General features: G+C 69.1%; 54 protein-coding genes and 1 pseudogene (2 of these 55 running past the window's edge). 31 read left to right on the forward strand and 24 right to left on the reverse strand.

The features are described 5' to 3' along the window. From AB0M45_RS16270 to AB0M45_RS16280, 3 genes are all read right to left on the reverse strand, one after another. Positions 1-358: the beginning of an aldo/keto reductase gene (locus AB0M45_RS16270; RefSeq protein WP_364328825.1), read on the reverse strand. The gene continues 626 nt to the left of window position 1, outside the view; the window shows 358 of its 984 coding nt (coding positions 1-358); the start codon lies at positions 356-358; its stop codon lies off the left edge, out of view. Positions 359-523: 165 nt separating this feature from the next. Continuing rightward, the gene (locus AB0M45_RS16275) at positions 524-1,087 is read right to left on the reverse strand and encodes a DUF6036 family nucleotidyltransferase (protein WP_364328828.1); all 564 of its coding nucleotides are present in this window, start codon (positions 1,085-1,087) and stop codon (positions 524-526) included. Further along, positions 1,087-1,605, reverse strand: a complete 519-nt coding sequence (locus AB0M45_RS16280; RefSeq protein WP_364328831.1) for a helix-turn-helix domain-containing protein — start codon at positions 1,603-1,605, stop codon at positions 1,087-1,089. The genes AB0M45_RS16275 and AB0M45_RS16280 overlap by 1 nt, the downstream gene beginning before the upstream one ends. A 487-nt stretch (positions 1,606-2,092) precedes the next feature. Here AB0M45_RS16280 and AB0M45_RS16285 point away from each other — a divergent pair, with 487 nt between their 5' ends. Continuing rightward, the gene (locus tag AB0M45_RS16285; protein WP_364328834.1) at positions 2,093-2,371 is read left to right on the forward strand and encodes a hypothetical protein; all 279 of its coding nucleotides are present in this window, start codon (positions 2,093-2,095) and stop codon (positions 2,369-2,371) included. Beyond that, complete coding sequence (locus AB0M45_RS16290) at positions 2,361-2,924, forward strand: phosphatase PAP2 family protein (RefSeq protein WP_364328837.1); 564 nt, start codon at positions 2,361-2,363, stop codon at positions 2,922-2,924. The genes AB0M45_RS16285 and AB0M45_RS16290 overlap by 11 nt, the downstream gene beginning before the upstream one ends. Before the next feature lie 424 nt (positions 2,925-3,348). On the opposite strand, the gene AB0M45_RS16295 is transcribed toward AB0M45_RS16290, so the two are convergent. From AB0M45_RS16295 to AB0M45_RS16310, 4 genes are read right to left on the reverse strand one after another with little or no spacing between them, the layout of a single operon-like run. Beyond that, entirely contained in the window at positions 3,349-4,506 is a 1,158-nt protein-coding gene (locus tag AB0M45_RS16295; RefSeq protein WP_364328840.1) for a VWA domain-containing protein, read from the reverse strand. 14 nt (positions 4,507-4,520) lie between these two features. Further along, positions 4,521-6,908: a DUF5682 family protein gene (locus AB0M45_RS16300; protein WP_364328843.1), complete on the reverse strand. Its 2,388-nt coding sequence runs from the start codon at positions 6,906-6,908 to the stop codon at positions 4,521-4,523. Beyond that, complete coding sequence (locus tag AB0M45_RS16305; protein ID WP_364328846.1) at positions 6,905-8,005, reverse strand: AAA family ATPase; 1,101 nt, start codon at positions 8,003-8,005, stop codon at positions 6,905-6,907. Before AB0M45_RS16305 ends, AB0M45_RS16300 begins: the two co-directional genes overlap by 4 nt. Continuing rightward, positions 8,002-10,881 (reverse strand): SWIM zinc finger family protein, encoded by a 2,880-nt coding sequence (locus AB0M45_RS16310; RefSeq protein WP_364328849.1) that lies wholly within the window; start codon positions 10,879-10,881, stop codon positions 8,002-8,004. Before AB0M45_RS16310 ends, AB0M45_RS16305 begins: the two co-directional genes overlap by 4 nt. Before the next feature lie 436 nt (positions 10,882-11,317). Here AB0M45_RS16310 and AB0M45_RS16315 point away from each other — a divergent pair, with 436 nt between their 5' ends. Together AB0M45_RS16315 and AB0M45_RS16320 are read left to right on the forward strand one after the other, a co-directional pair. Next, positions 11,318-13,762: an AAA family ATPase gene (locus AB0M45_RS16315; protein WP_364328852.1), complete on the forward strand. Its 2,445-nt coding sequence runs from the start codon at positions 11,318-11,320 to the stop codon at positions 13,760-13,762. Positions 13,763-13,922: 160 nt separating this feature from the next. After that, positions 13,923-14,288 (forward strand): hypothetical protein, encoded by a 366-nt coding sequence (locus AB0M45_RS16320; RefSeq protein ID WP_364328855.1) that lies wholly within the window; start codon positions 13,923-13,925, stop codon positions 14,286-14,288. A 147-nt stretch (positions 14,289-14,435) separates the two neighbouring features. On the opposite strand, the gene ctaD is transcribed toward AB0M45_RS16320, so the two are convergent. Next, positions 14,436-16,178 (reverse strand): cytochrome c oxidase subunit I, encoded by a 1,743-nt coding sequence (gene ctaD / locus AB0M45_RS16325; RefSeq protein ID WP_364328858.1) that lies wholly within the window; start codon positions 16,176-16,178, stop codon positions 14,436-14,438. A gap of 445 nt (positions 16,179-16,623) precedes the next feature. On the opposite strand from ctaD, the gene AB0M45_RS16330 reads away from it, so the two are divergent. Then, the gene (locus tag AB0M45_RS16330) at positions 16,624-17,013 is read left to right on the forward strand and encodes a YchJ family protein (protein WP_364328861.1); all 390 of its coding nucleotides are present in this window, start codon (positions 16,624-16,626) and stop codon (positions 17,011-17,013) included. A gap of 18 nt (positions 17,014-17,031) precedes the next feature. Continuing rightward, positions 17,032-17,307, forward strand: a complete 276-nt coding sequence (locus tag AB0M45_RS16335) for a SelT/SelW/SelH family protein (protein ID WP_364328864.1) — start codon at positions 17,032-17,034, stop codon at positions 17,305-17,307. Between the two features lie 308 nt (positions 17,308-17,615). On the opposite strand, the gene AB0M45_RS16340 is transcribed toward AB0M45_RS16335, so the two are convergent. Then, positions 17,616-17,843, reverse strand: coding sequence for a zinc ribbon domain-containing protein (locus tag AB0M45_RS16340; protein WP_364328867.1), 228 nt, complete (start codon positions 17,841-17,843; stop codon positions 17,616-17,618). Positions 17,844-17,942: 99 nt separating this feature from the next. On the opposite strand from AB0M45_RS16340, the gene AB0M45_RS16345 reads away from it, so the two are divergent. From AB0M45_RS16345 to AB0M45_RS16365, 5 genes are all read left to right on the forward strand, one after another. Further along, the gene (locus AB0M45_RS16345; RefSeq protein ID WP_364328871.1) at positions 17,943-18,218 is read left to right on the forward strand and encodes a hypothetical protein; all 276 of its coding nucleotides are present in this window, start codon (positions 17,943-17,945) and stop codon (positions 18,216-18,218) included. Positions 18,219-18,233: 15 nt separating this feature from the next. After that, positions 18,234-18,596 (forward strand): hypothetical protein, encoded by a 363-nt coding sequence (locus AB0M45_RS16350; RefSeq protein ID WP_364328874.1) that lies wholly within the window; start codon positions 18,234-18,236, stop codon positions 18,594-18,596. A 376-nt stretch (positions 18,597-18,972) separates the two neighbouring features. Beyond that, a complete protein-coding gene (locus tag AB0M45_RS16355; RefSeq protein WP_364328877.1) occupies positions 18,973-20,556 on the forward strand; it encodes a carboxylesterase/lipase family protein in 1,584 nt (527 codons plus the stop codon). Positions 20,557-20,684: 128 nt separating this feature from the next. Then, on the forward strand, positions 20,685-20,987 hold the full coding sequence (locus AB0M45_RS16360) for a transposase (protein WP_364328880.1): 303 nt from the start codon (positions 20,685-20,687) through the stop codon (positions 20,985-20,987). After that, on the forward strand, positions 20,984-21,307 hold the full coding sequence (locus AB0M45_RS16365) for a hypothetical protein (RefSeq protein WP_364328883.1): 324 nt from the start codon (positions 20,984-20,986) through the stop codon (positions 21,305-21,307). The genes AB0M45_RS16360 and AB0M45_RS16365 overlap by 4 nt, the downstream gene beginning before the upstream one ends. A 7-nt stretch (positions 21,308-21,314) precedes the next feature. Here the strand turns inward: AB0M45_RS16365 and AB0M45_RS16370 are convergent, their stop codons facing one another. The 3 genes from AB0M45_RS16370 to rfbD form a co-directional block, all read right to left on the reverse strand. After that, the gene (locus AB0M45_RS16370) at positions 21,315-22,394 is read right to left on the reverse strand and encodes an NDP-sugar synthase (protein WP_040781878.1); all 1,080 of its coding nucleotides are present in this window, start codon (positions 22,392-22,394) and stop codon (positions 21,315-21,317) included. A gap of 44 nt (positions 22,395-22,438) precedes the next feature. After that, positions 22,439-23,335, reverse strand: coding sequence for a glycosyltransferase family 2 protein (locus AB0M45_RS16375; protein WP_364328886.1), 897 nt, complete (start codon positions 23,333-23,335; stop codon positions 22,439-22,441). Between the two features lie 91 nt (positions 23,336-23,426). Beyond that, positions 23,427-24,296: a dTDP-4-dehydrorhamnose reductase gene (gene rfbD / locus AB0M45_RS16380; RefSeq protein WP_364328889.1), complete on the reverse strand. Its 870-nt coding sequence runs from the start codon at positions 24,294-24,296 to the stop codon at positions 23,427-23,429. Between the two features lie 243 nt (positions 24,297-24,539). Here rfbD and AB0M45_RS16385 point away from each other — a divergent pair, with 243 nt between their 5' ends. The 3 genes from AB0M45_RS16385 to AB0M45_RS16395 all read left to right on the forward strand — a co-directional run bounded on the left by AB0M45_RS16385 (position 24,540) and on the right by AB0M45_RS16395 (position 28,123). Further along, positions 24,540-25,964 (forward strand): LCP family protein, encoded by a 1,425-nt coding sequence (locus AB0M45_RS16385; RefSeq protein WP_364329030.1) that lies wholly within the window; start codon positions 24,540-24,542, stop codon positions 25,962-25,964. Positions 25,965-25,967: 3 nt separating this feature from the next. Further along, a complete protein-coding gene (locus tag AB0M45_RS16390) occupies positions 25,968-26,690 on the forward strand; it encodes a TIGR03089 family protein (RefSeq protein ID WP_364328892.1) in 723 nt (240 codons plus the stop codon). 125 nt (positions 26,691-26,815) lie between these two features. After that, positions 26,816-28,123, forward strand: coding sequence for a cytochrome P450 (locus AB0M45_RS16395; RefSeq protein WP_364328895.1), 1,308 nt, complete (start codon positions 26,816-26,818; stop codon positions 28,121-28,123). Here AB0M45_RS16395 and AB0M45_RS16400 read toward each other — a convergent pair whose 3' ends face one another. After that, positions 28,124-28,825 (reverse strand): response regulator, encoded by a 702-nt coding sequence (locus tag AB0M45_RS16400; RefSeq protein ID WP_364328898.1) that lies wholly within the window; start codon positions 28,823-28,825, stop codon positions 28,124-28,126. Beyond that, positions 28,822-30,336, reverse strand: coding sequence for a sensor histidine kinase (locus AB0M45_RS16405; RefSeq protein WP_364329033.1), 1,515 nt, complete (start codon positions 30,334-30,336; stop codon positions 28,822-28,824). The genes AB0M45_RS16400 and AB0M45_RS16405 overlap by 4 nt, the downstream gene beginning before the upstream one ends. Positions 30,337-30,521: 185 nt before the next feature. Between AB0M45_RS16405 and AB0M45_RS16410 the strand changes: the two genes are divergently transcribed. After that, entirely contained in the window at positions 30,522-31,886 is a 1,365-nt protein-coding gene (locus tag AB0M45_RS16410) for a cation:dicarboxylase symporter family transporter (protein ID WP_364328901.1), read from the forward strand. Positions 31,887-31,944: 58 nt separating this feature from the next. Here the strand turns inward: AB0M45_RS16410 and AB0M45_RS16415 are convergent, their stop codons facing one another. Further along, positions 31,945-32,160: a DUF4287 domain-containing protein gene (locus tag AB0M45_RS16415; RefSeq protein WP_364328904.1), complete on the reverse strand. Its 216-nt coding sequence runs from the start codon at positions 32,158-32,160 to the stop codon at positions 31,945-31,947. Positions 32,161-32,240: 80 nt separating this feature from the next. Here AB0M45_RS16415 and AB0M45_RS16420 point away from each other — a divergent pair, with 80 nt between their 5' ends. Continuing rightward, a complete protein-coding gene (locus AB0M45_RS16420) occupies positions 32,241-32,807 on the forward strand; it encodes a TetR-like C-terminal domain-containing protein (RefSeq protein ID WP_364328907.1) in 567 nt (188 codons plus the stop codon). 9 nt (positions 32,808-32,816) lie between these two features. Continuing rightward, positions 32,817-34,286, forward strand: a complete 1,470-nt coding sequence (locus AB0M45_RS16425) for an NAD(P)/FAD-dependent oxidoreductase (RefSeq protein ID WP_364328910.1) — start codon at positions 32,817-32,819, stop codon at positions 34,284-34,286. 198 nt (positions 34,287-34,484) lie between these two features. Here the strand turns inward: AB0M45_RS16425 and AB0M45_RS16430 are convergent, their stop codons facing one another. The 7 genes from AB0M45_RS16430 to AB0M45_RS16460 form a co-directional block, all read right to left on the reverse strand. Continuing rightward, positions 34,485-35,411, reverse strand: coding sequence for a cation diffusion facilitator family transporter (locus tag AB0M45_RS16430; protein WP_364328913.1), 927 nt, complete (start codon positions 35,409-35,411; stop codon positions 34,485-34,487). A 106-nt stretch (positions 35,412-35,517) separates the two neighbouring features. Next, on the reverse strand, positions 35,518-36,738 hold the full coding sequence (manA, locus tag AB0M45_RS16435) for a mannose-6-phosphate isomerase, class I (protein WP_364328916.1): 1,221 nt from the start codon (positions 36,736-36,738) through the stop codon (positions 35,518-35,520). Beyond that, positions 36,738-37,937 (reverse strand): tobH protein, encoded by a 1,200-nt coding sequence (locus AB0M45_RS16440; protein WP_364328918.1) that lies wholly within the window; start codon positions 37,935-37,937, stop codon positions 36,738-36,740. The genes manA and AB0M45_RS16440 overlap by 1 nt, the downstream gene beginning before the upstream one ends. Positions 37,938-38,055: 118 nt before the next feature. Beyond that, complete coding sequence (locus tag AB0M45_RS16445) at positions 38,056-39,432, reverse strand: phosphomannomutase/phosphoglucomutase (RefSeq protein WP_364328921.1); 1,377 nt, start codon at positions 39,430-39,432, stop codon at positions 38,056-38,058. A gap of 52 nt (positions 39,433-39,484) precedes the next feature. Next, entirely contained in the window at positions 39,485-39,874 is a 390-nt protein-coding gene (locus AB0M45_RS16450) for a DUF3499 domain-containing protein (RefSeq protein WP_195130603.1), read from the reverse strand. Positions 39,875-40,177: 303 nt separating this feature from the next. Beyond that, positions 40,178-40,657, reverse strand: coding sequence for a metallopeptidase family protein (locus AB0M45_RS16455; RefSeq protein ID WP_169333889.1), 480 nt, complete (start codon positions 40,655-40,657; stop codon positions 40,178-40,180). 125 nt (positions 40,658-40,782) lie between these two features. Then, a complete protein-coding gene (locus AB0M45_RS16460; protein WP_029901515.1) occupies positions 40,783-41,016 on the reverse strand; it encodes a WhiB family transcriptional regulator in 234 nt (77 codons plus the stop codon). A gap of 488 nt (positions 41,017-41,504) precedes the next feature. On the opposite strand from AB0M45_RS16460, the gene cofD reads away from it, so the two are divergent. The 13 genes and pseudogenes from cofD (at position 41,505) to lpqB (ending at position 55,598) form a co-directional block, all read left to right on the forward strand. Beyond that, positions 41,505-42,503: a 2-phospho-L-lactate transferase gene (cofD, locus tag AB0M45_RS16465; RefSeq protein WP_364328926.1), complete on the forward strand. Its 999-nt coding sequence runs from the start codon at positions 41,505-41,507 to the stop codon at positions 42,501-42,503. After that, positions 42,500-43,849, forward strand: coding sequence for a coenzyme F420-0:L-glutamate ligase (locus AB0M45_RS16470; RefSeq protein ID WP_364328929.1), 1,350 nt, complete (start codon positions 42,500-42,502; stop codon positions 43,847-43,849). The genes cofD and AB0M45_RS16470 overlap by 4 nt, the downstream gene beginning before the upstream one ends. 40 nt (positions 43,850-43,889) lie before the next feature. Further along, positions 43,890-44,408, forward strand: coding sequence for an NUDIX domain-containing protein (locus AB0M45_RS16475; RefSeq protein WP_364328932.1), 519 nt, complete (start codon positions 43,890-43,892; stop codon positions 44,406-44,408). A gap of 182 nt (positions 44,409-44,590) precedes the next feature. Beyond that, positions 44,591-45,844, forward strand: a complete 1,254-nt coding sequence (locus AB0M45_RS16480; protein ID WP_364328935.1) for an alkane 1-monooxygenase — start codon at positions 44,591-44,593, stop codon at positions 45,842-45,844. 76 nt (positions 45,845-45,920) lie between these two features. Further along, on the forward strand, positions 45,921-46,094 hold the full coding sequence (locus AB0M45_RS16485; RefSeq protein WP_040781852.1) for a rubredoxin: 174 nt from the start codon (positions 45,921-45,923) through the stop codon (positions 46,092-46,094). Then, a complete protein-coding gene (locus tag AB0M45_RS16490; RefSeq protein WP_195130597.1) occupies positions 46,091-46,273 on the forward strand; it encodes a rubredoxin in 183 nt (60 codons plus the stop codon). Before AB0M45_RS16485 ends, AB0M45_RS16490 begins: the two co-directional genes overlap by 4 nt. A 40-nt stretch (positions 46,274-46,313) precedes the next feature. Next, on the forward strand, positions 46,314-46,934 hold the full coding sequence (locus AB0M45_RS16495) for a TetR family transcriptional regulator (protein WP_364328940.1): 621 nt from the start codon (positions 46,314-46,316) through the stop codon (positions 46,932-46,934). Positions 46,935-47,137: 203 nt separating this feature from the next. Then, complete coding sequence (locus tag AB0M45_RS16500) at positions 47,138-48,274, forward strand: alkane 1-monooxygenase (protein ID WP_364328943.1); 1,137 nt, start codon at positions 47,138-47,140, stop codon at positions 48,272-48,274. Between the two features lie 150 nt (positions 48,275-48,424). Then, positions 48,425-49,909 carry an adenosylhomocysteinase gene (gene ahcY, locus AB0M45_RS16505; RefSeq protein ID WP_364328946.1) on the forward strand — a complete coding sequence of 495 codons (1,485 nt, stop codon included), beginning with the start codon at positions 48,425-48,427 and terminating at the stop codon, positions 49,907-49,909. A gap of 127 nt (positions 49,910-50,036) precedes the next feature. Beyond that, a complete protein-coding gene (locus tag AB0M45_RS16510) occupies positions 50,037-50,684 on the forward strand; it encodes a dTMP kinase (protein WP_364328949.1) in 648 nt (215 codons plus the stop codon). Between the two features lie 69 nt (positions 50,685-50,753). After that, the gene (mtrA, locus tag AB0M45_RS16515; RefSeq protein WP_174372059.1) at positions 50,754-51,440 is read left to right on the forward strand and encodes an MtrAB system response regulator MtrA; all 687 of its coding nucleotides are present in this window, start codon (positions 50,754-50,756) and stop codon (positions 51,438-51,440) included. Positions 51,441-51,560: 120 nt separating this feature from the next. Beyond that, positions 51,561-53,109, forward strand: a pseudogene (gene mtrB / locus AB0M45_RS16520) (MtrAB system histidine kinase MtrB); the annotation flags it as partial. Between the two features lie 665 nt (positions 53,110-53,774). After that, positions 53,775-55,598, forward strand: coding sequence for an MtrAB system accessory lipoprotein LpqB (gene lpqB / locus AB0M45_RS16525; protein WP_364328952.1), 1,824 nt, complete (start codon positions 53,775-53,777; stop codon positions 55,596-55,598). A gap of 201 nt (positions 55,599-55,799) precedes the next feature. Here lpqB and AB0M45_RS16530 read toward each other — a convergent pair whose 3' ends face one another. Together AB0M45_RS16530 and AB0M45_RS16535 are read right to left on the reverse strand one after the other, a co-directional pair. Then, positions 55,800-56,225 (reverse strand): hypothetical protein, encoded by a 426-nt coding sequence (locus tag AB0M45_RS16530; protein WP_364328955.1) that lies wholly within the window; start codon positions 56,223-56,225, stop codon positions 55,800-55,802. 201 nt (positions 56,226-56,426) lie between these two features. Next, on the reverse strand, positions 56,427-56,756 hold the full coding sequence (locus AB0M45_RS16535; protein WP_364328958.1) for a hypothetical protein: 330 nt from the start codon (positions 56,754-56,756) through the stop codon (positions 56,427-56,429). Positions 56,757-57,051: 295 nt separating this feature from the next. Between AB0M45_RS16535 and AB0M45_RS16540 the strand changes: the two genes are divergently transcribed. Next, on the forward strand, positions 57,052-57,483 hold the 5' portion of the coding sequence (locus tag AB0M45_RS16540; RefSeq protein ID WP_364328961.1) for a ComF family protein. Its footprint extends 210 nt past the window's final position; 432 of the gene's 642 nt are visible here — the first part of the coding sequence; its start codon is at positions 57,052-57,054; its stop codon lies beyond the right edge, outside the window.

Genomic DNA, 57,483 nt, shown 5'->3' on the forward strand with positions numbered 1-57,483 from the left:
ACAGGTCGATGTGGTCGACACCGAGCCGGGCCAGCGACTCGTCGCAGGACTGCTTGACATAGGCCGCGTCGCCCCGCGCGCTCAACGTGCCGCCCTCGCCCCACACGATGCCGAACTTGGTGGCCAGCACCACCTGGTCGCGGCGGTCGGCGATGGCGCGGCCGACGAGCCGCTCATTGGTCTCGGGACCGTAGACGTTCGCCGTGTCCAGCAGCGTGACACCCAGCTCCAGGGCGCGATGGATCGTGGCGATCGACTCGTCGTCATTTCCGCGCACACCGTATGCCTGGCTCATTCCCATGCAGCCGAGCCCCTGCGCGCCGACGGTCAGTTCGCCGAGTTTCCTGGTCGCGATCATGCCGGAAGTCCTCCTTGGTAACGCCGGAATTCGATGGTGAGCCGCGCTCACGTTCTGCGACGCTACGACCTGGAGCACACTCCAAGTCAAGTTGCTTCACCGAGGGGATCATCCGTTGTCCCGGCCCAGGCCGGATTACCGGCCGATCTCCGCGAGGCGGAGGGACTACAGCCAGGAGCTGATCCATTCGAGGGCGCGTTCGGCCGCGGGTTCGTAGCTATCCGGAACGCCCGGTAGGCGTTCGGCGATCACCGCCGGATCGACAAGCACGGCTACCAGCAACGCGGCCACGAAGTTCTGGTCCTTCTCGCGGAAGGCGCACAGCTTCGCCACACATAGATCTTCCTTGTCGAGGCACCACCCCGTGAACTGCGGTTCGCCCGACGGTGCGGCCGTATTGGCGTTCTGTACCTTGACGAGTCGGCTTCGCCACCCGTCCGGAAGTGCGGACGTCGTCATATCGACACCGTCGATGCTGAAACCGTGCAAATCCTCGAACGGAGAGAACTCGCCGGCCACGCCTTCGATGAGGTCCGCCAGTCGCGCGGTCTCGGCGTTGTCGTCGGCGATCGGGAGGATATCGACCTCCAGTGACATCGTGGCATCCACGGGAAGCCGGGCTTCATCGAAGGTGCCGAGGATCGATTGGGAACCGACCACGATCACTTCGGGCCGCCCGATGATCTGGCACGCCGTACGGATAGCGTGCTCCAACTGATCGCGCCGCATCAGCCCGCGAGGCGCAGCACATCGGCGCGCTCGTCTTGTGGGAGCAGCCCACCCATCGGAGAGACCTCGCGCATCTCGATCGAGTCGCGGTCGAGACCGGTGAGGACACGGTGGAGCCCTGGCACATCACCGCGCGTGATCAGCGACTCCCAGCGATCGATATTTCGCAAGTGGGGCTGGCCGGATACCCCGTCACGCAACCGCTGCAGATTACGTTCGATATGCGGCAGCCACGAGTGGAGGCTCGACTGGGTCAAGTGTGTCGCGAGCCGCCTGTGCAACTGCCATGAGCGGCGCTCGGAGCGGGTCAACTCGGGGACGACGGGACGCCGCACCACTTCGAGGCGATAACCCATGCAGGACAGCAGCCTCTCGAGCTGTTCATCGCTCAGATTCAGCTTGCCGGACAAGACTTGGCTGATACTTGATTGATGGACGCCACTCACCCGCGATAGCTCAGACTGGGTGGTGCTCGTTCCGCGCATCACCTCGCGCAGCACATCGCTCTGACTGGACATATCCCGATTATAGCGTGCCGCGCTATAGTGCGCCGGGAGCTGCGGCGGAGCCGGTGGTGACCAGTGCTCTCTGATGTGGCCGGTCAGTCGGTGGTGGCGATTTGTTCGCCAGAGTGCGGCCTCGCCGCGGGGTGAGATCGGCGATTGCCGCGCAGCTTCGATTTCGCCGGGCAGCCATGGTCGCTATCCAGTCGGCGGGTCTCGCTGGTCTGGTCGCGCCTGTGCTTCCGCGCGAGTTCAGGCCCGGCTCTACCGCGATTCACGCAATGCGAGGCGTCCGCGACCCGGATGCCCGCTCGGCCAGGGTGTAGACGGCGAGTATCGCGAATTCACCTATTTAGCAAGCGAATCCGGTTGTCATCGGCCGCATGTATGCCCCGTCACATCCTGCTGAAGTTGCTGGTTCGGTAGTGCTAGTTTAAACGGAGGTTATAACTCCACTTAAATGGCGGTAACGGCCTGGTTCAACGGGGAAGGAGGCCGCGCGATGGTTGCCGTAGGTCTCGGTGGGCCCGGTGTCGGACTCGACTTCGCGCCGGGTGGGATCGTGGAACGGATTCGGGCGGCCGTGCGCGGTCGCGGTGCGGAGGCGATCGGGCAGCTCGGGCTGATCACGGTGCTGTACCTCGGTTATCGCGCCGGTCGACTGGTCACCGCAGACGACACCGGTCGCGCGATGGTGAACGCGCACAGTGTGCTCGGGTTCGAGGAGCGGCTCGGTTTCCTGGAAGAGCGGGACGGTCCAGGGATTGTTTGTGGACCGTGACTTCCTCGCCGTCCCGGCCAATTTCTATTACGCGAGTGCGCATTTCACCGTCGCTGCCGGTGTATTGCTATGGCTGTGGGTATTTCGGCCCGAGCACTACCGCTGGACCAGAAACCTGATGGTGGCTTTGACCGGGTCAGCGCTTCTGGTGCATATTCTGATTCCGCTCGCACCGCCCCGGATGCTTCCTGATCATGGCTTCGTGGACTTGGCTGCGATATACGGCCAATCCGTCTACGGCGAAGTCGATTCCGGCGGACTGTCGAATCAGTTCGCCGCCATGCCGTCGCTGCACGTCGGCTGGGCGCTGCTGCTCGCCGTCGCGATGGTCGCCGCCACCCGCACGCGCTGGCGCTGGCTCGCCTTGGCTCACCCGGCACTGACCCTGCTCGTGGTCGTGGGCACGGCCAACCACTACTGGCTCGACGCCATCATTGCCATGCTGTTGCTGGCCCTGTCGGCGGCGCTGCACCCGTTCGTGGTCCCGGCCGCGGCAACGGCATGGGGCGTAATGGGTCCTGTTCCGCGGAAACCGGCGTTGAGCAGCTCGTAACCGACCCGTACACGCCCGCGGCGCTGACTCGGAAAACGCTCCCGGCCGCGTACGATCGCAGAGCCGTCCTGTTCGCCAGCCCGGACAAGGAGTTGCCATGGAACCGATCGCCATCCTGAACACCTTGCTCAACCTCACCATCCAGGTCTTCTCCCTCCTGGAGGGCTTCACCGACTGACAGCGTGGTTGGCGTTGTGCACCGATCGGTGGAACCCAGTCGCGGCGCCCAGGTGCGGCCATCGCTGTGCGGACACAGCGTCCTCGAAACCCATCGTGGGTTCGTCGTCGCGATGAACACGTCCGGCATCGCATCGATGAGCTCATCGGTCCGCACGCCAACCACCTCTACATTCCAGCTCACCGGCGGAACTCAGCGATCCGCAGCGGCGGACTCGGGAATGTCGTCGGGCATCGGGCAACGCAATTAGTGGTGTGCGGCGTTGGCGTTTGCCCAGGATTGGACATCGCCGCGGTCGAGGGCCACGGCCAGCAGGGTGGGGAACTTGTCGGGGGTGCAGGCGAAAGCCGGTATGCCGAGGGCGGCAAGTGCCGCGGCGTTTTCGTGGTCGAAGGCGGGGGCGCCGTCGTCGGACAGGGCGAGCAGCACGACGATCTGCGCGCCGGATTCGCGCATCGCGTGGACGCGGCGCATCATCTCGTCGCGGATGCCACCCTCGTAGAGGTCGGAGATCAGGACGAACAAGGTGTCGGCGGGGCGGGTGATCAGGGACTGGCAGTAGGCGAGGGCCCGGTTGATGTCGGTGCCGCCGCCGAGTTGCGTGCCGAACAGAACCTCCACCGGGTCGTCGAGTTTGTCGGACAGGTCGACGATCTCGGTGTCGAAGACGACCAGCGACGTGCGCAGCGAACGCATGGACGCCAGCACCGCGCCGAACACCGAGGCGTACACGACGCTTGCGGCCATCGAGCCGGACTGATCGATGGCGAGCACCACGTCGCGTCGCACCGCTTGGGCCTTGCGGCCGTAGCCGACCAGGCGTTCCGGCACGACGGTGCGATGCTCGGGCAGGTAGGTGGCGAGATTTTTGCGGATGGTGCGGTCCCAGTCGATATCTCGCAGGCGGGGGCGGGTGACGCGCGCGGCGCGGTTGAGTGCTCCGGAGACCGCGGCGACGGTCTGCGCCGCGATGCGCTGCTCGATCTCGCGCACCACCTTCTCCACCACTATGCGCGCGGTGGCCTTGGTGGTCTCGGGCATCACCCGGTTGAGGCTCAGCAAGGTGCCGACCAGGTGCACGTCCGGCTCCACCGCTTCGAGCAGCTCCGGCTCCAGCAGCAGCTGGGTGAGGTTGAGTCGCTGCACGGCGTCGCGTTGCATGACCTCGACGACGGTGGAGGGGAAGTAGCTGCGAATGTCGCCGAGCCAGCGGGCCACGCGCGGAGCCGAGCCTTGCAAGCCGCCGGTGCGCTTCCCGGGTGAGGTCTCGTCGTCGGTGTTGTACAGCGCCGACAGCGCCCGGTCCATGGCCGCGTCCGCGCTGGAACCCAGCCCGCCGAGCCCTTCCTCCGCCGCCGCGCCGAGCACCAATCGCCAACGCCTGGCTTGTGCTTCGTCGGTCATGCGGTGCGCCTCGCTCATACCGTCACTCCCAAGATCTCCGCGGCGGTGCGTACCGCGGCGGTCGCGCGGTCCAGGTCGATACCCGCGGCGGTCGATGTGCCGGCGACGGACCCGCCGTCGCGCACTGCCCGGCCGATCGCGCGGCGCTCGCCCGATTCGAACGCGCCGAAGGTGCGGCGCAGCAGCGGCAGCGTTTCGACGAATGCGTCGTCGCCGAGTCCGCGCAGCCAGTCGTCGATGAGCCGCAACAACTCTCGATCGTGGACGAGCAGCAGTCCGCGGCCGCCGAGGAACCCATCGATCCAGGCCGCCTTGGCCGCGGCGGGGTTGCCCACCGACAGTGCGGCGGAGAGCCTGCGCGCGGATTCGACGTCATCGATGCGGCCCGCGTCGGCGAGCAGCCGGACGGCGCGCCCCACCAAGGCGCCGTGCACGTCGTCGCGTTCGGCGATGCGGCGCAAGGCGTCCAGCCACTCGCCGGTTGCCCGGCTGTCGTCCCTGGTGTGGATGGCGGTGTGTGCCGCGTCGAGCAGCGTGCGCAGCTCGGTGGCGGCGTCGGTGTCCAATCCGGTGACCGCGGCGGACAGGCCCGCGCAGATGCGCACCAGCAGTCCGTCGGCGACGTGGGCCAGCGCCTTGGTGTCGGTGCCGCGTACGTCGCCGTAGCGCAGTGTCCGGATCAGGCCGGGCAGCGCGGCGAGCAGGTGGGTGACGTCGTGGTCCAGCGCCGCGGTGGACTCCAGCCGGGCGATCAGTCCGTCGGTGGCGCCGTCGAGATCGGCGAGCAGTGCCACCTCCAGCGCGGCGGTGAGCTCGCCGACGGTGCGGTCGGCGCTGCCGGCGGTGTCGAGGATCTTCGCCTCCGCGGCGGTGCGGATGGTGGTGCCCCAACGGGACGCCTCGATGATCGAGATGGCGTACTCGGGGCGCCATTCCAGCGTCCAGGTTTCCCGGAAGGTGCCGGTGCTGCGCACATCGCTCATGGTGAGCGTGCCCCAGTCGATCTCGAGCACACGCAGCCGGTGCAACAGGCGCGAGCGCGCTACCTCGCGTTCTTTGCGCAGGTCGAGGTCGATGGTGCGAGCCAGCGGCTCCTGCTTCATGCGCAGCGAACGGATCGTGGCGCGCAGGTCCGCTTCCAGCGGCACGGTCGGTGTCTGCTCCGGCACGGCGCCCAGCGCTTCGCCGACGACGAGTTCGCTCACCACCAGCCGCAGCATCGTCTCGTCGCCGCCGCACAGGACCGACCGGGTCGCCTCGGTGACCTCCGACAATCCCGCGAGTGGCCGCCCGCGCAGCGCGGCGAGGGTGTCGGCGAGACGGACGGCTTCGATGACATGCGCGCTGGACACGGGCAGATCATGAGCGCGCAACACCCCGGCGACCTTGGTCAGCCACCGGGCGATCGGCCGCTCGGTCTCGGTGAACAGGTGGTGGTACCAGCCCGGCGAGGTGACCCCGGCGCCGTATCCGGAGGACGTGGACAGCCGCGAGTGCGTCCAGGGCACCCAGGTGAGCCGGGCTTTGGTCTTCGGGAGTCCTTTCAGCAGCCGGGCATCCGGCGCGGCCGGACCGAGCGCACCGGTGAGCGCGGGCGCATGCCAGGCGCCGCAGACCACCGCCAGCCGCATCGCACCGTCCTTGAGCGCCTTGCGCATGGTCTGGCGCATATAGGCCTCGCGTCGGAGGGTGTGGGCGTCGATGGTGATCGGGTCGTGCGGCTGTCGGCGGACGAGTTCGGTGTCGGACAGTGCCTCCGCGACCGAATCCGGTTCCGGCGCTGCGGCATCCGCCGATTTGTCCCGTGCTGGCTCGTCGTGGCCGGACAGCCCCGGCATGGATGGATCGCGCGCGGGTTCGGCGACGGGTCCTGGCCCGGACTCTCCTTCCCGCCCGCTGCGCTCGGCGGACTCCCGCAGCGCGCCCATCGCCTCGGTGATCGGTTCGAACGCGTCGGCGTCGGGCACGGATTCCACGACCGCGTCCCACCAGCGTTCGGCGTCGTCGTAGCCGCCTGCCTCGGCCAGGGCGGCGAGCGGATCGAATCGGTCGCCGGGTTCGTCCTCTACCGCGAGCACGATCGTGGCTGGTAGATCGCAGAATCGGACGGGCACATCGTTGTCCACGGCGAAGCGCAGCGCCTGCCATTCGGGGGAGAACACCGCGTACGGCCAGAACGCGGCTTTGGCCGGTGTGTCGGGGACGTAGGCCAGGAGGGCGACCGGCGGGGTCATTCCGTCGGCGGCGACGTAACCGGCCAGCGGATCGGCGTCGGCGGGTCCCTCGATCAGAATCAGGTCGGGACGAAACGCCTCCAGGGCCAGGCGCAGCGAACGCGCCGACCCTGGACCGTGGTGCCGGATGCCGAAAACCTCGGTCACCGGCGTGGATTCGGGATTCACCCGGTGACCTCACGGCACGCGCGGTAGAAATCCGACCAGTCCGGCCGCTCGCGGACCACGGCCTCCAGGTACTCGGTCCACACCACCGCGTCGGCGACCGGGTCCTTGATCACCGAGCCGAGCACCGCGCCCGCGATATCGGAGGCGCGCAGCACGCCGTCGCCGAAATGCGCCGACAGCGCGATGCCGTTGGTGATCACCGAGATCGCCTCCGCGGTGGACAGCGTTCCCGACGGGGACTTGAGTTTGGTCCGGCCGTCGGCCGTGCTGCCGGAGCGCAGTTCGCGGAAGACCCGCACCACGCGCCGTACTTCCTCGGCCGCCGCTGGCACGGTGGGCAGTTCCAGGGCGGAACCGAGCTGCTCGACTCGCCTGCTGACGATGGCGACCTCCTCGTCCTCGCTCGCGGGCAGCGGCAGCACCACCGTGTTGAACCGGCGGCGCAACGCGGAGGACAGTTCGTTCACGCCGCGGTCGCGGTCGTTGGCGGTGGCGATCACGTTGAAGCCCTTGGCCGCCTGCACCTCCATGCCGAGTTCGGGCACCGGCAGGGTCTTCTCCGAGAGGATGGTGATCAGCGCGTCCTGCACGTCCGACGGGATGCGGGTCAGCTCCTCGATCCGGGCGATGGCGCCGGCGCGCATGGCGGTCAGCACCGGCGACGGCACCAGCGCGCCTTCACTCGGTCCTTCGGCGAGCAGCCGGGCATAGTTCCAGCCGTACCGGATCGCCTCCTCCGCGGTGCCCGAGGTGCCCTGCACCAGCAGCGTCGACGCACCGCTGATGGCGGCGGAAAGATGTTCCGACACCCAGGTTTTGGCGGTGCCCGGTACGCCGAGCAGCAGCAGCGCCCGGTCGGTCGCGAGCGTCGCGACGGCAACTTCCATGAGCCTGCGCGGGCCGACGTACTTCGGTGTGATCACGGTGCCGTCGTCCAGGGTGCCGCCGAGCAGGTAGGTGACCACCGCCCAGGGCGACAGGCGCCAGGACGGCGGGCGGGGGCGGTCGTCGGCGGCGGCGAGGGCGCGCAGCTCGTCGGCGTACTCCTGTTCGGCGTGCGGGCGCAGCAGATCCGGATTCGGTTCGGTGGTGGTCACTGCAACTCCTCGAGCATCATCGAGCGGTGGTTGAGGTCGTGGGCGAGCTGGTCGAATGCCCGCTCCCAGGCGGGATCGTCGCATCGGCGCGCGACCGCGGACAGCGTGCCCGCCGCGGCGACCGGAAGATGGACGGCGGTCGAGGCGAGCAGCGAGCGGTGCGCGTTCGGTGAGGCGCCGTGTGCGTCTGGGCGCCGCGCCGCCGCCCGCGCCCGCTCGAACAGCAGCAGGACCACATGCTGCGCCAGCGCTTCCGGCCACGGATGCCCCATCGCGGGCAGCAGCGCCTCGATCTCGGAGAGCCACGAGCCGTCCAACCGCACCAGGTGCGCTGTCCGATCCGGCAGCGGCAGCAGCGCGAACAACTCCCGCCTGCGCAGCATGGCCAGGTCGGTCGGCACGCCCGCATCGAACAGCGCTCGTGCCCAAGCCGAATCACGTTGGGCCAGTGCGGCATCCACCCAGCCGTCGAAGACCGGTTGGCGGAACCGGTCCTCGATCGTGGCCCGCACCGCCTGCTCCGGCGTGCCGAGCAGCGCCGCCCAGTGTGACAGTGGCGTCGCCGCGACCATCTGCCGCAGCCAGGCCGCGGGCACGTCCGGTGTGCCGTTCCATCGATAGGCGAATTCCACTGTGCGATCGGTGATCCCGTCGCGCTGGGTGGCGGTGTCGAGAATGCCGGGCAGCGCGAGAACCAGATTCGTGTGCAGCATCCGGTGCTCGACGCGGACCCACGCGCTCGCCCTGGCACGCATGCGCTGCGCGAACGCCGAGTCCGGCAGCAGCGCGAGCAGTCCGGCCGCGGTGCGGCGCACGTCCGCTCGCCGGTCGTCCAGCGCCGTTTCCAGGAGCGGTTCGTCCTCCGGCACGAGGCCATCGGCGAGCACGGCGAGCAGTTCGGCCTTGATCGGACCGGATTCTTTCGGCCACGCCGCCGCGAGCTGCGTCCGGGCGGCGTCGGGGTCGTCGCGTCGTAGCCGTGCGAGCCAGTCGCGCCGTTCGGCCGGCTGCCCGAACCGCCAGATGTCCACGGAAGCCGTCGCGGCAGGCCGCCGCACCAGGTCACGCCATTCCGGATGCTGCGCCGCCAGCCAACTGCCGCGCGCGCCCGCCAGGCGCAGCAGTGACTCGCGCAGGGTGGCATTGATCTTCGCGTGCTCGAGCAGCTGCTCGCACAGCGCGTCCGGGGCCCGATAGTCGTGCGGAGCCGCCACGTCGAACCACTCGGGAAGGAAAGCCGAGCGCTCCCGCAGCATGCGCGCAAGACGCGTGGCCGCCGGGCGCGGCAGCAGCCGCCGTGGGTCGCCGGCCGCGGGCTCGGGTGCGGTCGCCGTGGCGGGCGCGACCCCGCCGCGGGTGAAAAGGTCTTGGAGAGCGGCGGATTCGAGTAGTCGTAGCGCTGGGTCGCCCGACAACCGATCTGCCGCCCGCGCTATCGGCGCAGCCAGCGCGGCGAGATCCGGCGTCCGGCGCGCGGTGCCGAGCAGGGCCGCGGAGGTCAGGTCGGTGCTCGCGGCGTGCCCGGCGTTCACCGTGTGCCCAACGCGGGATCGCGGCATGTCATGTCCGACCATGTCCGCGCGCGCCGAGTCGATCACCTCGCCTGTGGCGAAGACCGAAATCGGCGCCAGCCCATCGGCGTTCCATTCGCCGAGCACCGTTACGGGATGTCCGCCGGAGACGGCCAGCAGCGTCCACGGGCTCTCGGTGGCGCGGATCGGCAGCGCCGTGCCCTCGGATTCGGTGACGTACCAGCCCTGTTCGGTCCGGACGGGTACCACGTCGACCAGCAGCATAGGCCAGGCGCGCAGCCACGGATCGGCGCCGAGCGCCGCGGCGTGATCGGCCAGCGCGGCGGCGATGGTGGCGGGCCGATCGGCGTCGGCGGGCAGCGTGGTGAAGGGTTCGGCAGGGCCGTGCCGTTCGCCCCAGAGCGCCCGCAGTGGCGCCGCGCCGGGATAGAAATGCAGCTCCGCGTCGGCCAGTTGCCCGAGCGCGGGAAGGTCGGCGGGGAAGCTCGGGGACCCGAAGGAATGGTCGACGATCAGTGCCCATCGCCTGGTCACGCGCCCGTACAGCCAGGTGCGCCGGGTGTAGAGGCGCTCTTCCTCGGTGATCTGGAGGCCGAAGACCATCCAACGGTCCGGGACCGGGGGTTCGGCGCGCACCGCTTCGGCCGGGTTCGGATAGCCGATGTGGGTGCGGATGCTGGCGCTCAGCGCGGGCGGCACGGCGTCGAGCTGCCGGTGCGCGGCGACCAGCAGGTGCATCCGCGCGTACTCGCGCAGCACGATGTCGGGCCAGTCGGTCCTGGTGGCCACCGTGGTCGGCAGCTGCCGCAGCGTCGCGGCGAGGCCGGGGGCTTGCGCGTCGACCATCCTGGCGGCGATGGTCTCGAACGCGCGGAACGAGCGGTCGCTTTGAGCGAGGCCGGTGCGCACCTGATCACCGAGCCAGACGTCGAGTTCCTCCAGCCCAGCGGTCACACGTACTCTGCGCTGCTCGGCGGTGGCCGGGTTGGGGGTGCGGGACCGGCCTGCGGAGGTGGCGCGCGCGGCACGGCCGCCGATCCAGGACGCCGCGTAGTCCGCGATCTCCGTGGTGGCCGCAACCTCACCGGCGGCCCACCGCAGCAACAGCGACAGCGCGTGCTTGCAGGGGAACTTGCGACTCGGACAGGAGCACCGATACGCGGGACCGGACAGATCGACGATCGTCTGATACGGCGTGGCGCCGCTGCCCTGGCATCGCCCCCACAGTGCGTCGCCGTGTTGCCCGCTCTCGCGCCAGCGGCCCACCAGCTTGCGCGCCGCCGACAGCGAACTCGCGTCCGGCGCCACCGCCGCGACCTGGTCTTCGGTCCACGGCGTTGTCATCGGATGGCTCCAGCTCGGTGGTGGCTCATCGCCTTCCTTCATTCCTCGGTTCACCCGAGTTCTACCGCAGCGCACCGACAGGTGCCGCGACCGGTGCCGCGTGACGCACGGAACCGCTTGTCTCGGTGCCGGATTCGCGGGTCCGGCAAATGTTGCGCCGGATGATGTGCTCTGGCATCCTGTCCTGTTCGGCTCGACCGAGCCACCCGGACGGGTGTTGACACCATCGAGCTGCCCGCCGGGGTTGGCACGAGGGGTGGACATCGAGGCGCGGCGCAGGCGTTTCGATGACCATATCCATCCCCGCGGGCAGATTCGCATGGACACGGTGGGCGATTCGGACGCGATCGGGTAGCGTTTCGCACAGCTTCGACAAAGGCGCCGCGCACGGGGTCGGAGGACGTGTGGCGGCCTCAATGGTGGAGGGGTTGTACGCATGCGCATGGATCCCGATGCCGTCCAGGCCGACGGTCCTTCCGATGCGCCGCCCCGGTTGCCGGAGGTGGTGACCAGGCGTCTCGCCGAGGACCCCGCGGTAACGCCGTCGGTCACGCGTACCGTGCTGCGCGCCTTGGGCGCCGCCGAATCAGATGACGCCGCAACGGCTTTCGAGCACTCCGGCATCTTCCTGAGCGCCATTCGCGTCCGCGGCTTCCGCGGCATCGGGCCGGAGACGACACTGCACCTGCCGCCAGGTCCAGGCCTCACCCTCGTCGTCGGTCGCAACGGCAGCGGTAAATCCAGTTTCGCCGAGGCCGCCGAATTGGCTCTGACCGGCGGGAACCGTCGCTGGGACGGTCGGTCGGCGGCTTGGCGGGAAGGGTGGCGCAACCTGCACGACGGCGCCGCGGCCCGCATCGAGCTGGAACTGCTCACGGCGGGCGACGCACGCCAGCTGACCATCACCAAAGAATGGGCCGCCGACGCGGACCTGTCCGACGCGCACTGGGCCCAGCGGGATCCGCCCGCCCCGCCAACCGAATTCGACACCGGCCGGTGGGCGGCGCAACTCGAGCTCTACCGCCCGTTCCTGTCCTACAGCGAACTCGGCGCGCTGGTCGACGGCAAGCCGAGCGACCTGTTCGACGCGCTGCACCAGCTGCTCGGGCTGGACGAACTCACCCTGGCGCAGGAGCGCATCCGGATGCGGCGCCTGGAGCTGGAACGCGCCGTCCGGGATTCCCGTCAGGAACGACTGGAACTGCTCGATCTGCTCGCCTCGGTGGCCGACGACCGCGCGGTACGGGTGGCCGGTCTGCTGCGACCGGCACAGCCGGACCTCGCCGCTATCGGCCGAGAGGTGCTCGGTTCGGTAGACGACCCGGTCGGGCGGGACGGCCTGCGGGCGATCGTGCGGCTCGCGCTGCCTGCCGACACGGAAGTGCAGGCGGTCGCGGCCCGTCTCGAGACCTGGGGCTCGGCACTCGCCGAAGGCACCACCGCCGACGCCGAGGCCGATCTGCGTGTGCTCGAGCTGCTGCGCAAGGCGCGGGAACACCAGGCGGCGACGGGGTCCTGTCCGTGTCCGGTATGCGGCCGGGGCGCGCTCGACGAAGACTGGGCGCGCGACACCGACTCCGCCATTGCGCAACTCGCCGCCCGTGTCGATGCGCTCACCACCGCTCGCGTCGAACTGGGCAATGCGGTGCGGGCCGCACGGGCGCTCCCGGATCTCGTCCCGGCCGAACTGGATTTCGATCCGCGCAACCCGCCGTCCGTGGACACCACCGCGGTGCGCGAAGCGTGGGCCGACTGGGCCGCGCTGACCACCACCGACTACACCCCGGACCTGCCCGACCGGCTCCGCCGCGCGCACGCGAGGCTGGTCGACGAACTCGACCTGCTGCAACAGGGCACCCGCAAGGAACTCGACCGCCTGGACGAGGTGTGGACGCCGCTGGTTCCGCGGATCGTGAACTGGTTGGAGGGCGCGCGCGAGGTCGCCGCGCACGCGCCCGAACTGCGCACGGTGAAGAAGGCCGAGGACTGGCTGAAGTCGGCGACGGCGGGTCTGCGCGGCGAGCGCATGACGCCGCTGGAGACCACGGCCCGCTGGGTCTGGCGCACACTGCGGCAGCAGAGCAATGTCGAGCTGGGCGCGATCCGCCTGCAAGGCAACGCGGGCACCGCGCGCCGCGTGCTGCTCGACGTGACTGTGGACGAGGTGGACGGCGCCGCGCTGGGCGTGATGAGCCAAGGCGAGCTGCACGCGCTCGGGCTTTCGCTGTTCCTGCCGCGCGCCACGGTGGCGGAGAGCCCGTTCCGTTTCGTCATGATCGATGACCCGGTGCAGGCGATGGACCCGGCCAAGGTGGACGGCTTGGCCCAGGTGCTCGCGACGGTCGCGTGGAGCCGTCAGGTCGTGGTCTTCACCCATGACGAGCGCCTCGCCGAGGCGGTGCGGCGAATGCAGCTCGACGCGACGGTGCTCGAGGTGCAGCGCCGCGACCGTTCGGTCGTGGAGGTGCGGGTGTCCAGCGACCCGATCCGCCGGTACCTCGATGACGCTCGCGCGCTGGTGCGCACTCCGCAGCTGCCCCCGGCGATCGCCGACGAACTGGTGGCCACGTGCTGCCGCTCCGCGGTGGAGGCGGCCAGCCTGGCCAGGGCCAGACGCACCCTGCTCGCCGCGGGCATGAACCACAGCGAGGTGGAACGCCACATCGACGCCGCGCACTCCACCAGGGCGAAGGTGGCGCTGGCGGTGTTCGGCGTCGGCAGCAAGGTCGACGATCTGAACAAGAATCTCATCGCGCGGGAAGGACGGTGGGTGGTGGACGCACTGCGCGACGCCACGGCGGGGGCGCACGTGCCGATCGGCCGCGACATGCGTGAGCTGATCGGTGAGACGGAGAAGTTCGTCGCGTGGCTGGCGCGGTGATGCTCGTGCCGCAGTCGAGCGTCGGCGAGGCGCAGGGATGAGCGGCCGGCGTCGACCGGCCGGCGCACGCCGCGGCCATGGGGGTGGCGGGCGCGCCTCTCGGCACGGGCAGCGCGGACTCGAGAACGGGGGACGTCGCAAGCCCGCGAATCATCCATCCGTGGCCGAGCGGTTGCAGACCGTGGATCTGCTGCTCGCCGGATCGGTGACCGACGCGGGCGGGTTGTGGTCGCGGGCGACGGCATGGATTCTGCGGATCGCTCTGGAGCAGGCCGTCGACGAACTGTGGCTGCGGCTGGCGCCCGCACTGATCCGCTGTCCGATGCGGGCGCAGCTGATCGCGCTACGCGCCTTCGCGGGACCGGACGTGGCGGCGCGGGTCGCGGTGCTGTGGGCGGCACTGTCGCGTGCCGCGCACCACCACGACTACGAACTCGCGCCCAGCGTCACCGATCTGCGCCGCTGGCGCGAACAGACTCTCGCGCTCGCCGCGGAGCTGGCTGCCGTCGACGCGCATCGGGAATAGGCGGCTGCCTCGCCTCCGCTCGGCCCGGCGCGGGCAATTGACGGACTTCGTCCGGCTGCGCTGTTTCTGCGGCTGCCTCGCCTCCGCTCGGCCCGGCGCGGGCAATTGACGGACTTCGTCCGGCTGCGCGCTTTCTACAGGCTCGGCTCAATCCACCTTGGTCTCGCTCTCGGCCACTTTCTCCGAGTGGACGGTCGTGCCCCAGCCGACGTGGGCTTCGGCGCGCATCCGCTCGACCATGTGCGGGTAGTGCAGCTCGAACGCCGGTCGTTCGGAGCGGATGCGCGGCAGCTCGTAGAAGTTGTGCCGCGGCGGCGGGCAAGTGGTGGCCCACTCCAGCGAGTTTCCGTAGCCCCACGGGTCGTCCACGGTGACCACCTCGCCATAGCGGTAGCTCCGGAAGACGTTCCACAGGAACGGTAGCAGCGAAGCGCCCAAGATGAACGCGCCGATCGAGGAGACCGTGTTCAGCAGAGTGAAGTCGTCTGTGGGCAAATAGTCGGCGTAGCGGCGCGGCATGCCCTCCGCGCCCACCCAGTGCTGCACCAAGAAGGTGGTGTGGAAGCCGACGAACGTCGTCCAGAAGTGCCACTTGGCCAAGCGCTCGTCCATCATTCGTCCGGTCATCTTGGGGAACCAGAAATAGATGCCCGCGAAGGTGGCGAACACGATGGTGCCGAACAGCACGTAATGGAAGTGCGCCACGACGAAATAGGAATCGGTCACATGGAAGTCCAGCGGCGGGCTGGCCAGGATGACACCGGACAAACCGCCGAACAGGAACGTCACCAGGAAGCCGATCGCGAACAGCATCGGCGATTCGAAGGTCAGCTGACCGCGCCACATGGTGCCGATCCAATTGAAGAACTTCACGCCGGTCGGCACCGCGATGAGGAAGGTCATGAACGAGAAGAACGGCAGCAGCACCGCGCCGGTGGCGTACATGTGGTGCGCCCACACCGCGATCGACAACATCCCGATAGCCAGCGTGGCGTAGACCAAGGTGGTGTAACCGAAGATCGGCTTGCGGCTGAACACCGGGAAGATCTCCGAGACGATGCCGAAGAACGGCAGCGCGATGATGTACACCTCGGGGTGGCCGAAGAACCAGAACAAGTGTTGCCACAACAGAGTTCCGCCGGTGGCCGGATCGTAGATGTTGCCACCGAGGCGACGATCGACCGCCAGACCCATCAGCGCGGCGGTCAGCAGCGGGAAGGCCAGCAGCACCAGAATGCTGGTGATGGCGATGTTCCAGGTGAAGATCGGCATCCGGAACATGGTCATGCCCGGTGCGCGCAGGCAGATCACGGTCGTCAGCATGTTGACCGCACCCAGAATCGTGCCCAGACCGGAGACGGCCAGGCCCATGATCCACAGGTCTCCCCCCACGCCCGGAGAATGCAACATGTCGGTCAGCGGCGAATACGCCGTCCACCCGAAATCCGCGGCGCCACCCGGAGTGGTGAACCCGGCGGTCGCCATGGTGGCGCCGAACAGATACAACCAATAGCTGAACGCGTTCAGGCGGGGGAACGCGACGTCGGGCGCGCCGATCTGCAGTGGCAGGATCACGTTGGCGAAGCCGAACACGATCGGAGTGGCATAGAACAGCAGCATGATCGTGCCGTGCATGGTGAACAGCTGGTTGTACTGCTCGGTGGAGAGGAACTGCAGGCCGGGCCGCGCCAGCTCACCGCGTATCAACAGCGCCATCAAGCCGCCGACGAGGAAGAAGGCCATCGACGTCGTCAAATACATGACGCCGAGCACCTTGGGGTCGGTGGTCGTCACCATCTTCCAGATATAGGAGCCCTTCGGGCCCAGCCTCGCCGGATAGGGACGCACCGCCTCCAGTTCGGGCGTTGCTCGGGGCGCTACCTCAGTCAACGATCCTCCTGAAAACGCATCTCAGACTCAGGACCAATTCGACGGCTATACGAAGCAAATCACAGTTCCGGTCGCTATACTCCGTGCCCCGCGAAAAAAGGCGCACAAATTGTGCGGCCGGCTATCTCGGCGCGACCGGCGAACCATCCACGGTAGGAAATCGACCGGGTTCCGCGATCGAATAGCAGAACTCGCGAACTGCCCGAAATGGACGCGGTCGTGCGACGTCGCTGATCGTCTCCGGAGACCGCGGCTCGAGACACCCGCCGGGCGTGCGTGCTGCGGGCGGCGGCAAGATCGTGGGCATGAGCGTCAGATCCGGGGGCGGCCCGCGTAACCACGGATTGCTTGCTTACTCCGGAAGCCGGCAGGGCAGGAGCGCCGGGTCCGGCGGCACCAGCTTGCGTAACGATCGACGGTCCGCTCATGCGGAAGGGAGCACGGTATGAGCCGGCCGCGCAAGTGCCCGTGCGGGCGCGGTGAGGCATTCGACGACTGCTGTGGTCCGGTACTGCGGGGCGAGCGCGCCGCCGCGACCGCCGAGGCGCTGATGCGGTCGCGGTACACGGCGTTCGCGGTGGGCGATGCCGACTACCTGTTGCGCTCCTGGCATCCGCGCACTCGTCCGCGGGAATTGGCACTCGATCCGGCGCAACGCTGGCTCTTCCTGGAGGTCACCCGCACCGAGCGCGGCGGTCTGTTCGACGACAGCGGCACCGTGGAGTTCGTCGCTCATTACCGGGACGCGGACGGCCGCGGCGCGCTGCACGAGACCAGCAGATTCGCCCGGTCCGGCGGTGCATGGGTCTATCTGGACGGCACGCACGACGCCTGACCGGTAGCGTCAGCGGGCATGGCACGCGTCGCGATCGAGTACTGCACCCAATGCCGCTGGCTGCTGCGGGCGAGCTGGATGGCGCAGGAATTGCTCAGCACGTTCGCCACCGAACTGGGTGAGGTCGCGCTGATCCCCGGTTCCGGCGGGGTCTTCCGGATCACCGTCGACGGCGAACAGATCTGGGAGCGCAAGGCCGACGGCGGGTTTCCCGACATCGTGGTGCTCAAGCAGCGGGTGCGCGACCGAGTGGCCCCCGAGCGCGACCTCGGTCACGTCGACCGGCGCGACTGAAACTCGCGGTGTCCGCGCCACCCAGCCGCCGCCCGCCGGGGCGCCACGGCGTCGCGCGAACCCGACAGAACTCGCGGTCGAAGCGAAGTCAGCGGTAGCCGCCGTCGGCCGGGGCGCCCGAGGGCTCGACGTGGCGCGATTGAACTCGCGGTGGCCGTAGGGAAGTCAGCGGGAGTAGCCGCCCCGGCGGGGCACCGCGAGGCGCGACTGAAACGGCAGCGACCGGAGGGGAGGTAGCGGCAACAGCAGCTGCGCCGCCAGGTGCCGCGGGCTCGGCGGGCCCGAGTGAACCCGCGGCGGTGGAGGGATCAGCCGCAGCAGCCGCCACCGCAGCAGCCGCCGCCTGCCGGCGGCGCCGCGGGGCTCGGCGCGGGCGCGTTGCCGCCGCCCCGGCTGACGGTGGCGAACGTGGTCAGCAGCTTGACCGTGTCGTCGTGACCGCTGGGGCAAGCGGCGGGCGCCGACGATTCCGCCATCGGGCGGGTCATCTCGAACGTGTCGCCGCAACTGCGACACCGATAGCTGTAACTCGGCATCCGCTCATTTTAGGGCCTGCGCCCCCGATGCGTTCGGATCGGACTGCGCCAGACTCTTCGCGCCCTCGCGCGGCCTCCGTACCGTGGCGGGGCAGCGCGGTGATCTGGCGCGACATCCCGGTCCGGGAGTATCTGGCCGCGTACACCGGTCTGCCGACCCAGCTCGACAGCCATACCCGAGCGCTGATGCACGCCGAGCAGCTCTACGGCCGCATGGGCGTGATGGCGAGCTCGGTGGTGCTCTTCGTCGGAAACGTGATCGATGTTTCCATCGCGGCCACCGCTCTGTTCGCCGTTTCGTGCACCACCGTTGAGCGTGCCGCCGTAACGTCGAGAAGCTCTCGTCCGAAGATCAACTGGCGCCAAATCAACTGACACCGAGGGAGTTCCATGAACAAGACGCTGGTCGCCGCCGCACGAGTCGCGACGGCCGGCCTTTGTGGTCTGGCCGCTGTAGCAATCGTCGGTTCGGGCGCCGCCCAGGCGGCGCCGCAGGATTGCACCGTCGAACGCGATCTGTTCGGTGCGTCGGCGACGTGCCGGCCAGACGAGGGAAGCAACTACGTCCTGCACGTCGACTGCTTCGGCCTCTACGCCAGCGGGCCGTTCCCGCTGTACGGTGTCGGTTCCTATGCTGTTCTCAGCTACCCCTTCACACCGGCAGGCCAGCGCATCACTGCAGGCTGCACGGGAATGGGTCCCGGCGTCGTCGCCGTGCCCACCAACGCCTACGTCGAGATCTACCGCGGCTAGGTTCTGTGTCGAAGTGAGTGAGGGCAGCCCGTTTTGGGCTGCTTCCCTGGCTAGGACCGGGGAAGAGCGGTATGAACGCGATGTCCCCACCAATTGTTCATGACCAGGACGATGTCGTCGTAGTCGGCGGGGACGGCCGGACGGAATCGGATCTCCATGGCCCCAGATTTGCGCCGGCCACCCAGCACCCGCGGTCGAGGCGATAGCGCCCGGTCCCGGTGTGACTCCCGCTGCCGTGACCGATTCGACACTGCGTACCGGCGCAGCAGCCGGAACAGCAAATGAATGCCGCCCGACGCAGCAATGAATCGGCATCGAAATATGGCCGTGCTGATCTTCGTCGTACTCTCGAAAAAGAAGTATGAGGAGGTCTGCGATGCGAGCCCAGTTCTCCGAGGCGGTGCCCGGTCCCGACGATTTTGCCGAGCCGATCGCGCGAACGGTGTACGGCGACGTGCGCGGCGTGCGCGAGGGCTCCGTTTCGGTGTGGCGCAGCATCCCCTACGCATCCACGCCCACCGGACCGGCCAGGTTCGCGCCCCCGCAGCAACCGCAGCCGTGGGACGGAGCCCGCGACTGCACCCGTTTCGGCCAGATCGCGCCGCAGTCGATGGGCCCCATGGTGCCCATCGATTCGGGTCTCACGATGGGCGAGGACTGCCTGTGGCTGAATGTCTGGTCGCCGCGGTACGCAGGCGGCGACTCGGTGCGCGAGCCGCGCCCGGTGCTGGTCTGGCTGCACGGTGGCGCGTACTGCCTCGGGACTGCCGCGCAGGAGATCTACGACGGGCGCAAACTGGCCCTGACCGGTGACGTCGTGGTCGTCTCGGTGAACTATCGGCTCGGCGCGCTCGGCTTTCTCGACCTGTCCTCGCTCGGCGACGACTTCGTGCCGAACCTCGGCCTGCACGACCAGATCGCCGCGCTGGAGTGGGTACGGGAGAACATCGCCGCCTTCGGCGGCGATCCCGGCAACGTCACGCTCTTCGGCGAGTCCTCCGGCGCGGGCTGTGTCACCGCCTTGCTGACCTCGCCGCGCGCCGAGGGCCTGTTCCACCGGGCGATTGCGCAGAGCCCGCCCGCGACCACGGTGTTCGGACCCGAGCGTGGGGCGACGGTGGCGCGGCGATTCCTGGAGCTGATGGAATTGCCCGCGTCCCGGGCCAAAGAGCTGCTGGAGTGCCCGATCGATCGGATCGTGGCGGCGGCGGGCGTCCTGCTCGACGAGATCCCGTTGAAGGAGCCCGGCAGGCTCGCGGCCGCACCCGTAGTCGACGGGGACCTGTTGCCGATCTATCCGATAGAGCAGTTCCAGCGCGGGCGTTCGCACCGGGTGCCGTTGATGATCGGCACCAACAAGGACGAGGCGTCGCTGTTCCGGCTGCTGCGCTCGCCGATCATGCCGGTGACCCCGGACGCGGTGAACGCGATGCTGCGCGATGTCGCGGCGAGCCATCCGGGAATGTCACCGGAGCGGGTCGCCGAGATCACGTCGGCCTACCCGGATCTGAACAAGGCCCGCGGGGCGTTGGCCATGTCCACCGCCGCCGCGTTCCGGATGCCGGCGCTCTGGGTGGCCGACGGCCATGCCCAGCACTCGCCGACCTGGATGTACCGCTTCGACTACGCCACCCCGATGTTGCGGGCGGCCCGCGTCGGTGCGGGCCACGCCACCGAACTGCCCTATGTCTTCGGCAATTTCGGCACGATCAACCACGACCCGACCTTCTGGCTCGGCGGCCGCAAGACAGCCATGGACATCTCCGGCCGCATCATGCGCCGCTGGCTGGCCTTCGCCACCTACGCCGTCCCCGCCGCCCTGGACGGCTCCAAACACTGGCCGCCCTACCGCCTCCCGGCCCGCACCACCCTGGTCATCGACACCGCGGACCGAGTCGTCGACGATCCCGACCGAGACCAGCACACCGCCTGGGGCCAGCAAGCAGTCGGCTTCAGTTAGCCCGCACCGGCGCGCTCATCGTGGCCGGCAAGGTGCCCTGCGTATCGGTGGGAATCGGAGCAACCCATCGGCCGAGCCAGGCGCCTGCTCCCCGTGCCTTTGTGGCGCGTTGTTCTACAATGTGTCACATGGCCTTGTGGTGGGACGACGAAGATGCCGCCCATATCCGCACCCGTTCGACCCGTTATCCCGGGGCGACCGATATCGAACCCGCCTGGACACTGGAGGCCGCCGCCGATCCGCACCGCGTGGTTCGCGATCCCGATCCGAAAAGCCACGTCGGCTACACCCGGATCATCGGGTACTCGCTCAGTGCCGGATGTGTACTGACGGTGATCGTTGATCCCGACGACAACTCCGGGGTGACCGCGTGGAAGACCCGCGGAGCGGACCTCCGCGACTACCTCGAAAGCAAGGAGGCGCAACCATGACCGATCCCGCCAAGGCCGCCCGCCGCGCGCGCCACGACGCCATCCGTGCGCAGGTCGCCGACGAGGAAACCGAAGCCGCTGAGGCTGAGGCCGCCGAAAACGCCGCCACCCTTGACGTGTCACTGCACCTGCGTATCAGCCACACCCTGGACGCCGAGCTTCGTCGGCGGGCCGCCGCCGAGCACATCCCGACCTCCGCGCTCGTACGAAAGCTGCTGGCCCAGGCTGTGCGCCAGCAGGATGCCGGCGGGCTCACCGCTGCCGACGTCGAGGAGATCGCCCGCCGCGTTACCCGGGAAGAGCTCGACCGCAGCGCGTGAAGTGGCGTCAGACGTCGGTGGAGAAGCGGATGCCGCCGTCGGGGATCTCGACGCCGGGCCAGACGCGGGCGCCGCGGAGGAGTTCGCAGCGGGCGCCGATGTTCGCGCCGTCGCCGATGACGCCGTCGCGGACGAGGGCGCGCGGGCCGATCCGTGCGCCGAAGCCGATGATGGTGCGTTCGACCGTGGCGCCCGCTTCGATCCTCGCGCCGTCGAACACGACCGCGCCGTCCAGGCGTGCGCCCGCCCCGATCTCGGCGCCGCGGCCGACGACCGTGCCGCCGATGAGCACTGCACCGGGGGCCACGCCCGCGCCGGGATGGACCAGCGATTCGCCGCGCTGACCAGGCAGGGCGGGGGAGGGGGCGATACCACGGACCAGGTCGGCGGAACCGCGGACGAAGTCCTCGGGGGTGCCCATGTCGCGCCAGTAGGAAGTGTCGACATGCGCCTGGAGGCGGGCCCCCTCGGCCAGCAGCGAGGGGAACACCTCGCGCTCCACCGACACCGGACGCCCGGCGGGGATCTTCTCGATGTACTCGCGGCGGAAGACGTAGCACCCGGCGTTGATCTGGTCGGTCGGCGGATCCTGGGTCTTCTCCAGGAACGCGGTGACCCGTCCGTCCTCGTCGGTGGGCACGCAGCCGAACGCGCGCGGATCGCTCACCCGGACCAGGTGCAGCGTCACGTCGGCGCGGGTCGACTCGTGCGTGTCGAGCACCGCGCCGAGGTCGGTGCCGCCGAGCACGTCACCGTTGAACACCATCACGTTGTCGGCGCGCAGCTTGGGCAGCACGTTGCGAATGGCGCCGCCGGTGCCCAGCGGCTCGGTCTCGGTGACGTACTCGATCTCCAGCCCCAGCTCGGAGCCGTCGCCGAAGTGCTCCTCGAACACCTCGGCCTTGAACGAGGTGCCCAGCACGACGTGGGTGATCCCGGCTTCGGCGATGCGGGCGAGCAGATGGGTCAGGAACGGCAACCCGGCCGTCGGCAGCATCGGCTTGGGTGCCGAAAGGGTCAGCGGCCGCAACCGCGTGCCCTGCCCGCCGACCAGGATCACGGCGTCGGTGCCTGCATTTCCTGCCATCAAGCTCCCCTGTTCACAACATCGTTCCTCGATCGCGGCACCGGCTATCCGGCGTCGCGCGCCTGTTGGCGCAGGGCAGATCGAACCGCAATCTTCGAGCGCACCGCAAGTCCGCCCCGCAGCGCCAGCCGCAGCGGCGCCTGCCACCAGTGCGGATGCCGGTCGGCCTGGAACCGGTAGGCGCTGGCGTGGTGGGCGGGCAGCATGACTTCGGGATGGCGGCCCGCCGCATGCCCCTTGGCATGGGTGACCTCGGCGTCCGGCACGAACACGTTGTGCCAGCCCGCCTTGCCCATCCGGTCGCCGAAGTCGACGTCCTCCATGTACATGAAGTAGCGGGAGTCGAAGCCGTCGATCGAGTCGAACGCCGCGCGCCGCACCAGCAGGCACGACCCGGACAGCCAGCCGACCGCCCGCTCGGAGATCTCCTCGTTCTCCTGCCGGTACCGGCGGGTCCACGGGTTGGCCTTCCACACCGTGCCCAGGACGGCGTGACCGGCGCCGTCGAGCAGCCCCGGCACCCGCCGGGCGGACGGATACACGCTGCCGTCCGGCTCCAGCACCAGCGGCCCGAGGGCGCCCGCGCGTGGCCAGCGCTTGGCCGCCGCGAGCAGCTTGTCGATGGAATCGGCGCCCCAGCGGATGTCGGGGTTGGCGATCACGATGAACTCGATGGCCGGATCGATCTCCGCGACGGCCCGGTTGATCGCGCCGCCGTAGCCGATGTTGCCGCCGGTGCGCAGCAGCCGCACGTGCGAGTTGGCCTCGGCGACCAACTCCGGCACGCCGTCCACCGAGCCGTTGTCGGCGAGGATCACCTGCGGTTTCTCCGCGGTGGCCGCGGCGAGGGTGGTGATGAAGTGCTCGAGGTGTTCACCCGGCGAGTAGGTCACCGTGACGACGGCCAGGCTCGCGGGCGCGGCGGAATCGGAATCACTCACAACTCCGCCTCGCTGCCGCTCGGCTCCGTTGTGCGCGATTGCACGCTGTGTCCTCGATTCACTCGCTGACGCTCGATCATGACTGCCAACCCTAGCCGGACCGGCGCGCCAGCGCGTCGCCCAGTGCCGTCTGCCAAGCGCGCAGGGGAGTCAGCCCGGCGTTGTCCCAGGCACGCGGCGACAGCACCGAATATGCCGGGCGCCGTGCGGGTCTGGGAAACGCGGACGAGTCACAGGGCCGGACCCGCCGCGGGTCGGCGCCGATCCCGGCGAACACCGCGCGGGCGAGTTCGAACCGGCTGGCCTGGCCGGCGTTGGTGGCGTGCAGGACGCGCGGCGCGTCCGGTCGCCCCGCCAGCTCCAGCAGTGCGGCGGCCAGGTCGGCGGCGTAGGTAGGTGAGCCGACCTCGTCGTCTACCACGTCGACGGTGTCGCGTTCCCGTTCCAGCCGCAGCATCGTCGCGACGAAATCGCCGCCCCGCCCGGTGTATACCCACGCGGTGCGCACCACGTGTGCGTTCGGGCACCCGGCCAGCACCGCCTGCTCGCCCGCGAGCTTGGACTTTCCGTAGACGGACGCGGGTCCGGTCGGATCGGTGGTGTCATATTGCCGCTGGTGGGTACCTGGAAAGACATAGTCGGTGGACAGATGGATCAGCCGGGCACCGAGCGCCGCGCAGGCCTCGGCGAGCACGGCCGGTCCGGTCGCGTTACCCGCGTACGCTGCCTCGGTCTCGGTTTCGGCCCGGTCGACGGCGGTGTAAGCGGCGCAATTCAGCACCACGTCGCCGGGTGTGAGTACCGCGCGCACGGCGGCGGGGTCGGTGATGTCGAGTTCGGCGCGGCCGTAGCCGTGGGCGGCCGGAGCGAGACGCAGCAGTTCCCGGCCCACCTGCCCGTGCGCCCCGGTGACGACGAGGCGTGCGGATACGGTGGTTTCGGGCGCGGTGAGGTCGGTCACGGGCGCAAGTCTGGCATGCCGCCGCACTCGCGGTTGAGGTCCTTCGCAATAACCGTTCGTTAGCTCGAGGCGTCGGGGGGATCCCGAACCGGGGCGGGGCGGGCGGGAACCATAGGTGGCGGAGCGATTGCGCATACGTCGCCATGAACCCAGTTTCGGCGAGAGGATGCAGAGTTGTCGCAGCGGAGGGGCACATCGGTATCGGCGCGGCCGCCCCGGCCCAGCACGCAGTCGTTCGGACCGTTGCGCTCGTTGGCAGCGGCCGCCGCCGTCCTTGTGCTCGTGCTCACCGGATTCGCTTGGCGCAGCGTGGATGCGCTGGTCGCCAACATCGAGCGCATCGGTGACCTCGGACTCGGCGGCGGCCGCGACGGCGCGGTGGACATCCTGCTGGTCGGCGTGGACAGCCGGACCGACGCGCACGGCAATCCGCTGTCCGACCGCGAGCGGGCCATCCTGCACGCGGGCGACGAGTCCGGCACCAACACCGACACCATCGTGCTGCTGCGCGTGCCGAACGACGGGCGCTCGGCCACCGCGATCTCCATTCCACGCGACTCCTACGTCGACATTCCCGGGCTCGGCATGGGCAAGATCAACTCGGCATACGGCGCGACCAAGGCGGCCCAGTACGTGCAGCTGACCGAGCAGGGCGTCTCGGAAACCGACGCGCAGCGGCAGTCCACCCAGGCGGGCAGGCAGGCGCTGATCAAGACCGTGGCCACGCTGACCGGGCTCACCGTCGACCACTACGCCGAGGTGGGTCTGCTCGGCTTTGTGCTGCTCACCGACGCGGTCGGCGGCGTCGAGGTCTGCCTGCGCAACCCGGTCGACGAATGGATGTCCGGTGCCGATTTCCCTGCGGGCCGTCAGCGCCTGGACGGGTCGCGGGCGCTGAGTTTCGTGCGCCAGCGCCATAATCTGCCGCGCGGCGACATCGATCGCATCGTGCGCCAGCAGGTGTTCATGGCGCAGTTGGTCCAGCAGATCCTCAGCGCGAAGACGCTCAGCAGTCCTGGCACACTGCACAAGCTCAGCGACGCGGTGGGACGGACGATCGTGGTGGACGAGGGCTGGGATGTGCTCGCCTTCCTCCAGCAACTGAAGGATCTCTCCGGCGGGCAGGTGACCTTCGAGACCATTCCGGTCGCCGACCTCAACGGCGAGACCAGCAGTGGCGAATCCGTGGTCGAGGTGGAGCCGAAGGCGGTCAAGACCTACATCGCCTCGCTGGTCGGCGAGGTGGAACCGACGCGGACGCCCAAGCCGGGTAGCGATCCCGCGACGGTGACCGTCAACGTCTACAACGCGGGCGGCGTCGGCGGACTCGCGGCAGAGGTGGCGCAGGCGCTGAGTGCCAAGGGATTCCACCCGGGCGCGGTGTCCAACTACACCGGAGAGCGTGTCACGAGCAGCCGGGTGCTCGCGGCGGACCCGTCGAGCTCGAAGGCCAAAACGGTGGCCACGGCGCTGGGCGGGCTGCCGATCCTCGCGGATCCGACACTGTCGCCGGATTCGGTGAGCGTCGTGCTGGCGAGCGACTATTCTGGTCCGGGCTCGGCGGCCGGGCGGTTGTTCGACTTCTCCGGAACGTCGACCTCCGCAACACCTGTCCCACCCGCCCCACCGATCGATGCAGGCCAGAACGGACCGAAATGCGTGAACTGAACCATGCGTGACATCCACCAGGCACACACACTCACCGAAGCGGTACTCGATCCGATCCTCGCCCGCGAGCCTGCGGGCCCGCGCGTCACCTATTACGACGACGCGACCGGCGCGCGGATCGAACTGTCCGGCCTGACGCTGGCGAACTGGGCGGCCAAGACGGCCAACCTGATTCGCGACGAGTTCGGCCTGAGCCCGGGCGCCCGGGTCGCCGTGCTGCTGCCCGCGCACTGGCAGACCGCCGCGGTGCTGCTCGGCTGCTGGTGGGCGGGCACCGAGGTGGTGCTGCACCCGGACGAGGACGCCGACTTGGCCTTGGCGACCCCCGACCGCATCGACGACACCGACGGCGCCGATGAGGTCGCGGCCCTGTCGCTGGACGCCATGGGCGCCCCGGTGCGTGATCTGCCGGTGGGCGTCACCGATTTCGCCACCTCGGTGCGTGTGCACGGCGACCAATTCCTCCCCCGTGGCGCCGGTGTCGCGCTGGAGGGCATGCCGGTCGCCGAGGTGCTCGCCGAGGCACGGAAGTCGGCTCTGCGGCAAGGCTTCGCCGAGGGTGACCGGGTGCTGTCCAGCACGCGGTGGGACACCCCGGCTGAGCTCATCGACGGCTACGTCGCGGTGCTCGCCGCGGGCGCCTCGCTGGTGCAGGTGGTCAACCCCGATCCGGCGCTGCGCGACCGGCGCATCACGTCGGAACGGGTGACCGCGCAGCGTCTGTGAGCGCGAGCGATCCCCGCACGGCGGCGGCTCCTACCGCGGTATGGGCACGTATCCGACCATAGGACGTTCCACAAGTTCGCGGACTTACGTACGGTGGAGTCATCGCACAACGACGGGGTTGAACTATGAAGCCGCAGTATTGGTTCCGCTGGTTGTCGGTGCAGGGCGCGCCTCGCCTCGCCCTGCGTCTACAGGCCCGCCAGGGTGATCCGTTCGCCGAACTGATGGCCGGGCCCGCCGGCAGCGCCGACCCCTATCCGCTGATCGAGCAGTTGCGCGGGCAAGGCAGGCTGCTGCGGACCTCGATCGCGTGGGCGATCTTCGACCACGAGCTGTGCCGTTCCATCCTGCGCGATCCCCGCTTCGGGGTGCGCACGACGGAAAGCTTCAACATCCCCAGACCGCTGCAGAAGCTCGCCGAGCGCTTTCCGCTGCCGCCCAACCCGGTCGAACCGCCGTCGATGCTGGTGATCGATCCGCCGGAGCACACGCAGATGCGCAAGCCGGTCGCTTCGGCGTTCACCCCGCGCGCCATCCGCAGGTTGCGCGACCGCGTCGAGACGGTCACCGAGGAACTGCTGAACGCGCTGCCCGCGGGCGGCTCGGCCGACCTGATCGAGTCCTACGCCTCGCAGGTGCCGATCGCGATCATCTCCGAGATGCTCGGCTTCCCCGACGAGGACAAGGCGAGGTTCCTCGACTGGGGCGATCAGATGACGCCGTTGCTGGACATCGGCATCCCATGGCGCGCGTACCGCAAGGCCCTGCGGGCCATGGAGGTGATGAACGACTACCTCGACCGGCACATCGAACGGCTGCGCCGCGAGCCGGGCGAGGACATCCTCAGCAGCCTGGTCACCGCGGGCGAGCTGGACTCCTTCGCGCTCAAAGCCACCGCGAGCCTGCTCATGGGGGCCGGTTTCGAGACGACGGTCAACCTGATCGGCAACGGCGTCGCACAGCTGCTGGCCCATCCCGGCCAGCTGGAACGGCTGCGTGCCGAGCCGGAGCTGTGGCCCAATGCCGTCGAGGAGATCTTGCGCTTCGACTCGCCGGTGCACACCACCGCGCGGACCGCGTTGACCGACGTGGAGCTCGACGGCGTCCTGGTGCGCGCGGGCGACACGGTGGTGCTGTCGCTGGCGGGCGCCAACCGCGACCCTGCGGTCTTCGCGGATCCCGGACGGTTCGACGTCGGGCGCGAGAACGCGAAGGATCACCTGTCCTTCAGTAGCGGTGTGCATGTCTGCCTCGGCGCCAGCCTGGCCAGGATGGAGGGCGTCTACGCGCTGCAGGCGCTGTTCGAGCGGTTCCCCGATTTACGCCTGGATGGTGCGCCGAAGCGGCGCGAGCTGTTCACCCTGCACGGCTATGAGCGGATGCCGGTCCAGCTCGGCCGCCGTGCGTCCGCGCCGGAACCGTCGGCGGTGTGATCAGCCGGCGCTCTTCCAGACGTAGCGGGTCTTCGGACGACCTGCTCTGCCGTAGTCCGAGCGCCGGACCACCAAGCCGTCGTCGGCCAGTTTCTCCAGGTAACGCCACGCGGTGATGCGGGAGACCCCGATCGCGGTCGCGGTGTCCGCGGCCGTGACGCCCTCGCTCTCGGCGGAGCGCACCGCGCGGGAGATCTCGTCGAGGGTCTGCGGCGCGACGCCCTTGGGAGTGGCGGCGCGCTGGTCGGGAGTGCGCAACGCGCTCAGCGCCCGGTCGATGTCGTGCTGCGAGATGGCGCTCTCGCCGGCGGGCAGCGCGGTGCGGAACTCGCGGTAGCGGTCCAGCTTGTCGCGGAACGCGGCGAAGGTGAACGGCTTCAGCAGATAGAGCACGACCCCGTGCGACACGGCGGAGCGCACCATGGCGAGGTCGCGCGCGGAGGTGATCGCGATGACGTCCGGGCGCGGCGCAAGCCCGGTCAGTGCGGCGGCGACGTCCAAGCCGCTCGCGTCCGGCAGCCCGATGTCCATCAGCACCAAGTCGATCGGAGTGCCCTCGGCCGCCGCGTCGGCCGCCGCACGCATCGCCTCGCGTCCGGTATGGGCGACGCCGACGGGCGTGAATCCGGCGATGCGCTCCACGTAGGCGCGATGCGCTTCGGCGATCAGCGGCTCGTCCTCGACGATCAGCACTCGGATCATCCTGCTTCCTTTCGTGGAATCGTCACGGTCACCGCGCTTTCGGGATCCCGTTGGGTGCGGATGGTTCCGCCGTGGCGGGCCACCAGCCGGTGGACCAGTGCGAGACCGAGCCCGTGATGGGCCGCTTTGGTCGAATAGCCACGTTGCGACGCGCGCGCGAACATCTCCGCCGACATCCCGGGCCCGCTGTCGGCGACCCGCACGACCAGCATCGACGCGCCGTCGGCTGCTCCGTCCACATCCTGATGCCGCAGCGTCACCTCCACCCAGCCGGATGGGCTGTCGGCCGCGGCGTCGATCGCGTTGTCGACGAGATTGCCGACCAACGTAACGGTTTCGTGCGGCGACAGCGGGTCCACCGAGCCGAGGGCGGTGTCGTCGGTGATGGTCAGCTCGATGCCGCGTTCGGCCGCCTGATTCACCTTGCCGAGCAGCAGCGCGGCGAGCGCGGGCGCACCGACCGCCGCGAACAGCCGGTCGATCAGCGCCTGGGACATCTGCAGTTCCGAGGTGGCGAACTCGACGGCCTCCTGGTGGCGGCCGAGTTCGACCATGGTGACCACCGTGTGCAGCCGGTTCGCGCTTTCGTGCGCCTGCGCCTGCAGTGACTCCGCGAAGCTGCGCACGGAATCGAGTTCGCCCATCACCGCCTGCAATTCGGTGTGGTCGCGAATCGTCATCACCGTGCCGATCTGACGACCCTCCCACTCCACGGTGTCCTGGTTGACCAGCAGGATCCGATCGGTGGTCACGTGCATCTCGTCGCGCACGGTGCCCGAACTCATCCGCTGTAGCGACAGCGGGAGGTCGCTGCGCCGCACCGCGCCCGCGGGCAGGTCGAGCAGGCGGCGCGCCTCGTCGTTGACCACCTCGGCGTTCTCGCCGGACGGGCCGAACACCATCAGCCCTTCGCGGACCGAGTGCAGCACGGCGTCATGGTGCTCGTACATCACGCGCAGTTCGTCGGGCGCCAGGCCGTGGGTCTGCCGCCGTAGCCGGCGGCTCAGCAGGAACGATCCCATCGCCGCGATCAGCAACCCCGCGCCCGCAACGCCGAGGATCACCGGAAACTGGGTGGCGACCTGGTCGCCGATCTTCGCGCGGGTCACCCCGACGGCGACCAGAGCGACGATCCTGCCGTCGTCGTAGACCGGGGTGACCGCCCGGATCGAGGGACCGAGGCTGCCGGTGTAGGTCTCGGTGAACGTCTCGCCCGCCAGCGCGCGATCGATATTGCCGCTGAACGGCAGTCCGATCATCGCGGGGTTGGTGTGCGTGTAGCGGGTTCGATCCGGCGCCATGATCACGATGAAGTCCATGCCGGTCTCGCGGCGGATCTCCTCGCTCACCGGCTGCAGCAGCGCCGCCGGATCTGGGGCGCGGACGGCTTCGATGGTGAAGGGCGAATCCGCCACGGTCACCGCGACGTCGGTGACCTCGCGGGTGGTGATGACGTCGCTGTCGCGCCTGGCGTCCAGCACCGCGAGCACCGCCGCGATCACGACCATCATCGCTAGCACGACCAACTGGAAGACGAAGGCCTGACCGGCGAGGGAGAGCCGCCTGAGTCTCACAAGCTCTTCCTCCACTGAAAGTAATGCACCAAACCGTGACCGGAGTTACCCGGCCGACCATCATTCTGCCTGGGGGGCGTGAGCCACCTCACTTCGGTACCTCTCGAAGGGAAACCCTCGCCATGAGCGACTCGACTCGAACGCGGCACGACCGCACCCATTGGCTGTACCTGGCCGTCATCGTGGCGGTGGTCGCGGGCGTACTGGTCGGCTGGCTGGCGCCCGGCGTCGCGCAGTCGTTCGCGCCGCTGGGCACCATCTTCGTCAATCTCATCAAGATGATGATCGCTCCGGTCATCTTCTGCACCATCGTGCTCGGGATCGGCTCGGTGCGCGCGGCGACCACGGTCGGCAAGGTCGGCGGCCTTGCCCTCGGCTACTTCCTGGTCATGTCGACCATCGCGCTGGGGATCGGCCTGGTCGTCGGCAACCTGCTGCAACCGGGCACCGGGCTGAGCATCGCCAAGTCGACCAAAGCCGGTCACGATCTGGCCGACAAGGCGCACAGCGCGGGCGGCACCTGGGACTTCATCCAGAACATCGTCCCTTCCACGCTGCTGTCCTCGCTCACCGCGGGCAACGTCCTGCAGGCGCTGTTCGTCGCGCTGCTGGTCGGTTTCGCGGTGCAGGCCATGGGCACCGCGGGCGAGCCCATCGTGCGAGGGGTGGCGCTGCTGCAGAAACTGGTGTTCCGGATCCTGGTGATGATCCTGTGGCTGGCCCCGGTCGGCGCGTTCGGCGCGATCGCGAACGTGGTCGGCAAGACCGGCCTGGACGCGGTGGTGAAGCTGGGCACGCTGATGATCGCGTTCTACCTGACCTGCCTGGTCTTCGTCTTCGGTGTGCTGGGCGTGCTGCTGTGGGCCGTCTCGCGGGTGTCGATCTTCAAGCTGGTTCGCTACCTCGCGCGGGAGTACCTGCTGATCGTCGCGACCTCGTCCTCGGAATCGGCGCTGCCGCGTTTGATCGCGAAGATGGATCACCTCGGTGTCGAGCGCACCACAGTAGGTGTCGTCGTGCCGACCGGGTATTCGTTCAACCTCGACGGCACCGCCATCTATCTGACGATGGCGTCGCTGTTCATCGCCGAGGCGATGGGCAAGCCGCTGTCCATCGGCGAGCAGGTCGGCTTGCTGTTGTTCATGATCGTCGCGTCCAAGGGCGCGGCGGGCGTCACCGGCGCGGGCCTGGCCACGCTGGCGGGCGGATTGCAGAGCCACCGGCCCGAGCTTCTCGACGGCGTCGGCGTGATCGTCGGCATCGACCGCTTCATGTCCGAGGCGCGGGCGCTGACCAACTTCTCCGGTAACGCGGCCGCCACGGTGCTGATCGGTACCTGGACCAAGACCGTCGACGTGGACCGGGTACGCGAGGTGCTCGACCGCAAGCTGCCGTTCGACGAGCGAACCATGGTCGACGACGACCACGGGACGCCCGGCGCACCGCTCACCCAGGAGGCCGAGGCCACGGATCTGGTCAAGGCGTAAACCGCACGGTGAACGACGAAGGGCCCGCAAGATCTGCGGGCCCTTCGTGGCGTCCGGGTCAGGCCGCCCACTTCTCCGGGTGGAGGTGGTGCTGGGTGATCGCGCCGGCGTGGCCGTGCCCGAAGCCGTGCTCGGTCTTCAGCCACTCGACGAGTTCCTTGTGCGAGGTCAGGCCGGTGGCGCGCATGGCGGCCTTCCACTCGTCGATGGTCCGGCCGTACTTGGCCTCGATGGAGGGGAAGTAGGACGCGGGGCCGTGCGGCTTGGTCGCCATGGTCGATCTCCTTGCTCGTCGTGCGTTCGATGGTTATGACGGGGCGAGCTCCGGCAACTCATCGCCCGGATTCCGCTGGGATGAGGGCGGATGCGGCGGCCGGTGGTGGCGACGTGTCACGCCGTCGCGGCCGTGCCGATCGCGTGACGGTCGCGCCGGCCGTGCTCGCGGATCAGCAGCGCACCGGTGAGTGCGACCAGCGCGGCGGTCAGGGCAAGTCGGCGATTGTCTCCGCTGTCGCGGAACAGGGATTCGCCGAATTCACCGCGGTGGTGCGGCAGGCGCACGCCGCGGCGACCGACGATGTCGACCGACTGCGCCGTGTCGCACGGGCGTATCTGGAATTCGCCGCCGCCAACCCGGCGCTCTACGACGCGATGTTCCTGCTGACGACCGACCTCAGCTTCGGACTCGAAGCACCCGTGCTGCTGCGCGAGGCCTTCGCCGAGCTGGAAGCCACGTTCCGGCTCCTGGTCGACGATCCCGAGCTCGGCACCCGCACCGAGGTCGCCTGGAGCACCCTGCACGGTGACGCTCGAACGCGGCGGCCGCATCCGCCCCGAGCAGCGGGACCAACGCCTCACCCTGCTTATCACGGAATGGCTTGCCGCCATCGGCGACCCTTCCCGATGATCGTCGGCCGGTAGCGTGGGGGTATGGCTGATGTGGTGGTGGTCGGCTCCGGGCCGAACGGGCTCGCCGCCGCGGTGATCATGGCCAGGGCGGGGCTGGCCGTGGAGGTCTACGAGGCAGAGGCGACGCCGGGTGGCGGATCACGGACCGCGGAGCTGACGCTGCCCGGCTACCGGCACGACGTGTGCGCCGGGGCGCATCCGATGGCGTTGGCGTCACCGGTGTTCCGCGCGTTCGATCTGGCCGCGCACGGTGTCGAGCTGCTCGCCCCGGAGGTGTCCTACGCGCATCCGCTCGACGGCGGCGTGGCCGGGCTGGCTTGGCGGGATCTGGAGCGGACCGTGGATGGCCTCGGTCGCGACGGCGCGGCCTGGCGCAGGTTGCTCGCGCCGCTGGTGCGGCACTGGCCGGACGTGGTCGATGTCGCGATGTCGGATCTGCGCCGCGTGCCATCCGGGCTCGCGACCGCGATCCGTTTCGGCCTGCGCACGTTCGAGCAGGGATCCCCGCTGTGGGACATCCGGTTCCGCGAAGCGGTCGCGCCCGCCCTGTTGACGGGCGTCGCCACCCACGCCATCATCCCGCCGCGCGCGATCACGGCCGCCGGGGCCGGGCTGATGCTGGCCACTCTGGCCCATGCCGGGGGCTGGGTTCTTCCGCGCGGCGGCAGCCAGGCGATACCCGACGCGCTGATCGCCGAGCTCGAACGTCTCGGCGGCCGAGTGCACACCGGGCATCGGGTCGACTCGCTGGACGAGTTCGCCGACGCCCGCGCGATCCTGCTCGACATCGCCCCGGCCGAACTGCTGCGCATCGCGGAGCATCGGTTGCCCGCCCGCTATGCGAAGCGACTGCGGCGTTTCCGCTACGGCGGCGCGGCCTGCAAGGTCGACTTCGCACTTTCCGGTCCGGTGCCGTGGCAGGCCGAGGGCTGTGCGCTGGCCGGAACAGTGCACGTGATCGGCACCCGCGCCGAAGCCATGGCGGCCGAGCATGCCGTCGCCATGGGGCGACATGCCGTACGCCCCTACGTGCTGTCCATCCAGCCCGGCGTGGTCGACCCCACCCGCGCCCCCGCGGGCGGCCACACCTTCTACACCTACGCCCACGTGCCGAACGGTTCCACCCGCGACGTCAGCGAGGACGTGATCGCCCAGGTCGAGCGCTTCGCACCGGGTTTCCGCGACCTGATCGTGGCCGCGAACGTGCGCACCGCGGCCGAAATGCCCGCCCACAACGCCAACTACATCGGCGGCGACATCTCCGCGGGCGCGATGACCCTGCGCCAGTTCGCATTCCGCCCATCCCCGCGCTGGAATCCTTACGCCACATCCATTCCCGGCGTCTACCTGTGCTCCTCCGCCACCCCGCCCGGGCCGGGCGTGCACGGCATGAACGGCCTGCATGCCGCACGCCACGCCCTCCGCGACCGCTTCGCCATCCACACCGACCCCCTCGACCTCCTGCGCACCCCCGCCACTCAGGTTCGCTGAGAACCGCACAGATCACGCCGTTTCCACGCCGCACCGTGCAGGATCTGTAGGCGGCACGCCATGCCTCGCGCGATCGTTTCGCTGTCCGTACCGATCCCTCGACCTCCTGCGCACCTTGCGACCCCGGCTCCGCCGAGTTCCGCGCAGATCAAGCCGGTTCCGCGCCCAACGTCATGCTGTGCGCGGAACCAGCGGGACCTAGCCCTTGGCAGGTTCGGTGCGGTAGAGGTCGGGTTCGAGATAGATGACGCGCGCGGCCGGTACCGCCGCGCGGACGCGCGACTCGGCGTCATCGATCGCGGTCGCGATAGTGCCGACGTCCAGGCCGGGAACCACGCCGACCTTCGCCGCCACGAGCAGCTCCTCCGGGCCGAGGTACTGAGTCTTGAGGTGGATCACGCGATCGATGCGGGTGTCATCGACCAGGTTCGCGTGGATCAGCCGGTTCTCATCGGGCGTGGCGCCCTCGCCGATCAGCAGGCTCTGCATCTCCACGATCAGCACGATGGCGATGACACCGAGCAGCGCGCCGATGGCCAGGGTGCCGAGACCGTCCCACACCGGGTCGCCGGTGAGCATGGTCAATCCGACGCCTCCCAACGCGAGCAGCAGGCCGACCAGCGCGCCGGTGTCCTCCAGCAGCACCACCGGAAGCTCCGGGCTGCGCGAATTGCGGATGAACCGCCACCAGCTCGCGTCGCCCTTGAGCGGCTTGGATTCGCGCACCGCGGTCGTGAAGCTGTAGATCTCCAGCCCGATCGCGATCAGCAGGATCACGATCGCCACGATCGGCGAACTCAGCTCCTCCGGATGCTGGATCTTGTGGACGCCCTCGTAGATGGCGTATCCGGAGCCGAGGGTGAACAGCACCAGCGCCACGATGAACGAATAGAAGTAGCGGTTGCGCGCGTATCCGAACGGGTGCAGCTCCGTTGCTTCCTTCGCGGCGCGGCGCTGCCCGAGCAGCAACAATCCCTGATTGCCGGTATCGGCCACGGAGTGCACGGCCTCGGCGAGCATCGAGCCCGAGCCGGTGATCGCCGCACCGACGAACTTCGCCGCGGCGATACCCGCGTTCGCGGTCAACGCCGCGACGATCGCCTTCTTGCCACCGCCAGCCGACATGGCAGCATGTCCTCTCTGTCTTCGAGCTATCCGCGAACAGCCTAACGGGCGCGGTCGGACGTAGTCCGTCTCCAGCCCCGCACGGCCGCATGCCCTCCCGGACAGGTCATGCGGTCGCGCCGACGCACGCGCAGAACAGCTGGACGTCGCCATCCACCGCCTGGGCCCGAATGTCGGTGTCGGTGGCGGAAATCCAGGCCGCGCCGCCGCGGGTGAGTTCGAGTGAGGAGTCGTTCTGCCACAGGCGAACCGTTCCGGCGGTGCACAGCACGATGCCCGGTCCCGCCGCGGTGAGCGGTACCCGCGCCGAGCCCGCGACGAGGTCGAAGCGCCGCAGCGCGAATTCCGGCGCGGGCGTGCGATAGCGCACCGACCCGTCGCCCGCCGGCTCCGGCAGCACCACGGGCAGGCTGATCGGTTCGAAGTCCAGCACTCGCAACAGCTCCGGCACGTCGACGTGCTTCGGGGTGAGACCGCCGCGCAGCACGTTGTCGGAGTTGGCCATGATCTCCACGCCGAGCCCGCGCAGGTAGGCGTGCAGGTTCCCGGCCGCCATGAACAACCCCTGGCCCGGCTGCAGGGTGACCCGGTTCAGCAGCAGCGAAGCGAGTACACCCGCGTCGCCGGGGTAGGCCTCGGCGAGTTCGAGCGTGGTGCGCGCCTCGGCGGTGAACTCGCGCGTGCCCTTGCCGGACAGATACCGCACGCAGCCGTCAAGCACCGCGGGCAGCAGCGTGGCGAGCACGTGCTGCGGCAGCGTGATCCAGGTGGTGAACAAGGTGCGCAGCCCAGCCGAATCCTGTTGCGCGGCAAGCAGATCGGTGTAGGAGCGCAACGCGTCCACGGCCAGCGCGCGGAGTAGCGCCACCGTGCGGTGCGGGTCACGGAACCCGGCCAGCGCCTCGAAGCGATCCAGCGCGACGACCAACTCGGGCTTGTGGTTCTCGTCGCGGTAGTTGCGCAGCGGCGAATCCAAGGGCACCTTGGCCCGGTTCTCCCGGTCGAACCCGGCCTTGGCCTGCGCCATGCTCGGATGCGCCTGCAAGGACAGCGGCTCCTCGGCCGCCAGGACCTTCAGCAGGAACGGCAGCTTGCCGCCGAATTCCGCGGCGGCGGCGCCCAATTCCCGATCCGGGTCGGCGGCGACCAGCTCCAGCAGCGAGGTGTTTCGGTCGCCGAGCCGCACATACGCGGGGTCGGCGGGGTGGGCGCCGAACCACAGTTCCGCCTCCGGATGGGCGGACGGCACCGGCCTGCCGCACAGCTGAGCGAGCGCGGTGCGCGATCCCCAGGCATACGAACGGAGCGCACCAACGAGTTCGTGCACTAGTAGCTTCCCCCGAACTGCCCCTGGCTGTCGGCCGCGATGGCGCGGGAGCCGATCAGCCGCAGGTAGGCGGCGGCCATTTCCAGCCGCAGCGCTAGCACGGCGAGCTGTTCGAGTTCGGTGCCTTGTCCTGGCGCGGACTCCTCGGCGCGGGTCGGCCCGGGCGCGGTGGGGTCGGTCATATCGGTATGCAGCAGGTCGACGTCGGCGTTCACCAGGTCGGCGTCCACCAGATTCGACTCGCCGCCGAACACCGCGATGCGGCGGCGCGCGGCGGCACGATCGCGATCGGCACTGAGCACGAACACCCGGATGCGCTCGATCGGAGCGGGTCCGTCGAGTTCCTCGTCGTGAAACAGCGGATCGAAATCGGGCGCGGATTCGCCCGCGGCCTCGTTCATCCTGGCCTTCGCCGCCACGGCCTCGGCCAGGTCCACCGCGGTGGCCACCTTGCCCGCGGACTGCAGCAGCACCTCGGCGCCGTGCTCGGCCAATTCGGCGGCGGCCGGTGAATCGCCTGCCAGCACGATGCCGCGCTGCTGCATGCGCGCGGCCAACGTCTTGGCGGGATTGTGGAAGACCTCGTTGTGCGGACCGTCGCGCAGCGCCTCCGCGTCCAGCACGTCGGCCAGCTCGGCGAGCTCAGGGACGGCCACGCCGGCGCGCGCCGGGTCGACCGCGCGCAGCACCGCGATTCCGGCGGCCAGGAAGCGCAGCAGGCGGTTGTGCCCGAGCACCTGCACTCTCGGCTCCAGCAGGGCGGCGCGACCGGCTGCCGCGGCACGCAGCGGCCCTTCGTGCGGCGCGGCGACGACCACTTCGGCGCCGCGGCGCAACGCCCGATCGACAGCGTCGATCAGCCGCGGGTCGCCCGCGTCGTCGCCGGCGACCAGCACGACATCCAGTGGCCCCACCCACGGCGGTAGGGCAGCGGCGGGCACGACGGGGAGGCCGGCACGGTCGCCGAGCGCGGCGACGAGCAGGCCCGCGGCCCGCGCGGCGCGCCCGGAACCGGAGACCAGTACCACGCTGCGTGGTCGCAGATCGGCCAGGCGGGCCAGCGCGTCCTCACCAACGGCCGCCGCGGTGGCGCGCACCTGGGCGCCGCCCGAGGCGGCCGAGCGCAGGGCGCCGCCGGCATCGGCTGCCTCGAGCGAAGCGGCATCGTCGAGGTCGAGCACCGGTGTTCCAGCGATCATCGGGCGTCCCACCTCCCCTCATCGCGCTGTGTCGTTTCCGCCCCCGCGCCCACCCGGTCGGGCTGCCATACCGAGACCGAGTCGGGCGAATCCAAGGCCTGTGATTCCACTATTCCAGTCAGGAGCGCACGATGCTCAGGATCTCGGTTACGAGTGCGTCTACTTCCTCCGCCGATCGGGCCTCGACGTTCAGCCGGAGCAACGGCTCGGTATTCGACGCGCGCAGGTTGAACCAGGCGTTGTCGGCCAGTTGCACGGTGACCCCGTCCAGCCGGTCCACCGAGTGCGCCCGGTCCGCGAAAGCATCCACCACGGCTATCGTCCGAGCCGCCGCGTCGGACACCGTGGAGTTGATCTCGCCGGAAGCCGCATAGGTCGCGTACGACGACATCAGTCCCGACACCGGCCGGTCCTTCTCGCCGAGCGCGCCCAGCACGTGCAGCGCCGCGAGCATCCCGGAGTCGGCGCCCCAGAAGTCGCGGAAGTAGTAGTGCGCGGAGTGCTCGCCGCCGAACACGGCTCCGGTGGTGGCCATTTCCTGCTTGATGAACGAGTGGCCCACCCGGGTGCGCACCGGCGTCCCGCCCAGCTCGTGCACCAGCTCCGGCACCGCGCGCGAGGTGATCAGATTGTGGATGATCACCGCGCCCGGCTCCTTGGCCAGCTCGCGCTCGGCGACCAGCGCGGTGATCGCCGACGGCGACACCGGGTCGCCGTTCTCGTCGACCACGAAGCAGCGGTCGGCGTCGCCGTCGAAGGCCAGGCCGATGTCCGCGCCCGAACCGCGGACCAGCTTCTGCAGGTCCACCAGGTTCGCCGGGTCGAGCGGGTTGGCTTCGTGGTTCGGGAAGCTGCCGTCCAGCTCGAAATACAGCGGGACGATGGTCACCTGCGGCAGCGCGCCGAGCACCGCGGGCACGGTGTGGCCGCCCATACCGTTGCCCGCGTCCACGGCGACGGTGAGCGGGCGGATGCCGCCGAGATCGACCAGGCCGCGTAGGAAGGCCGCGTAGTCGGTGAGCAGATCCAGTTCCGTCGCGGTGCCGCGTTCGCCCGGGTAATCGGGCACGCCCTCGATCAGCTCGTTCTTGATGGTGGCCAGGCCGGTGTCCTGGCCGACCGGGAGAGCCTTGGCGCGGCACAGCTTGATGCCGTTGTAGCGGGCCGGGTTGTGGCTGGCGGTGAACATGGCGCCCGGGCAATCCAGGTGGCCGGAGGCGAAGTACAGCTGGTCGGTCGAGGCGAGGCCGATGTGCACCACGTCGAGTCCCTGGCCGAGCGCGCCATCGGCGAAGGCGGCCGAGAGCGCGGGGGAAGAGTCCCGCATGTCGTGTCCGATGACGATCCGGCTCGCGCCCTCCGCGCGCATCAACCTGGCGAACGACGCGCCGACGTCCCTGACGAATTCCGCGTCGATCTGATCACCGACCACACCGCGAACGTCGTAAGCCTTGATCACCGCGTTCACGAATTCGGCAGAGCGGGCGACTGTCATGCCCAACACCCTAGTGGTTGCGCCGGGCCGGTCCGACACCCTCCTGGCCGGATCAGGACGGCGGGTCGGGAAGCACCCGGAGATGGCCGCGACGGCCGGTGCGTGTGGTGCGCGGTGGCGGAGGTGTGTAGTCGCGGTAGCCGCGCTGCTCGTGTTCCGGCGGGCGACGGCGTAGGCCGGCCTCGCGCACCGCCTCCGCGAGCGCGGTCAGATCGTCGTCATCCGGTGTGCTGGAGGAGAATCCGCCTTCGTGGCGGACCAGTTCCCAGCCCTTCGGAGCGGTGATTCGGGAGCCGTGCGTTTCGCAGAGATCCCAGGAGTGTGGTTCGGCGACCGTCGCGAGCGGCCCGACCACTGCCGTCGAATCCGAGTACACATAGGTGAGCGTCGCGACGGCCGGATTCTTGCAGCCGGGACGGCAGCAACGACGCATGGGAATCACGCCGATGAGAGTAACCCCCCTGCCGCATCGATGGGGACAGACACGCTTGAAGAATCTCGGTCTGCTTTCAGCAGAACGAGGGCAGCACGGCATTCCGCGGTCGCGCAGGACGAGGCCGCCGGTGTGTCGCGGAGCGGGGGTTCACGGGGTACCCGGTAGTTGGCCGGTGTACACGTGCGGGCACATGACGGGGCGCTGTCGGACGTAGTCCGTCCGCAGCCCGCGCACGGCCGGAGCGAAGGCGGAGGTAACGCCTACTCCGCAACGGCATTCGGGGGCCGTCGCCGGGTGGATGGGTGCGAATCACTCGGCTTCCGGATCGATCACGTCCGGGTCGACGCCGAGGTAGGTCGCGACCTGCTGGACCAGCACTTCACGCAGCAGGTCCACCAAGTCGTCGGGATCGCTGGCGCGCAGCTCGAGCGGCTTGCGGAACAGCACCACCCGCGCCCGGGTCGCCGCGCCGTGCCGGTCGACGCCGGCCGGGATGAGGCGGGACAGCGGCACCGGTCCGTCGGCCACCACCTCGTCCGGCCAGGTGACCGAATCCGGGTGCAGCGGACGGATTTTCGGAACGTCGTCGACGGCGATGTCCAGCTTGGTGAGCCGGTCGTGCCAGCGGCTGTCCAACGGGGCGAACGCCTCCAGCACCAGCCGGTCGAACTTCTGGCCGCGAGTCCGCCACGCCGGCACCGTGGGTGGCAGCATCGGCCCGCGCACCCCGCGGCCGCGGCGGGTCACCGACCGGGCGGTCGGCGGTCGACGCTTACGGGAACGTGCCATGACACAAAATCTAGGCCAGCCGGCTGCGGCGGTCCGCATTGAGGCGGCGAGATCTTCTTCGGTCGTGTCGCTGTGCCCGGAGCCGCCCTGGTGGGGGCCGCGACTCCGGGCGCCGCGTACGTCTGTCAGCCGATGCCGCGCTTGAGGCGGCGGCGCTCCCGCTCGGAGAGACCGCCCCAGATGCCGAAGCGCTCATCGTGCGCGAGTGCGTACTCCAGGCACTCGTCGCGTACTTCACAGCCCATGCAGATCCGTTTGGCCTCACGGGTGGAGCCGCCCTTCTCGGGGAAGAACGCCTCCGGATCGGTCTGCGCGCACAGCGCGCGCTCCTGCCATTGCTCTTCGATGGATTCGAACATCTCGTCGAAGCCGGTCACGACCAGGCTGAGCCGGGGCGCCGCGACTCCGTCACCCCCCTCTCCGTCCTTCCAGCCGTTGTCTGCGCAGACGCCACGTGCTGCGCCTGCTGTGGAATCGGTCGGCGAGACCATCTCGTTGGCCACGCTCCGCCTCCTCACTGTGTGTTAGCGCAGAATGATTCTTTCCGTCGGACCAACACGCGCACCGACGGCCATACCCCGCGACGTTGTCCCGCGGACGTCCCCGAGCCTGTCATACCGATGCGAACACCTGTTCGAAATGCCGCTCGCGCCTTGAACTCTCGCGCGAACCCGGAATGACATGACTGTGATTAGACACGCCGGACGCGTCGATGGTCAAGCCGCCGTCGCTATTCCGTTACTATCCGCAGCCGCATTCCGAACTGATCTTGCACCGTGCAATAGCAAATAAACAGCAAATTTGCCCCGAATGGGGGTTGCCACGCCACCGCATAGGCTGTGCGGATGTGACTGGACAACAAGCGGGCCCCACGCCCGCGAACGGACCCCGGATCGCCGTGCTGGTCGGCGGCGTCGGCGGCGCGCGTTTCCTTCAGGGCGTCCGGGAGCTGCTGCCGGAAGCCGACGTCGCCGCGATCGTGAACGTCGGCGACGACGTCTGGATGCACGGCCTCCGGATCTGTCCCGACCTCGACACCTGCATGTATACCCTGGGCGGCGGCATTGATACCGAGCGGGGCTGGGGCCGGGTCGGCGAGACCTGGCACGCCAAAGAGGAACTCGCGAAATATCACGCGCAGCCGGACTGGTTCGGCTTGGGCGACCGCGATATCGCCACGCATCTGATCCGCACCGAAATGCTGCGCGCCGGATACTCGCTCTCCGCGGTCACCGAAGCGCTGTGCAACCGGTGGCAGCCGGGCGTGAAACTGATCCCGGCAACCGACGATCGATGCGAAACGCATGTCGTTGTGACCGATCCGGACAACCCTGGCGAACGACGCGCGATCCATTTCCAGGAGTGGTGGGTTCGCTACCGCGCGAACATCGAGACCCATGGATTCGCCACAATTGGCGCCGAGGAAGCCCACCCGGCGCCAAATGTGATCGAAATCATAGAATCCGCTGATGTGGTCTTGCTCGCACCGTCGAACCCTGTCGTGAGCATCGGCGCCATCTTGGCGGTGCCCGGTATCCGCGGCGCGCTGCGCACCACCGCGGCCAAAGTGATCGGCGTCTCCGGCGTCATCGACGGCAAGCCGTTGCGCGGCATGGCCGACGAGTGCCTGTCGGTGATCGGGGTCCAGACCACGGCCGAGGCGATCGGCCGCTACTACGGCGCGCGTTCGGCCACCGGAATCCTGGACGGCTGGCTGATCCACAGCACCGACACCGCCGACGTGCCCGGTGTGGAGGTGCGCAGCGTGCCCTTGTTGATGACCGACCCGCCGACCACCGCCGAAATGGTGCGTCAGGCGCTGGATCTCGCCGGAGTGAAGCCGTGACGACCACATCGACCGATCACGCGGCCGGAGAGCTGCGCATTCTGCCCATCACCGGGCTGCCGGAATTCCGGCCGGGTGACGACCTCGCCGACCACATCGCGCGCTGTGCGCCGTGGCTGGCCGACGGCGACGTGCTCGTGGTGACCAGCAAGATCGTGGCGAAGGTCGAAGGGCGCATCGTGGACGCGCCGCTCGACCCCGAGGAACGCGATGCGGCCCGGCGCAGGCTCATCGACCAGGAGGCGGTGCGGGTGCTGGCCCGCAAGGGCCGCACGCTGATCACCGAGAACAAGCTCGGCATCGTGCAGGCGGCTTCCGGTGTCGACGGCTCGAACGTCGAACAGGGCGAGCTGGTGCTGCTTCCCACCGATCCGGACGCCAGCGCCAAGGCGCTGCGCGCTGCGCTGGCCGAGCGGCTGGGCGTGACGGTCGCGGTGGTCGTCACCGACACCATGGGCCGTGCGTGGCGCAATGGGCAGACCGACGCGGCCATCGGCGCGGCGGGGGTTCGGGTACTACACGACTACGCGGGCGCGGTGGACGGTCAGGGCAACGAGCTGGCCGTCACCCAGGTGGCTGTGGCCGATGAGCTGGCCGCCGCTGCGGACCTGGTCAAGGGCAAGCTCGGCGGTGTTCCGGTCGCGGTGGTGCGCGGGCTGCCGGTCGTCGACGACGGATCCAGCGCCGCTGATCTGCTGCGCGGCGGTACCGAGGACCTGTTCTGGCTCGGCACCGCCGAGGCGATCGAGCGCGGGCGTCGAGAGGCCATCCTGCTGCGTCGCTCGATTCGTCAGTTCGCCGACGCTCCGGTCGATCCGGAACGCATTCGGGCGGCGGTGTCGGTCGCGCTGACCGCGCCCGCCCCGCATCACACCCGTCCGGTGCGATTCGTCTGGCTGCGCAAGCCGGGACTGCGTACCCAGCTGCTGGAGGCGATGGCGGAGAAGTGGCGCGCGGATCTGGCCGCCGACGGACTCACGCCGGAGCGGATCGAGCGCCGGGTCGCCCGAGGCCGCATCCTGTTCGACGCTCCCGAGGTGATCATCCCGTTCTGCGTGCCGGACGGGGCGCACGACTATCAAGACTTACTGCGCCGTGAGTACGAACACACCATGTTCACCGTCGCGGTGGGCGCGGCGGTGCAGGGGTTGCTGGTCGCCTTGGCCGCCGAGGGTATCGGTAGCTGCTGGATCGGTTCGACCATCTTCGCGCCGGAAGTCACCCGCGATGTCCTGGGCTCGGCCGAGGACTGGAGTCCGCTGGGCGCGATCGCCATCGGCCATCCGCTCGAAGAGCTGACCCCGCGGCCGGTGGTCGGCGCCGGTTCCGGGCTGGTCGAGCTGTGACGGTGCTCAGGGACGAGTCCGGCCAACCGGGGCGCCGCCGGTGAGCGCGGAATCCCTGCATGCCTCGGCGACCGCGCTGCTCGAATCCTGGCGTCCGGCGGCCGATTCCGATCGGTCGCTGCGCGAGGCGATGCTGGCGTTCCTCGGATCGGCTCCGCGCGGCTGCCTGCGCGAGCACGCGCCGGGCCACATCACCGCCTCTGCGGTGGTCTTCTCCGCGGACGGTCGCGAGGTGCTGCTCACCCTGCATCCGCGCGTCGGCCGTTGGATCCAGCTCGGCGGCCACTGCGAGGAGCGCGACGACACCGTCGCCTCGGCCGCGCTGCGCGAAGCGACCGAGGAGTCGGGCATCGCGGGGCTGTGGCTGGATCCGGGTCTGTACGGCGCCCAGGCGCATCCGATCACTTGCTCGCTGGGTGTGCCCACCCGGCACCTCGACCTGCTGTTCCGTATCACCGCTCCCGCGGGCGCGGTCCCGGTGCGCAGCCACGAATCCACCGATCTGCGCTGGTGGCCGGTGGACGCGTTGCCCGCGGACGCCGACGTTCTGCTGCGCTGACACGCCCCGCGCTCGAGCCCCGGTCGGATGCCCAATCCGCCCGGGGCTCTGCCGTTCCCGCGCCAAATCCTCGGTTTACAAATTGCCCGATTTGTCTAGACAGACGACAAATAGCCGTCTATCGTCCAATTTGGGAGGTTATGCACGTCACATGTGGCGTGTCCTTGGGAATGGAGACAACGATGTCGACGAACGCCGACAGGGCCGTGCGGCCGGTCGAGGTACCGGCTTGGCGCGACCGCAAGCGCTATTTGTGGCTGTGGGGGCTGTTCGCCCCTACGGGCCTGTTCACCATCGGGCTTCCGCTCATCTGGGCGTTGAACGAACTCGGCTGGCATCGCCTCGCGCACGTGCCGTTCTGGCTCGGGCCGGTCCTGGTCTACGTGCTGATTCCGATCGCCGACGTCTTCTTCGGTCCGGATGGCGCCAATCCGCCTGACGAGGTGATGGAGTACCTGGAAAACGACAAGTACTACCGCTACCTCACCTACCTGTACCTGCCGTTCCAGTACGCCACGCTGCTCATGGGCGCCTACCTGATCACCGCGAACGACGTGAGCTGGCTCGGCATCGACGGTGGATTGCAGGTGGTGGACAAGATCGGCCTGGCCATCACCGTCGGCATGATCGGCGGCATCGGCATCAACACCGCGCACGAACTCGGCCACAAGAAGGTGGACCTGGAACGCTGGCTCTCCCGGATCGCGCTGGCCCAGTCGTTCTACGGGCATTTCTACATCGAGCACAACCGCGGCCATCACGTCCGCGTCGCGACACCGGAGGATCCGGCCAGTTCCCGGGTGGGCGAGACATTCTGGGCCTTCTGGCCGCGCACCGTGTGGGGCAGCCTGAAATCGTCCTGGCATCTGGAGAAGGTGCGTCTGGAGCGGCTCGGCGCGAAGCCGTGGAGCCTGCGCAACGAGGTGCTCAGCGCCTGGCTGATGTCGGCCGTGCTGTACGCGGCGTTGCTCGCGGTGTTCGGCATCGAGTTGCTGCCGTACCTGATCCTGCAGGCCGTGGTCGGCTTCAGTCTGCTGGAGGCGGTGAACTACCTGGAGCACTACGGCCTGGTGCGCCAGCGCACAGCGAGCGGACGGTACGAACGGCCCGCCCCGGTGCACAGCTGGAACAGCGACCACATCGTCACCAACATCTTCCTGTACCACCTGCAGCGGCACAGCGATCACCACGCCTACCCGACCCGGCGTTACCAGACGCTGCGCAGCTGGGACGGCGCGCCGAACCTGCCGAGCGGTTACGCCAGCATGATCCTGTTGGCCTACTTCCCCCCGCTGTGGCGCCGGGTCATGGACAAGCGCGTCCTCGCGCACTACGACGGCGACATCACCCGCGCCAACATCGATCCGGGCAAGCGGGACAAGGTGCTCGCGCGCTACGGCGTCCGAGACGAAGTCGCCAGGGGTGGCGCCCAGTGAGCGAGCGCAGCGAGCGAGCCATCGACACAGCTTCGGCCGAAGTCATGCCGGATCCGAGCGGCAGCGAGGCGCAGGCATGAGTTCGTACCGCTGTCCCGTCTGCGACTACGTCTTCGACGAGGCGAAAGGAGCGCCGCACGAGGGATTTCCGCCGGGCACCCGGTGGGAGACGGTGCCGGACGACTGGTGCTGCCCGGACTGCGGCGTGCGGGAAAAGATCGACTTCGAGCCGATAGGGGCGAGCAAATGAGTGACTACAAGCTGTACCAATGCATCCAGTGCGGCTTCGAATACGACGAGGCCAAGGGCTGGCCGGAGGACGGCATCGCGCCGGGTACCCGCTGGGACGACATTCCCGACGACTGGACCTGTCCGGACTGTGGTGCCGCCAAGGCGGACTTCTTCATGGTCGAAATCGAGCGGTCGTGAGATTTTGACTGCGGCAGTTCCCCGTGACAGTGTCGCGGGTATGCCGCGCAACGGAACCAGGATTCCCTACCAGGAGGCCGCGCGGGAACTGCTGCGGACGTCGGTCCTGGACGCGATGCGCGAGCTGCTCACCGAGCGGGACTGGTCCAAGATCACCCTCGGTGACGTCGCGGCCAGGGCGGGCGTGAGCAGGCAGACGCTCTACAACGAGTTCGGCTCGCGGTCCGGCCTCACCGAGGCCTACGCCCTGCGCCTGGCCGACGACTTGGTCGATCACGTGGACGCGGCGATCAACGGCAACGTCGGTGACGTCCGCGCCGCGTTCCGCGATGGCGTGGCCAACTTCTTCGTCGACGCCGCCGCCGATCCCTTGGTCCAGTCGCTGGTCGCGGGCGAGGTGAAGCTGGATCTGCTGCGGCTGATCACGCTCGATGCCGGGCCGTTGCTCGAGCATGCGACCGAGCGGCTGTCGCGCGCCTTCCAGCACAGCTGGGTGGCGGTCACGGCCGCCGAAGCGGACGTGATCGCCCACGCGCTGGCGCGGATCGCCCTCAGCTATATCCCCACTCCGCCCGCTCCGGGGCGAGATGCGCCCGCGGAGCTGAGCGCGCTGCTGAGTCCCTACGTGGAGGCCATCATCGCGGCGCGGGTACAGCGCTGAGCGGGCGCCGGCAACCGGCTCGCGACGCGTCAGCATCTGTGCGGCGACTTGAAAACCGACTGCACGGCTTGTAATCGCTGACACGTTTCACCGCCAACCGGTGTGTAACAAACGGAAAGTCTGCCATTATTCTGAGGCGGGTCGGGTCGTCGGAGTTTCATGTCTTCTTGAGTGGGGCAAAAGTGCAAACGGTTGGCAATCCGGTGGGATCGCCCGATCCCAAACGCCATCTGTGGGTTCTCGGCTTGCTGGCACCATCCTCGGCCTTGCTGCCGTCGCAGCTCGTGCTCCACACCGGTGTGGAGGTGTTCTGGTGGATCGGCCCGATCATCGTGCTGATCGTGATTCCGGTGCTGGACTGGACAATCGGGGAGGACGGCAGCAACCCGAAGGATGAGGACTACGAGCTGCTGTCCAACGATAGGTACTACCGGTGGTGCACCTATCTGATGCTGCCGGTGCAGCTGACCGGGCTGGCGATCGCGAGCTACATGTGGGCCGGTGACGAGCTGAGCGTGGTCGACAAGTTCGGCTTGGCCGCCACCCTTGGTTTCGTCAGCGGCATCGGCATCAACGCCGCGCACGAGCTCGGCCACCGGGTCGAGCACCTGGAGCGCTGGCTGGCCAAGCTCGCCCTTGCCCAGTCCGGGTACGGGCACTTCTTCGTCGAGCACAACCGCGGCCACCACGTGCGCGTGGCGACCCCGGAGGATCCGGCCAGCGCCAGGCTGGGGGAGTCACTGTGGGAGTTCTTGCCGCGCAGCGTCTCCGGGAGCTTCCGTTCGGCGATCGCCCTGGAACGCGAGCGTCTCGCCCGCAAGGGCAAGGGCTGGTGGAGCGTCGGCAACCACATCCTGCAGGCGTGGTCGATGACGGTGGTGCTGTTCGGCACCCTGGTCGCGGTGTTCGGCTACCAAGTGTTGCCCTGGCTCGCGCTGCAGGCGGTGATCGGCATCGGGCTGCTGGAGACGGTGAACTACGTTGAGCACTACGGCCTGCTGCGGGCCCGCCGCCCGAACGGCATGTACGCCCGCTGCTCGCCGCGGGACAGCTGGAACAGCGACCACCTGGTCACCAATATCTTCCTGTTCCACTTGCAGCGCCACAGCGATCACCACGCCAACCCGGGCCGCCGCTACCAGACGCTGCGCAGCTCGCAGCACGCTCCGCAACTGCCGGCCGGATACGCCACCATGATCGTGTTCGCCGCCATCCCGCCGCTGTGGCGGTGGGTGATGGACGAGCGCGTCCTGGCCCACTACGGCGGCGACGTCACCCTGGCGAACATCCAACCGCGCAAGCGGCGCCGGATTCTGGCCGCTCGCGGGGTGGTCGCGTAGCGCGCCGAGCCGAAGGCTGAGGCAGCCGCGTAACGGCGCGGTCCGTCGGCGGACCGCGCCGGGCCGAGCGCAGGAGAGACAGCCGCGTGGTCCGCGCCCGGTCGCGAGCGACTAGCCTTGCCTCGGTACTTGCCGAACCAGGAGAGGCTGATGACCACCTCAGAACTTCCCGCACGCACGTCGTTGACCGCCGATGTCCGAGGCGGCATCGATTACAAGGTGGCGGATCTGTCGCTGGCCGAATTCGGCCGCAAGGAGATCCGTCTCGCCGAACACGAGATGCCCGGTCTGATGGCGCTGCGCCGTGAGTACGCCGAGGTGCGGCCGCTACAGGGCGCGCGCATCTCCGGCTCGCTGCACATGACGGTGCAGACCGCGGTGCTGATCGAGACCCTCACGGCGCTGGGCGCGCAGGTGCGCTGGGCCTCGTGCAACATCTTCTCCACCCAGGACCACGCGGCGGCCGCTGTGGTCGTCGGCCCGCACGGCACCGTCGACGAGCCCAAGGGCACTCCGGTCTTCGCCTGGAAGGGCGAGACCCTGGAGGAGTACTGGTGGGCCGCCGAGCAGATGCTCACCTGGCCGGACGAGCCGGCCAACATGATCCTCGACGACGGCGGCGACGCCACCATGCTCGTGTTGCGCGGCGCGCAGTTCGAGAAGGCGGGCGTGGTGCCGCCGGAGGACGCCGACCACTCGGCCGAGTACAAAGTGTTCCTGAACCTGCTGCGCGAGCGGTTCGAGACCGACCGCGGCAAGTGGAGCAGGATCGCCGAATCGGTCCGCGGCGTCACCGAGGAGACCACCACCGGCGTGCTGCGGCTCTACCAGTTTGCGGCGGCGGGCGAGCTGGTGTTCCCGGCGATCAACGTCAACGACTCGGTCACCAAGAGCAAGTTCGACAACAAGTACGGCACCCGCCACTCGCTGATCGACGGCATCAACCGCGGCACCGACGTGCTCATCGGCGGCAAGAAGGTATTGATCTGCGGCTACGGCGATGTCGGCAAGGGCTGCGCGGAATCGCTTGCCGGACAAGGCGCCCGGGTGCAGGTGACCGAGATAGACCCGATCAACGCGCTGCAGGCGCTGATGGACGGCTACGACGTGGTGACCGTGGAGAATGCGATCGGCGAGGCCGACATCGTCATCACCGCCACCGGCAACAAGGACATCATCACCCTCGACCACATGAAGGCGATGAAGGACCAGGCCATCCTGGGCAACATCGGTCACTTCGACAACGAGATCGACATGGCCGGGCTGGAGCGTTCCGGCGCAACGAAACTGACCATCAAGCCGCAGGTCGACCTGTGGACGTTCAAGGAGACCGGCCGCTCGATCCTGGTGCTGTCGGAAGGGCGTCTGCTGAACCTCGGCAACGCGACCGGGCATCCGTCGTTCGTGATGTCGAACAGCTTCTCCAACCAGGTGATCGCGCAGATCGAGCTGTGGACCAAGCCCGACGAGTACGACAACGAGGTCTACCGCCTGCCGAAGCACTTGGACGAGAAGGTCGCTCGCATCCACGTCGAGGCGCTCGGCGGCGAGCTGACCAAGCTCACCAAGGACCAGGCCGAGTACATCGGCGTGGACGTGGAGGGCCCGTTCAAGCCGGACCACTACCGCTACTGAGCGCACCCCATCGGGTCCCGTCGGCCTTCCGGTCGGCGGGACCGCGCTCCCCGGCGCACCCGGCTCGGCATCCGCGCTGGTCAGTCGGTGCCGGCGGCGAGCGGGCGGCGGGGTACCCTGCCTGGCTATGGGAGTGCTGATTGCCGTCGAAGGCATCGACGGCGCGGGCAAGCGGACGCTGATCGAGCGGGTCGTCGCCGATCTGCGCGGTCGCGGGCTACGCGTCGCCACGATGGCCTTCCCGCGCTACCGCGTCTCGGTGCACGCCGACCTGGCCGCCGAGGCGCTGCGCGGCGCGCACGGCGACCTGGCCGACTCGGTCAGCGGCATGGCGCTGCTGTTCGCGCTGGACCGCGCGGGCGCCCACGACGAGCTGTCGAAGCTGTTGGCCGACAACGACGTTGTGCTCTTGGACCGCTACGTCGCCTCCAGCGCCGCCTATTCCGCCGCCCGGCTCGGCCAGTCGGCCGACGGCGAAATCGTGCAGTGGGTGGGCGAATTGGAGTTCGGCAGATTCGCCCTGCCCGTGCCCGCGCTGCACGTGTTGCTGGACGTGCCGACCGAACTGGCCGTCGAGCGTGCCCGCAGGCGAGGCGAACTCGACGCCGAGCGCGCGCTCGACGCCTACGAGCGAGACGGCGGTCTGCAGCACCGGACCGGTGCGGTGTACCGTGAGCTCGCCGAACGGGCCTGGCACGGGCCATGGTGGACATATCGATCCGAGGACGACCCCGCTACGCTGGCCGCGCGGATCACCGAAATCGTTGGTCGATAAGGTTGGCTCTGCCACGGGTTCGCACCAGTGTTGGCGTGGCGGCCCGATCCTCGCCTGGGAGATGACAACATAGTAGTTATGAAGCCGAAGATTCTGGTCGTCGACGACGATATGGCACTCGCTGAGATGCTCACGATCGTCCTGCGCGGGGAAGGGTTCGACCCGCACGTGGTCGGCGACGGCACACAGGCCCTGGCGGCGGTTCGCGAGATCCGCCCCGATTTGGTGTTGCTGGACCTGATGCTGCCCGGCATGAACGGCATCGACGTGTGCCGCGTGCTGCGGGCCGATTCCGGGGTTCCGATCGTGATGCTCACGGCCAAGACCGACACGGTCGACGTCGTGCTGGGTCTGGAGTCGGGCGCCGACGATTACATCGTCAAGCCGTTCAAGCCGAAGGAACTCGTCGCCCGGGTGCGTGCCCGCCTGCGCCGCACCGAGGAGGAGCCCGCCGAGCTGCTGTCGATCGCGGATATCGTGATCGATGTGCCCGCGCACAAGGTCAGCCGGGGCGGCCAGCAGATCTCGCTGACGCCGCTGGAGTTCGACCTGCTCGTCGCGCTGGCCCGCAAGCCGCGCCAGGTGTTCACCCGTGAGGTGCTGCTCGAGCAAGTCTGGGGCTACCGGCACGCCGCCGACACCCGGCTGGTGAACGTTCACGTGCAGCGTTTGCGGGCGAAGGTCGAGAAGGACCCCGAGAATCCGGAGATCGTGCTGACCGTCCGCGGTGTCGGTTACAAGGCCGGACCGCCGTGATCCGGATCGAACTCAGGGCCCGGAGGCGGTAGCTTGCCTGACCACGAAGGGCCCCGCCAAGGCAGGGCGGCGGATCTCACCAGCGTGCTCGCGCGTCTGCAACGATCGCTGGCACCCGTCGTGGCCTGGTTCCAAGAGGTCGGCGTTGCTCTCGGTCACCTCTGGCGCCGGTCCCTGCAGCTGCGCGTCATCGTGTCGACGCTGACCCTGTCGCTGATCGTCATCACGATCCTCGGTGTGGTGCTGACCAGTCAGATCACCGACCGGCTGCTCGACGCCAAGATCAACGCGGCGGTCGAGGAGATGGACCGTGCGCGCAACACGGTGGAAAGCCAGCTGGCCGGTGTGCACGATCTCGGCGGCCAGCCGCAGCGGCTGGAGGACGCCCGCAACGCGCTGTCCAACCGCGGCGGGACCGGCCAATCCACCGGCGCGGCAGGTACTTTCGACACGGCGCTGAGCGTCATCGGCGGTATAGCCGCCGCAGCAGATCTCCACCGGCCCGATCCAGGAGGTGCCCGAGGAACTGCGCCGGTTCGTGCAGCGCAACCAGGTCAGTTACCAGTTCGCCACGGTCGCCGACGCGGAGGGATACCACGGCCGCGCGCTGATCATCGGCAGTCCCAGCGCCGAGATCCCGACGCTGGAGCTCTACCTGATCTTCCCGCTGGCCAACGAGGAACGCAGCTTGGCGCTGATGCGCGGCACCATGCTCGTCGGCGGCATCGTGCTGCTGGTGTTGCTTGCCGCGATCACCGCGCTGGTCACCAGGCAGGTGGTCCTGCCGATCCGCTCCGCGGCGCGGATCGCGGGCCGGTTCGCCGACGGCAGGCTCAAGGAACGCATGCTGGTGCGCGGCGAGGACGACATGGCGCGGCTGGCCCAGGCGTTCAACGAGATGGCCGAGAGCTTGTCCAACCAGATCACCCAGCTGGAAGAGTTCGGCAACCTGCAGCGCCGGTTCACCTCCGACGTCAGCCACGAGTTGCGCACCCCGCTCACCACCGTGCGGATGGCCGCCGACCTGATCCACGGCAGCAGCGACGACCTCGACCCCGCGCTGGCGCGCAGCGCCGAGCTGCTGGTCAACGAGCTGGACCGGTTCGAGGGCCTGCTCAACGACCTGCTGGAGATCAGCAGGCACGACGCGGGCGTCGCCGAACTCCAGGTGGAGTCGCTGGACGTGCGGATGTGCGCGCGGGCGGCGATCTCCACCGTGCGGCACCTGGCCAAGGACGCCGGCGTCGAGGTGATCACCGATATGCCGGACGAGCCGCTGGTCGCCGAGGTCGACCCGCGCCGCGTCGAGCGGGTGCTGCGCAATCTGCTCGCCAACGCGATCGACCACAGCGAGGGCAAGCCGGTGCTGCTGCGCATGCGCGGCGACGGCGAGGCCAACGCGGTCGCCGTCGTCGTGCGCGATCAGGGCGTCGGCCTCCGGCCCGGTGAGGAGAAGCTGGTCTTCAACCGGTTCTGGCGCTCCGACCCGTCCCGGATGCGCCGCTCCGGCGGCACCGGTCTGGGTCTGTCGATCAGCGTGGAGGACGCGAACCTGCACGAGGGCAAGCTCGAGGCGTGGGGCGAGGTCGGGCTCGGCGCGAGCTTCCGCCTGACGTTGCCGCTGGTGCGCGGGAAGAAGCTCGGCCCGAGTCCGCTGCCGCTGGAGCCCGCCCGCACGCCGATGCGGCTGGTCGAGAAGGAGCCGCCCGCCGGCGCGACCGCTACGGAGGGTGCCGAGCGAGATTCCGGCGAGCGGAGGGTTTCCGAGCTGGACAGCGTGAAAGACGGCCCGGGTTCGCCGGCCGCGCAGGCTGGTTCCGCGGAGTCGAACGTCGCCGAACCGGATGCCGCGCGGACGCCGGATGCTGGGCGGGACCCGATGGAATCGGGCACTACCGGATCGGATGCGGCGCACGCGGACGGCGTGAGCCCAGAGGCCGAACCGGACGATATGAAGGCGGGCACCGCTGGGGCGGATGGTGTGCGTACGGAAGACGTGAGCACGAAATCGGGCACCGCTGGGGCGGATGGTGTGCGTACGGAAGACGTGAGCACGAAATCGGGCACCGCTGGGGCGGATGGTGTGCGTACGGAAGATGTGAGCACGAAATCGGGCACTGCCGGAGTGGATGGTGTGCGTACGGAAGACGTGAGCGCCGAGTCCCCGAAGCCGGATGCGGCACGGGCGGAGAACGCGGAATCGGGCGAGATCGCGACACCCGGCGAGAGCACCCCGTCCGGTGACGCGCCCGCGTCCGGTCCGAATGGATCGCAAGCGCCCGAGTCGGCGCAGGCCGGTGGTGGCCCGACGCGCGAATCCGGGGACGGACAGTGATGAGAATGCGTGTCGGGTCCGCGCGGATGCGGCGGCTGACGGTGCTGGCCGCGGTGGTGGCGGTGGCCTTGTCGCCGCTAACCGCCTGCGCCAGCCTGCCCGAGTCCTCCGCGCCGGAGGCACTGGGCACCCTCAACCGCGAGCCCACCCCCGAGGGTCCGCCGCCGCCGGTCGCCAACCGCGATCCCGATCTCCTGCTGCGCGACTTCCTTCAGGCCACCGCCGACCCGGCCAACCGGCATCTGGCCGCCCGCCAGTACATGACGCCGGCCGCCTCTACCGGGTGGGACGACGCCGCCGGCACCGTCATCGTGGAGAAACCCGACACGCTGCGGGAATCGCGCTCCGGCGACAAGGCCACCTACAAGATCCGCGCGCGCAAGGTCGGTGAGCTGGCCGCTGACGGCGGATACCGGCCCAGCGAGGACATCGTCATCGTCGAGAACAAAATCGAGCTGACCAAGGTCGACGGCGAGTGGCGCATCGATGAGCTGCCCGACGGCGTCGTGATGGACTCCACCGCTTTCTTCAAGTCCTACCGGCGTTACGCGCTGTACTTCGTCGATCCGGCCGGCAACACGGCGGTCCCCGATCTGCGCTGGATCTCGGTGCCGAAGGGGCAGTTGACCCAGCGATTGCTGAGTTCGCTGATCGAGGGGCCGCAGCCCGCCCTCGCGTCGGTGCTGCGCAACGAGCTTGCGCCGACGGTTGCGCTGCGCGGTGCGATCACCAAGATCAACGGTGACCCGGAGGGGGTCGGCATCGGGCTCGGCGGCGTCAAGATCGACTTCGCCGGCGCGTCGGCGCTGAATCCGCGCGAGCGGGAATTACTGGCCGCGCAAGTGGTGCTCACGCTCTCCAGCGCCGACATCCTCGGACCCTACGTGCTGCTCGCCGACGGCAAACCGCTGGACGAGCGGTTCGCCGCGAACGGTTGGAGCGTCGCGGACGTGCAGCAGTTCAATACCGGCACGTCCACACGCAACCAGGCTGGTTTGCACGCGCTGCGCGGCGGAGGATTGGTGCAGGTCACCGACAGTGGCGGCAGCGCGCCGACGCCGGGCTACTTCGGCCGGGTGAACAACCTGCAGTCGGCGGCGCTGTCCCCGGACGGCCAGCTGGTCGCCGCGGTCGCGGAAGCGGGCAGGCCCGCAGGGGAGCCGTCGCGCACCCTGATGGTCGGCACGTACGGCGGCAACGCCTTTCCCGTCGCCGAAGGCTTCACCATCACGCGGCCGTCCTGGACCGCCGACGGCAGCGCGGCATGGGCGGTGCTCGACGGTGGGCGGGTCATCCGCGCGGTGCACGACCGCGCCACCGGAAACGTATCGGTGCAGGACGTCGATACAACGGCGCTGACGGCGGCCTCGTCGGCAACGGCGCCGCGGTTACCGATCACAGACTTGCGGATATCCCGGACCGGGGTGCGTGCGGTGATGATCGCCGACGGCAAGGTCTACGTCGCGGTCGTCGTGCCACAGCCCGATGGAAAGTTGAGCTTGACCTCGGCGCTTCCCGTCGGCGTCGGCCTCAGCACGGCCGCGGTGTCGGTGGACTGGCTCGACGCCGACACGATCATCATCGCGCGCGAAGGCAATGTCGACCCGGTGAGCACCGTCTCGGTGGACGGATCGGAGCCGACCCCGCTGACGTCGCAGAACTTGACCGCGCCGGTCCGCTCGGTGAGCGCGAGTCCGGACCATCAATACGTGGCCGACTCGCGCGCGGTGCTCGAGCTGACCACCGCCCCGGATCAGGGGCAGCCCTATTGGCGCGAGGTACCCGGACTGGGCGCGAACGCCCTTCCGGTGCTTCCCGGCTGAGCGCTCCCCGCCTCTGCGGGTCTTCAGGCCGTACTAGTCGGGTGGCGCGAGTTGGCGTTCAGGTCCTGCGCCGGGTGCCGCTCGAGTTCTGGGCGTACCCGGTGAGTTACCAGTGTGCTCTCTCAACGCACCGCCGCCGGTCATGGTGCCGACAGTACCGGGAGTTCGAGGCCAGGCTGGTCGTGGTCGTGGTCGTGTCGGTCAGGAGTCGTCGTCGTTGTGCCCGGCGAGCTGCCGCCCGAGCATCCGGGCCTCGTCCACGATCATGTCCAACGGGGTCTCATACTCGAGTGCGTTGTCGTAGTCGTCGTCGGGCTCGAGGGCGTCGGTTAGCAGGAGCGCGTGTCGCAGCACGAGGTTCTCATCCGTCACGACGAGCCCGCCGATAGTGGCCGTGCTGCCGACCTTGGTGAGTACGGCCGGGAGATCGACCTTGTCGGCCTTGGCGAACGGCCTGTCGATCTGGATCCATTTCTCGTCTGCCCGTCTGATCACGACGTCCGGGGCGTCCCAGTCCTCTTCAGCGTCCTCGACCTTGATGCTGATCTTGTCGGGCTCAACATGCACGCCGTAGCTGTACTCGGAAATACGCTCGACCAGTGCGTCCCACTCCCAGCTGTTTTCCACGCGATTTCCTCCCCAGTCGCCAGCTTTCCGGATGCAAAGCGTAGCAGAATCGGCTGCGGCGGAATGGAATTCGTCCGGCTGATACAGAGGCGGACCATGCGAGCGGAGGCGATGGCATCGGCGCGCCCTCCTGGTTTCCTGGACCGGGCGTGCACTGCCGCTCGCCTCGCGCTCGACCTCCGCCGTCAAATGTCCAGGCGTTCAATTCCTGAAACGCAGATCGAACACGAGTCCACCCAGATCATTTACCGTCTTCTTCATGACCTGATCAACATCCGAAGCGCTCGGCAGCTGGTACCAGCCGTCGTATTGCTTTCCATCCAGGTCGTGAATAAAGCCGGCGCCGCCCGCCCTCGCCGCAGTCGGCCGCGCCGTCACCTCCACCCCAGCCCCTGCCGAGACCACCCCCGCCCCGGATCGGCCAACCGCCAGACCTACACCGCGATCACCAGTGCGGCCACCAGCACCGCGCTGGGCGATCTGGGCCGCCAGGGCAGCGATGCGGCCGGGTTCGCCGTCACCGGGCTCCACGTATGGCAGTGCGGGTCCGGGCCGAAGCAGCCACGGGGACGACCAAAGGCATGCGGTCGTTATCCAACGTTGCACCATGCGCGATTCGCTCGTGCCCGGCGCGGGGACAGCATCCGGTGCGGCGGTAATTCGGCTCGATGGGCTCCCGTTCGTGGTGTGTGCCGGAGCCGCTCGCGGCGCACTGCGTCGGCGAGAACGCGCAAACGCGTCCGTTGCGATGGCAGCGGTGGGTCCATCCGGCCGGTGACGCTGGCGACGGATGGACCTTGTCGGGGGGTGGGTGCAGACTCGGGCGATGCGAAACCTGCTCGATCTGGTCCTGCCCGCCGCCTGTGCGGGCTGCGGGCGGCCGGGCTCCGGCTGGTGCGCCGAGTGCGCTGCCGCGCTGGCCGGTCCGCCGGTACGGGTATGGCCGCGCACCGATCCCGGAGTCCCGTGCTGGGCGCTCGGGCCGTACGCCGGTCCCGCGCGCCGGGCGGTGCTCGCGGCGAAGGAACGCGGGCGGCGGGATCTCGCGGAGCCGCTGGGGGCCGCGCTCGCGGGCGGGCTCGCCCAGCTGCGCTCGGCGGGGCGGCCGCTGGTTCTGGTGCCCGCCCCGAGCCGGGCCGCGGCGGCGCGGCGCAGAGGCGGCGATCCGGTGCTGCGTTCGGCACGCTTCGCCACCCGATTGCTGCCTGATAGCCGAGTCGTATCCCTGTTGCGGGTGGGGCGTGGTGTGCGCGATTCG

Origin of the sequence: Nocardia sp. NPDC051787, assembly GCF_040681325.1 — a bacterium.
Taxonomy (GTDB): domain Bacteria; phylum Actinomycetota; class Actinomycetes; order Mycobacteriales; family Mycobacteriaceae; genus Nocardia.

Coding starts and splice junctions, on each gene's coding strand:
- AB0M45_RS16395 (WP_364328895.1), top strand. CDS start 26,816: ATGAAGCCGCAGTATTGGTTCCGCTGGTTGTCGGTGCAGGGCGCGCCT.
- AB0M45_RS16275 (WP_364328828.1), bottom strand. CDS start 1,087: ATGCGGCGCGATCAGTTGGAGCACGCTATCCGTACGGCGTGCCAGATC.
- AB0M45_RS16355 (WP_364328877.1), top strand. CDS start 18,973: ATGCGAGCCCAGTTCTCCGAGGCGGTGCCCGGTCCCGACGATTTTGCC.
- AB0M45_RS16350 (WP_364328874.1), top strand. CDS start 18,234: ATGAACAAGACGCTGGTCGCCGCCGCACGAGTCGCGACGGCCGGCCTT.
- AB0M45_RS16340 (WP_364328867.1), bottom strand. CDS start 17,843: ATGCCGAGTTACAGCTATCGGTGTCGCAGTTGCGGCGACACGTTCGAG.
- AB0M45_RS16280 (WP_364328831.1), bottom strand. CDS start 1,605: ATGTCCAGTCAGAGCGATGTGCTGCGCGAGGTGATGCGCGGAACGAGC.
- AB0M45_RS16445 (WP_364328921.1), bottom strand. CDS start 39,432: ATGACAGTCGCCCGCTCTGCCGAATTCGTGAACGCGGTGATCAAGGCT.
- lpqB (WP_364328952.1), top strand. CDS start 53,775: ATGAGAATGCGTGTCGGGTCCGCGCGGATGCGGCGGCTGACGGTGCTG.
- ahcY (WP_364328946.1), top strand. CDS start 48,425: ATGACCACCTCAGAACTTCCCGCACGCACGTCGTTGACCGCCGATGTC.
- AB0M45_RS16440 (WP_364328918.1), bottom strand. CDS start 37,937: ATGATCGCTGGAACACCGGTGCTCGACCTCGACGATGCCGCTTCGCTC.
- AB0M45_RS16495 (WP_364328940.1), top strand. CDS start 46,314: ATGCCGCGCAACGGAACCAGGATTCCCTACCAGGAGGCCGCGCGGGAA.
- AB0M45_RS16410 (WP_364328901.1), top strand. CDS start 30,522: ATGAGCGACTCGACTCGAACGCGGCACGACCGCACCCATTGGCTGTAC.
- AB0M45_RS16405 (WP_364329033.1), bottom strand. CDS start 30,336: ATGATGGTCGTGATCGCGGCGGTGCTCGCGGTGCTGGACGCCAGGCGC.
- AB0M45_RS16335 (WP_364328864.1), top strand. CDS start 17,032: ATGGCACGCGTCGCGATCGAGTACTGCACCCAATGCCGCTGGCTGCTG.
- AB0M45_RS16285 (WP_364328834.1), top strand. CDS start 2,093: ATGGTTGCCGTAGGTCTCGGTGGGCCCGGTGTCGGACTCGACTTCGCG.
- AB0M45_RS16330 (WP_364328861.1), top strand. CDS start 16,624: ATGAGCCGGCCGCGCAAGTGCCCGTGCGGGCGCGGTGAGGCATTCGAC.
- AB0M45_RS16390 (WP_364328892.1), top strand. CDS start 25,968: ATGCGTGACATCCACCAGGCACACACACTCACCGAAGCGGTACTCGAT.
- AB0M45_RS16425 (WP_364328910.1), top strand. CDS start 32,817: ATGGCTGATGTGGTGGTGGTCGGCTCCGGGCCGAACGGGCTCGCCGCC.
- AB0M45_RS16370 (WP_040781878.1), bottom strand. CDS start 22,394: ATGGCAGGAAATGCAGGCACCGACGCCGTGATCCTGGTCGGCGGGCAG.
- AB0M45_RS16460 (WP_029901515.1), bottom strand. CDS start 41,016: ATGTTCGAATCCATCGAAGAGCAATGGCAGGAGCGCGCGCTGTGCGCG.
- AB0M45_RS16480 (WP_364328935.1), top strand. CDS start 44,591: ATGTCGACGAACGCCGACAGGGCCGTGCGGCCGGTCGAGGTACCGGCT.
- AB0M45_RS16490 (WP_195130597.1), top strand. CDS start 46,091: ATGAGTGACTACAAGCTGTACCAATGCATCCAGTGCGGCTTCGAATAC.
- AB0M45_RS16365 (WP_364328883.1), top strand. CDS start 20,984: ATGACCGATCCCGCCAAGGCCGCCCGCCGCGCGCGCCACGACGCCATC.
- AB0M45_RS16415 (WP_364328904.1), bottom strand. CDS start 32,160: ATGGCGACCAAGCCGCACGGCCCCGCGTCCTACTTCCCCTCCATCGAG.
- AB0M45_RS16310 (WP_364328849.1), bottom strand. CDS start 10,881: ATGACAACGCCGTGGACCGAAGACCAGGTCGCGGCGGTGGCGCCGGAC.
- AB0M45_RS16430 (WP_364328913.1), bottom strand. CDS start 35,411: ATGTCGGCTGGCGGTGGCAAGAAGGCGATCGTCGCGGCGTTGACCGCG.
- AB0M45_RS16360 (WP_364328880.1), top strand. CDS start 20,685: ATGGCCTTGTGGTGGGACGACGAAGATGCCGCCCATATCCGCACCCGT.
- AB0M45_RS16295 (WP_364328840.1), bottom strand. CDS start 4,506: ATGACCGACGAAGCACAAGCCAGGCGTTGGCGATTGGTGCTCGGCGCG.
- AB0M45_RS16315 (WP_364328852.1), top strand. CDS start 11,318: ATGCGCATGGATCCCGATGCCGTCCAGGCCGACGGTCCTTCCGATGCG.
- AB0M45_RS16455 (WP_169333889.1), bottom strand. CDS start 40,657: ATGGCACGTTCCCGTAAGCGTCGACCGCCGACCGCCCGGTCGGTGACC.
- AB0M45_RS16485 (WP_040781852.1), top strand. CDS start 45,921: ATGAGTTCGTACCGCTGTCCCGTCTGCGACTACGTCTTCGACGAGGCG.
- AB0M45_RS16510 (WP_364328949.1), top strand. CDS start 50,037: ATGGGAGTGCTGATTGCCGTCGAAGGCATCGACGGCGCGGGCAAGCGG.
- AB0M45_RS16420 (WP_364328907.1), top strand. CDS start 32,241: ATGAGGGCGGATGCGGCGGCCGGTGGTGGCGACGTGTCACGCCGTCGC.
- AB0M45_RS16400 (WP_364328898.1), bottom strand. CDS start 28,825: ATGATCCGAGTGCTGATCGTCGAGGACGAGCCGCTGATCGCCGAAGCG.